Here is a 57,671-nt window from a genome sequence, read left to right on the forward strand (position 1 = left end):
CGGGCCTATCGTCAGCTCAGCCGGTTCGAATCACGAGCCAGCTTTGCCACCTGGATCCACCGAATCGCCGTGAACTGCGCGATCGACTTGTTGCGGTCGCGCGGCGGCCATCACGAGGCGGTCTACGACGATGAGCTGCCGCGCATCTGTGTGCAGCAGGAGCTCGCCGACGGCGCGCTCGTCGAGATCCCGATACCGGAGCTCGACATGCCACGGCCGACGCGGATGCTCTTCTGCGACCAACGCTACTTGTCGGATGCCGCACGAGCCTTCATCGAGATCGTCAAGCGCTTCAGTTGGAGCGTCACACCCCAGCCGCGGCGGGCGAGGGCGAAGATCGCGCTTCATCCAAGCGTCGAATCGCGAGTCTAACCACGACGCACACGGAAGCCTCCGTAGCTCGCTACTGCGCGGCTGCCGGATCCCCCGCGAACCGCCACTGCGTCTCGTAGTCGCGCGTCAGGCGCTGGCCGGTCACGCGCGCGCGAACCATCTCCACCGGCATCCGCCCTCCCTGGAGCACGGCGTCGTGCAGCTCTCGTGCTGTCATACGACCCGACTCGACCAGCTCTTCGTGCAGCGCTCTGAACTGGAGCCCGCCGATGAGATACGCGAGCTGATAAAGGGGAGCAGCGCCTGCCGAGCGGCGGACTTCCGCCTCCGCGTTGGCTCGCTCGTGGCCGACGCGTTCGACCAGGAAGTCCACGGCTTCCTGTGGCGACCACTTTCCGAGCTGGAAGTTCAGCGAGAAGATGATGCGCGCCGCCCGATGCAAGCGCCAGAAGAGCATCCCGATCTTGTCCTCCGGCCCTCTGGGAAAGCCCTCCTCATCCCACAACAAGAGCTCCCAATAAAGCGCCCAACCCTCTCCCCAGAACGGCGTTCGGCCGAGACTGCCGCGATGCGGGTTGAACCGGCCCGACATGAAGCCTTGCAGATGATGGCCCGGAATCAGCTCGTGCTGCACCGTGGGAAAGTTGAAATGAGGCGTGTTTCCTCGCATGCTCATGAGCTTGTCCTGGTGGGTCATCTCGTTGGTCGGATACGAAACGCGCGTCACCTCTCCGCCCGTGAAGAAGGGGTTCTGGAGCTGCCGCTCGGGGGTCTGCATGGCCAGCCGCCACACCTCCTTCGCGAGCGGTGCGATTGTGACGGCGTCCATCTGCTCGATGAACTCCTCCGAGTAATTGGCGATGTCGAATATCACCCAGGGTTTCTCACCAGGCGGCGGCGCAAGATTCTTGACGTGCTCGAGTGCCGCCTTCCAATCGTCACCGAATCCCATTTCCTTCGACACGATTCGGAACTGCGTCTCGGTCCATTCGAACTCGCGCTCGCCAATGGCGAGAAGCTCCTCGGCGCTGTACGGAATCATCTCGACTCCGAGGTCTGCCTGGAGGCCGTCGGTCATCACCGGGTCCCCAATGATTGGCGCGCGCTCCCCGGGACGGATGCCTACCAGGTGCCGGCGAATCGCTTCGGTGTACCCGACGAGCGCTTTGTCCAGACGCTCATAGGGCTTCCCAGCCCACCAGGTGAAGAGCGGGTCGTACCCACTATAGAAGCTGTTCCAGTCCTCCAGCACCTCGCGGAGGTGCCCGACGTAGACGGCCGCCCGGTTCGCCGACGTTGGCGTGACGGCTGGTCGTGAGACCACGCCTCGAGACTTGCTCGCCTCTTCTCCCAGCGCCTCGGTGAGGCGAGTCACCTCGGTGGCGACCTCGTCGAGCATGGTTGCCGTCGCGCGCGCATCCGCACGCTTCCGGTCGTGTCGCGCTTCCTGGAGGCCGCGCAGCCGATCCGCAAAGGGAAGGAGGCTCGCCATCTCCTTCCACTGTCTTTCCTCCAGGCCGAGCGTCTCGAGCTCGTACGTCAGTCGATCTCTGAGGAGGATGTAGTCGATCTGCCCCTCGTGGTTCAGGCCGTCGAAGTCCAGCTCCTGGAGGCGGCGCTGCCAGTCTCGATAGAAGCGACCGAACCGCTCGCGGCGAACAGGTGAGTACTGCACTTCGTACCGCCGCCCAATCGCAGCGCGATCCTCGACATACCGGTTCACCACGCCGCGCAGGTCACTCTCGTCGCGGGCAAACGCGACCAGAGACGACAGCACTGGTGGGTCCTCTTCCCAGCCGGCGCCCGCTGCCGGCCGTGCATCCTGCCCGAGCACAACAGCCGGCAGCACGAATGTCACGAGAGCAGCGGCAAGATGCGGCATCATGAGGAGCGGACGGCGGCAATGACCCACGGAAGACCTCCAGAGGAAAATCAACGGGACGAGTGACCTGCGAACGAGCCTCTCACCATACGAACGCCTGGCCTCCATCGTCAAATCGATTCCGTTAATTGGGGTATCAGGTCACACGGCGAATGAAAGGCTCTTGCCGTCCAATTTAGCCGAAGTCGACCGTCAGCGTGGCAAGATTGGTGGAAGGAGATCGCTTGCGGATCTACTGCGACAGGTGGGGATCGCGTCGGCTTCTCTTGTCGCTTTCGTCTTGGCCCCGACCCCGGATTGCTGAATCCCGAATCCTAAATCAGCTAGCATCGTCTCGGTCCCCGCGGGGGACAGCCCTTCCTTCAAAGGAGCGAGCTGTCCCCCCTTCGTCCCCCCATCCATCCATTTATCGACGAGAAGTGCGGACGCAGGGGCAGCGCGTGCCACCCACGTTGAATCTCCAAGGATGCCGATGGCTGCCGCACCGTGCCGCGTCCCACGTGAACGAGGGCGATCGCGACTTGCTCGACGGCTTCGTGCCCGTCGAGGAGCACGAGAGACCGACGCGCGTCGCGCGCGAGAGGATGGCTCGAGCGTTGAGGATGATTCAGCAGGGCCGCAGCACCCCAGCGGTTGAAGCTTGGTGCGCCACGATTTGTAAGGAAGGCTTGATTGCTGGCGAGGACCACGTCGTTGTGGCCTCGCGCGAGGAGGACGCTGCACTGCGACGCACGATACGGACCGTGCGCCGCGACAGGTGTGACCTGCGGCGCGGCAGCGGTTCGAAGAAATGCAATCGCTGTGTTACCCGTCTTCACCGAGGCTTCGACGAGTGTATTGGTGATCGCCATCGGCAGTCCCATCTGATAGCAAGGCAGTTGCCAACCGACCGCGACGGGGGGCTGGCGGCTGCTGGCCGTCACGAATCTCCCGTAATCACGGCCCTGTTCGAGCACCCGCACGTGCACAACGGCGCCTCAGAGCACGACTCGTTCAGCGCTGAAGGACTGCAGCTCTGTGGGACCAGGTGACAGGAGCGACAAATAGGTAGGAAACAGGAATGTAGCGGCAGGTCCGAGGTTCAAGGCTTCGCGGGTGGTTCGTGCCTGTCGCCTGTTGCCGCGCCCTTGCCTCGGGCCGCGAGCTCCACCCTCGAACCTTGAACCTCGAGCCCCAAACCTCGTTGTTATACTGGCCCCAATGTTCCCCTCCCGCGTGCTCCGCCTCGGCGCCGCTTGGGCGGTAAGCGCCGCGGCGGTCGTTGGGCTCATTGCAGCAGCGGAACGGACGAATGACTCGTCGGACGAGCTGCCGACGGTGCTGCTCTCGCGCCAGCTCCTCGAGTCCGAGACACTACGGGTCGGGGATGAAGTTCAGCTTTCCGCGGATCCTTCTGGAAGAGCAGCGCAGTCGTTCCGCATTGCCGGCGTCTACGAGCCGATGCCGGACCCGATGCGCCTCACGTCGCAGCGATTGGAGGCGCGATTACATCTGCCGGATCTGCTGGCGCTGACGTCGGGCCCTGACGATCCATCCGCGGCAGAGTCAGTAACCGCCATCAACGTCTCACTGAGAGATCCCTCCGACGCCGACGCGTTTGCACGTGATCTGTCGGCGAAGGTCCCAGGTCTCCTCGTGCGGCCAATCGCCGGCAGGAGTGACCGCGCGGCGCCTTTCCTGGTGCTCGAGCGCTTCCACCTGGCTATCGCCGTCGTGACGATGATCGGTAGCGCGATCTTCCTGCTCGCGCTGATGGTGATGCTCGCCGAGGAGCGTCGCGAGACGTTCGGCATCTTGCGACTCATCGGCATCTCGACGCGGCGCGTGCTGTTGCAGGTGATGGCCGAAGGGCTGCTGATTGCGGTCGTGGGCGCCATGGCCGGTCTGGCGTTCGCCTGGGCCACCGAGGGACTCTTCAATCGTTTCTTTCAGGCGTGGTACGACACCTCGCTGGTCTTCCTCCGCGTGACGCCGGCGGTGGCTGGGCGCGCCGTGCTCCTTGCGGTCCCGCTCGGCGTGCTGGCGAGCCTTGCCGCGTCCTGGACGCTGCTCCGGCGCAATCTCATCACGTTGGTTCGCCGATGAGATCGCTTGCCTTCGCCTGGCGGAGTCTCGTCCGCCAACCCGCTCGAACGGCGCTCGGCATCGTCGGCATTGCAGCCGTGGGCGCGTTGCTGTTCGACATGCTGTTGCTTTCGCGCGGCCTCGTCATCTCCTTCGGCGATCTCCTGGATCGCTCTGGCTTCGATATCCGCGTGATGGCCGCCGACACCATGCCGCTCGCTGGTCCGCGGCTCGACGGCGCCGGCGCTCTATCAGACGCCATTGGTGCGCTATCCGAGGTCGAAGTCGCCGTGCCCATTCGGGTCGGCTCTGCGGAGACGACCAGATCTGCAAGGGCGCACGAAACCTTCACATTCGTCGGAGCGGGCGTTGCTCAGCGACGTCCATGGACGATCGCGACGGGAGCGGATCTCCGCGTGACATCAGCGCAACGAGAGCCGCAGCTGTTGGTCAACCGTAATCTCGCGCGCCTCCTGCATCTTTCTCCAGGCGCTTCGTTGATCCTTCGCGGCTCGTGCGGCCAGGAGGCGTCGGCTGCTCCTCCCGTGCGGTTCCGCGTGGCTGGCATTGCCGAGTTCCCATTCGACACTGCCGAGCAAGCGACCGCGGCCACCACACTGGCTGGGTATGCGCGGGTCTGCGGGGACCAGGCGAGCGACACGGCTGATCTCCTACTCGTCGCGTCACATCGCCGGAGCGGTCCTGATGCTGCGGTGACGGCGATCCGGCATCTTCGGCCGGGCCTGCACGTCTTCACGAACGAAGAGCTCGTGGATCGCTTCGAGAGGACCGACTTCTCCTACTTCCGGCAGCTTTCGGTGGTGTTGGCGTCGGTCACGCTCTTCTTTGGCGCCCTGCTCATTGCGGTGTTGCTCACCGTATCGGTCAACCAACGCCTTGGACAGATTGCGGCGCTTCGGGCAGTCGGCTTCTCGCGGCGGCGTGTCGTGGCCGACGTGCTCTGGGAGTCGGCCCTGCTCGTCTGTGCGGGCGGCTTGCTGGCGCTGCCGCTCGGCCTCGCCCTGTCGATTTGGCTGGATGGCATCCTGCGCGCGATGCCTGGCATTCCGGCCGAGGTCAGCTTCTTCGTGTTTGAGAGACGGGCGCTCGTCCTGCACGCTGCCTTGCTCACCTTCACGGCTTTCGGTGCGGCGGCATACCCGATGTGGCTGGTGGCCCGCCTACCGATTGCCGCGACACTACGTGACGAGGTCGTCTCGTGAGTCGTTTCGTTGTCGAGGCACGAAGAGTGTCGAAGGTGTTCTCGATGTCCGCCGGTCCGGTGACAGCGCTTGCCGACGTGGCGCTCGGGATCAACGAAGGCGAGTACGTCGCCATCGTCGGGCCGTCTGGCTGTGGCAAGTCGACGCTCTTGCACCTGCTGGGCTGCGTCGATACTCCGACGAGCGGCGAGGTCCTCTTCGAGGGCCGAGAGGTCGGCGCGCTCTCGGACTTGGAGCGAAGCCGTATTCGGTTGCAGCGTCTCGGGTTCGTTTTCCAGCGGTTCTTTCTGCTGCTGATGCTGACGGCGTGGGAGAACGTCGAGCTGCCGCAAGCAGAAGCGGGTGCATCGAAGGCCGCCCGGCGTCGCCGTACCGCCGAGCTGCTCGACTACGTCGGTCTTACACACCGCGCGGGCCATCGGCCGTCTCAGCTCTCGGGTGGCGAGATGCAGCGCGTCGCGATTGCCAGAGCGCTCGCGAATCAGCCGCGTCTCCTGCTGGCCGACGAGCCCACAGGGGAGCTCGATCAGGCAACCGGCGAGCAGATTGTCGCCCTGCTCGACCGCGTCAACGCCGACGGCACCGCGGTCGTGGTCGTGACGCACGATCCCGCAGTCGCCGCGCGGGCCAGCCGAGTGCTAAGAATGCGCGACGGCCACCTGATCCCTTGATCCTGGAAAGCGCAACCAAGATGGCCTGGACCCTAGCGCTTCGCTCGCTTCTCGCACATCCGGTTCGCAGCGCCGTGCTCGCCGGTGGGTTCGGTCTCGGCGTGTCCGTGATGGCGACCTTGCTCGGCATCGGCTCTGTCATTCTCGAGCAGGCACGGGCGCCGGCGCTCGTTGGCGGCGGCGATGTCGTCATCGCCGGCTCGTCTGGTCGTGTGTCGAGCGCGAGGTTCATTCTCTCGAGCGCCCTCGAGACGCCGCCGCTCGCCGGACGGGCGGTCGTAGCGGCGCCGATGGCTCGCGAGACCCTCTACCTCGTTCGCGGCGACCGCCGCGTGGCCATTCGCGGGCGAGGCGGTGTGCCCAGCCTCGAGCGAGCACTGGACGATCCGGAGACGAGCCCTGTTCGGGCCTGGGTCGATACGCCGGAAGATGCGCGGTGGGCGCGGCCCGATCCCGACGACGTGTTGCGTGCGATGGATCGCTTTCATCCCATACCTGATGTCCCGGCACGCGCCGCGTCGTGGGCCGAGTGGCTCTATTTCAACGGTCACACCGAAGGCGCGCGCTTCTACCTCACGTTTCTCGTCGGTCCGCGAGCGGACGATGGCCGCCGGATCGCCGCCGTGCGGTTTCAGCTCCAGCAGGGCAGTCGCGTCGCAAACTACTCGGCATCGCAGGAGGTCGACGAGGCCGGGCTGCTCGCCTCGGCACCGGAGCTCGCGATTGCGGGGAACAACGTACGTCTCCAGGGCAGCCGGTACATTGTCACCATCGATCTTCCTCGCGAAGCCGCAGGTGGAGGCCCCACCTCTAGGCCGGGTGGCCGGGGAGCTACCGCCTCTCCGCGCCTAACCGGTCGCATCGTCATCAGCGCGACACCTGGTCGATCCCTGCCGCCGATCTCGGTTCGCGGCGCCGGCGGCTGGGTCTCTGGCTATACCGTGCCTGTCATGAGCGGCACTTTGGATGGTGAGCTGCAAGTTGGCGGCGACCGGATAGCGCTCTCGCGTGGACGCGGCTACCACGATCACAACTGGGGGTTCTGGGAGGGCGTCTCCTGGCGATGGGGTCAGGTGCAGAGCGGCGAGCTGTCTCTCGTCTACGGTCGGATCATCCCGCCGCCAGACGCCGCAGACGCCGATCGCGCGCCCGGCTTTCTCGCCGTCATTGGTCCGAATGGACCGATCGCGTCGACGACGCACGTCACAATCGATGAGATCAATCACCGGGCTGCAAGGGAGCCCGAACGCATCCTCGTTCGCGGCCGCGGCCCATCGCTCGACCTCACGCTCGATCTGGAGGTCGAGGAGGCGGTCATCACGCCGATGCGCGAAGGTTTCTTCGGCGCCGGCTTGGACTTCCTCCAGCTCCGCGCACAGTACCGCGTCACCGGCCGCGTCGACGACAGGACCATCTCGTTCGCTGCACCCGGTTCAGCCGAAACCTTCCGGGGCAGATAGGGTCTCGCTCCACCTACGTCTGGCGTCTCCTCAGCGCCTGCCAGGTCGCCGGTATTCTGCGTAGCAAAATAACGACATGCTGGCACCCGACTCCTCAGCATGACGGTTACTCGCGTTCGAGACACGCGCGGAGCGCGGCGGCTACGTCCGTGTAACGAAAGTCGAATCCCAGCTCGAGGGCGCGCTGCGGGACGGCACGTTGGCTCACCAGGAGCATCGCGTCAGCCATCTCTCCAAGAGCGAGCCGAAGAGCAAAGGCGGGCGCGGGGAGAACGGCAGGCCGGCCGAGCGCCCGGCCAAGCGCGTGCGCAAACGCGCGGTTCGCCACCGGCTCCGGGGCGGCGAGATTGAAGGGCCCGTCGTGGCGATTGACGAGAATCCAGACGACGAGCCGCACCCAATCGTCGAGGTGAATCCACGGGAAGTACTGAGTGCCTCGGCCCATCGGGCCGCCCACGCCAAGACGAAACGGCGTCAGCATCGCCTTCAGCGCACCGCCCCGACGGTCGAGCACAGGGGCGGTCCGGAGCAATGCCACCGCCGTCCGATCGCTGGCCATCCGCACCGCTTCGCCCTCCCACGCCTCCGCCAACCGAGCGACGAAATCATTCCCGAGTGCTGAGGCCTCGGTAAGCAGCTCGTCACCACGATCGCCGTAGTACCCCACACCGGACGCGCTCACAACGAGGGCCGGCGGCCGCGCGGCGGCGCGGACGACCGTGCCAAGCGAACGAACAGGCTGGATGCGGCTGTCCCAGAGCAGCGCCTTCCGCGCCGGTGACCATCGTCGTCCCGCCATCGATCCCCCGGTGAGGTTGACGAGCGCGTCGAGACCATCCAGACGCGCGGCCCAGTCAGCGGCCCGATCGTCTGGATTCCACTGGACGTAGCGGATCCTGCGGAGCGCTCCCGGCATGCTGCGAGCGGCCCTCTCCGGAGACCGCCTCGTCAGCAGCACCAGCTCGTGTCCGTCGGCTTCGAGCGCGCCCGCAAGCGCACTCCCCAGAAACCCTGTTCCCCCAGCAATTGCGATGTGCACGAAGGCCATTGAAACACGTTTGGAGGAGGCGAATGGTGAAAAAGGAACCGCCACGGTTGGTGAGCAGTAAGAGCGATTAGTGGCGAAGGCGCGGTCTTGACAGCAACGGCCCGCTCATATTAACTAACTAGTTGGTCAATAGATGGCTCGTCGACACAGCGATTCACGTGCTCGGATCCTGAAAGCCGCTACCGCGGAGTTCGCCGCGCTCGGCTACGACGCCACCCGCGTCGACCGCATCGCCCGCCGCGCCCGGCTCAACAAGGCCATGGTCTACTACCACTTCGGCAGCAAGCTCGGCCTGTACCGCGCGATCCTGCTCGATATGCTCGGCGCCGTCAGCGCCAGACTCGACGAGCTCGTGACCGAACCGCTCCCTCCCGTCGCCAAGATCCGTCGCGTCGTCGAGATCTACGTCGAGGCGGCGACCGAGCGACCGCACATTCCTCCCATGGTGCTCCGTGAAGCTGCCAACAGAGGGCGGCAGTTCGACCGGGAGACCGTACAGGCCATCGCACGGCTGTGGCGGGCGCTGGGCGCCCTCATCGATCAGGGCGTACGCGCTGGCGCGTTTGCGCCCATCAAGCCGCTGGTCGCGCATTTGATGATTGTCGGCCCGATGATGCTCTTCCTGGCCGTCGAGCCGGGCCGGTCGCAGCTCCTCGAGAAAGCCAAGCCGCCCATCAGCGCACCCACGCGCGACGAGCTGATCGGGCATCTGCAAAATAGCGTGCTTGCCATGCTGGAGGCTGCGCCGACCAGGAGCGCACGCAGGCGAGGGAGAGACGCAACATGAGACACAGTGGCCTTTGCCGGGGGGGCCTTTGCCGGGGGGGCTTTTGCCGGGGAGGCCTTTACTGGCCGATTGGCATGGTCGCGCTGCTCGCGCTGGCTGGTTGCGGCAACGGTGAGTCGGCGGACGCCGTGGAAGCCGCTGGGCAAGCCGAGGCGACCGAGGTGCGCGTCGCACCGGAGGTCGGCGGCCGTCTGATATCGCTGGAGGTGGATGAGGGAAGCCGCGTCGAGAAGGGCGACCTGCTCGGAACGCTGGATACACGTGACACAGAGCTGGCGCAGGCACGGGCACGCGCCGACCGTGAGGCTGCGGCTGCGGCACTGGCGCTCTTGCGAGCTGGCGCGAGACCGGAGGAGATCCGTGAGGCAGAGGCGCAGGTGGCTGCCGCCGAGGCCCAGGTTCAGGCGGCCCGCGCCGAGCTCAACTCCGCACAGCAGGACCTCGAGCGCTTCGAGCGCCTGTTGGAAGCGCGAGCCGGTTCGCGCAAACAGCGTGATGATGCGGCGACGCGCGTGGAGGTGGGGCAGGAGAACGTCAAGCATGCGGGGGAGCAGGCACGATCCGCGCGAGAGACGCTGGCGCGTATACGCTCCGGCGCCCGTCGCGAAGAGCTCGCGCAGGCGCGGGCTCGCGTAGCAGCGATGGACGCACAGATCGCGACGCTCGAGAAGCAGCTCGGCGACGCGCGGGTCGTCGCGCCGGCAGCCGGCATCGTGACCGACAAGCTGATCGAGGAGGGAGAGATGGTCGCGCCGCGCGTGCCCATCCTCGTCATCACAGATCTCGACCGCGCCTGGGCGAACCTGTACGTGCCGGAGCCGTCCGTGCCACGCTTGCGCATCGGTCAATCTGTCACCGTGCGCACCGATGCCGGTGGTCGTGGGGTCGAAGGCCGCCTCACCTACATCTCACCCAACGCGGAGTTCACGCCGCGCAACGTCCAGACGGCGGAAGAGCGCTCGAAGCAGGTCTATCGCATCAAGGTCACCGTGGACAATCGCGAGGGCGTGCTCAAGGCAGGCATGCCGGTGCAGGCCACGCTCGCGCTCGCCCCAGTGCAGTGAGAGCTACCATGAACCCGCCAAGCGAGGCCGTCATCGTCCTCGAGGGAGTAACCAAGCGCTACGGCGCCGTCACCGCGCTCGAGGACGTCACGCTGAGCGTGGCGCCTGGAGAGATGTTCGGCCTCATCGGTCCCGACGGCGCCGGCAAGACGACGACCATTCGCCTCGTCGGCGGCCTGATTCCGCCGACGGCCGGCTCCGTGCGGGTGCTCGATCACGACCCGGTCGCGGACCATCGCGCGGTCGTGACCGACATCGGGTATCTCTCTCAGCGGTTCTCGCTCTACGGCGATCTCAGCATCGACGAGAACATCGCGTTCTTCGCCGAGATCCATGGCGTCATCAACTACCGCGCGCAGCGGGACCGCTTGCTCGATCTGACGCAGCTCCGGCCGTTTCGAGACCGCCTCGCCGATCGCCTCTCTGGCGGCATGAAGCAGAAGCTGGCGCTTGCCTGCACGCTCATTCACGAGCCGCGGTTACTGCTCCTGGACGAGCCGACGACCGGCGTCGATCCGGTGTCGAGGCGGGAGTTCTGGAAGCTGCTGTCGGAGTTCCTGGCGCAGGGCATGACGATCGTCATGGCGACGCCGTATCTGGACGAGGCGGAGAGGTGTCGTCGCGTGGCCCTGCTGCACAACGGACACCTGCTCGCGGTCGACGACCCGTCACGACTGCGTGCGGCGTTCCCCGGTCGCATCCTCCAAGTGATTGCGTCGCCTCATCGTGAAGCCGCGCGGCTGCTCGCCACACTCTTCCCGCCCAACGACGTCCAGAGCTTTGGCGAGCGCAGCCACGTGCACCTGGGTGGCGAGGATGCGGAGCAGGCGCAGAAGCGTATCGAGCACGCGTTTGCTGAGGGTGGTCTGGAGCTGAGGAGCGCGCGCCTCGCAACGCCATCGCTCGAAGACGTCTTCATCGAGCGACTGATCTCATAGGACCAGCCAAGGGGCTCGGCATGTTGATATCTCTGCGACTTACGTGGATGCACGGGGGGCCGGCGCCCCTTGGCTGGTCTGACGGTGCTTGTTTTGGCGCGCTCCGCGCGCCGGACCGCTATGCGGTCGCACGACGAGAACGAAATTCATGTCACGGGCCGCATTGCGGTCCAAACGGAGGGGCGGACGTGACCGTATGCTGGCTACCGACGACACGGATCATGATCGCTGGCGCGCTGGCGGCCATCACCATGACCGGCACCCCGGGGCTTCGGGCACAGGAGGCGCCACAGCAAGGGGCCCAGCAAGGAGCCCAGACAGGAGCACTGCGGCTTACGCTCGGCGACGCCGTGCAGCGGGCGTTCGAGCACAGCCACAGGCTGCGCGAGCTCGACGCCAGGCGCGCGCAGGCGGATGCCAACATCGGTGTCGCGCGTGCGGCCGATCTGCCGCAGGTCTCCGCCCAGGCGAGCTACACGCGAACCAATCACGTCGACGAGTTCGGTCTCCAAACGCCGGACGGCCTCTTCCGCATCGTCTATCCCGATATTCCAGACAACTACACCAGCCGTCTCGACGTCCAGTGGCCGTTGTTCGATGCAGGCCGCAGCCGTGCCACGCGGGAGTCGGCGAAAGCAGAGGCGCGTGCGGCCGGGCGAGACGAGGCCGACGGCCGCGCCGCGTTGCGCCTGGAGGTCGTGAGCGCCTACTGGGCGGTCGTGACCGGACGAGAGACCGTTGGCGTCCGCGAGCAGGGGCTCGAGCGGCTTGGCGCCCAGCTTCGCGACGTACAGGCGCAGCTCGATGCCGGCTTGGTTCCGCCGAGCGATGTCCTCAACGTCGAAGCCCAAGAATCGGCGCAGCGGGCGGAGCTCATCGACGCCGAGGCGCAGCGCGATATTGCAGAGTTGATGCTTCGCGAGCTGTTGGGACTCGCGCCCGGTTTGCCGATCGAGCTCGTAGAGTCACTGCAGGTGCCACCGGCGACGGAAGAGTCGCCGGCGGACCTCGCGAAGGACGCGGCAGCACGTCGCGCGGATCGGCAGGCGCTTGCGGAACGACTCGAGTCAACGCGTCGGCGCGTACAGGCCGCCGACGCTGGTGACCGTCCGTCGATGGCGCTCGCTGCCGGCGTCGACTATGCGCGACCGAATCCCCGCATCTTTCCGCGCAATGAAGACTGGAACGACTCGTGGGATGTCTCAGCGCGCGTGACGTGGCCGCTCTTCGATGGCGGCCGGGCTGATGCGGAGACGGCGGCAGCCCGTGCGGTGGTGGCGGCGGCGGAGGCGCGCCTGGCGGAGTACGATCGCCAGCTTCGGATCGGGATAGGACGTCGTCAGCTCCAGCTGCGGGCGGCGCGTGCATCTGTCCAGGCGGCCGAGGACGGCGTCAGGAGCGCCGCCGAGGCCCGGCGCGTGTTGAACGAGCGCTTTACTGCAGGCGTGGCCACGAGCACGGACTTGCTGGACGCACAGGTGGCGTTGCTCCAGGCCGAGCTGACACGGACGAGCGCGCTTGCCCACGCGCAGCTGGCGGCTGCCGCGCTGGATCGTGCAGTGGGAAGGTAACGACGGGGTGACGGGGTGACGGGGTGACGGGGTGACAGGGTGACAGGGTGACAGGGTGACGGGGTGACAAGGTGAATCGGGGTAGTTCGGACGTACGTAGCGCGGGGCCTTCAGGCCCCGCGAGCTCTGGCGACGTCGCGATCGACGTGCAGGAGCTGACGCGCAAGTTCGGCGACTTCACAGCCGTCGACCGGGTGACGTTCGACGTGCAGCGGGGCGAGATCTTCGGCCTGCTCGGTGCCAACGGTGCTGGGAAGTCCACGACGATCCGAATGCTGTGCGGTCTGTTGAAGCCGACCTCCGGGACCGCACACGTGGACGGCATCGACGTTGGCCGCGATCCAGAGGGCGTCAAGCATCGTCTGGGTTACATGTCGCAGAAGTTCTCGCTCTACGAGCAGCTCACCGTTGATCAGAACATCCGCTTCTACGCGGGGATTTACGGGCTCGAGGGAAACCACTACCGAGCACGACGGCAGTTCGTCCTCGAGATGGCGGGGCTCGAAGGACGTGAGCAGGCGCTCACGCTGTCGCTGCCGGTCGGCTGGCGCCAGCGTCTGGCGCTCGGCTGCGCCATCATGCACGAGCCGCCGGTGGTCTTCCTCGACGAGCCGACCGGCGGCGTCGATCCGCTCTCGCGGCGGCAGTTCTGGCGACTCATCGAGCAGATGGCCGACGGGGGCACCACGATTCTGGTGACCACCCACTACCTGGACGAGGCGGAGCATTGCCATCGGCTGGCGCTGATTCACGCCGGCCGCCTCGCGGCGTTCGGCACCACGACAGACTTCAAGCGCGTCTTCGAGGGACGGCCAATCGTCGAAGTCCAGACCGCGAACCCGGTGGACGTGATGACCATCCTCGACGCGCGGGCAGAGGTCGAGGCCACGAGCTTGTTCGGCACGGCCGTGCATGCGGTGCTGACCGATCCGGCATTGGGACCAGATACGGTGCGAGGGTGGCTTACGGCAGAGGGCGTGCCGATTGGCGACGTCACGTTCGTGGCGCCCTCGCTCGAGGACGTGTTCCTCGATCTGGTAGCCGAGCGGGAGGAACCAGGGGCGAAGCGCTAGCGGCCGCCTCGGCGAGGCGGCCCTACCATCATTCGGGCCCGGGGACCAAGGACCAAGGACCAAGGACCACAGGAAACCATGACGGCGATTCGGCACGTGCTCGCGGTGGCGCGGAAAGAGATGCGACAGGTGCGGCGAGATACGCGCACGATGGCGCTCGTGCTGGTGATGCCGATGTTCTTCCTGTGGCTGTTCGGCTACGCACTGAACTTCGACATCCGCGACGTGCCGCTCGCCGTGCAGGACCGTGACGGCTCACCCGAGAGCCGCACGTTGATCGAGGCATTCCTCGAATCTGGCTACTTCCGCCTGGTGGACACCAGCCACGACGAGGAGGCGATTCGGCAGCTCATCGACCGCGGGGACGCGCGAGCCGTGCTCGTTGTCCCGACCGACTTCTCTACCGATCTGCGCAATGGCCGTCACGTAACCATACAGGCCATCGTCAACGGCGACAATGCCAACACGGCCTCTACGGTCATCGGTTATATGAACGGCGTCGTGGGCAGCGTGTCTGAGCGCCTCGTGAGCGAACGGACCGGCGTGGCACCACGGCCGCTGCCGCTCGTGCTCGAGCCGCGGGTCTGGTTCAACCCGGAGCTCAAGAGCTCTTACTTTCTCGTGCTCGGCTTGATTGCCTACATCGCGACGCTCACGGCCGTCGTCTCGACCGCGCTCTCAGTGGTCCGCGAGAAGGAGCGTGGCACATTCGAGCAAGTGCGGATGGCGCCAATCGGCACGATGTCCTACATCATCGGCAAAGTGCTGCCGTACCTGGTGCTCTCGCTCGTCTCGGTGCTGGGCATCATTCTCGCGGGCATGTGGCTGTTCGGCCTGCCAATGCGCGGTTCGTGGCTCTTACTGCTCGGCGCCACGGCGCTGTTTCTCGTAGCTGCGCTCGCCATGGGGCTGTTGGCTTCGACACTGGCCGAGACCCAGCAGGCGGCGTTTCAGCTTGCCTCGCTGATGTCGGTGCTGCCAACGATGATTCTCTCGGGCTTCATGTTTCCCATTTCGAGCATGCCGCTCGCGATTCAGGCAGCCACCTACATCGTGCCGGCGCGTTACTACGTCGCGGCGCTACGGTCGGTCGTGCTCAAGGGCGCCGGTCCGAGCGTGATCTTGCTTGACCTGGTGTGCCTCGCGGCGTTCTCCGTGGTGGTGCTCACGCTGGCTGCGATGCGCCTGCGTCGTCAGTGGCACGGCATGTAGGATTCAACGATGCGACGAGTTCGATATCTCATGTGGAAAGAGGTGATCGAGCTGATGCGCGACGAGCGTACGCGCTCGCTCGTGTTCATCGCCCCAGTGCTGCAGCTCACCTTGCTGGGCTACGCTGCCACGACCGATGTCCACAACATCCCGCTTGCCATTGTCGATCAAGACCGGACGGCTGCGAGTCGCGAGCTGGTGCAGAGGTTCGACGGGTCGTCGTATTTCACGGTGAGGTATTGGCTGACGTCCACCGACCGAATGGACCCGTTGCTCGAGCGCGGGGATGCTTGGATTGCCATCACAATCCCGGCGAACTACGGCGCCGACATCGCGCGAGGGGCGCCGGTGACGGTGCAGGCGGTGGCCGACGGCTCGGACGCGAACTCGTCGACGCTGAGTCTTGGTTATGCCAGCTCGCTCGTAGCCGAGTACGCACAAGAGCTCGTGCGAAAAGGGACGGCCGGGGGGGCCCAATCGGCGGGGATCACACCAGAAATCCGCGTCTGGTTCAACCCTGAGCTCGAGAGCCGGCTGTTCTTCGTGCCGGGTGTGCTCGCGCTCGTGTTGCTCGTCATCACGACCACATTGTCCTCGATGGCGATCGTCCGCGAGAAGGAGCAGGGAACGCTCGAGCAGCTCAACGTGACGCCGCTCGCCCGCTGGGAGCTGATCGTCGGCAAGCTGATGCCGTATGCCGTGATTGGGTTCATCGATGTCTGCTTGGTGCTGGCAATTGCCGTGCTGTGGTTCCAAGTGCCACTACGCGGGAGCGTGACGCTGCTGTTCCTGCTGACAATGCTGTACGTGGTCAACACACTCGCAATCGGCCTCCTCGTGTCGACGCTTTCGAGCACGCAACAGCAGGCCATGATGACTGCGATGTTGTTCTTCCTGATGCCAATGGTATATCTGTCGGGCTTCGTCTTTCCGATCGAGAATATGCCAGTGGCGATTCAGCAAGTCACCTATGTCATCCCACTTCGCTACTACCTCGAAATCGTGCGAGGTATCTTCCTCAAAGGTGTCGGTCTCGATGTGCTCTGGCCGCAGGCGGTTGCGCTCACCGGGACCGGTGTGGGCCTGCTGACCCTGGCTGTGCTCCGCTCCTCGAAACGCAGCGGATAACCACGCTTACCGTGCTGGTACGACCCGCAGAATCCGATCATCGTCAGTGACGGGTGAGCCACGCCCGTCGCGATTGCTCGTGGCGATGTAGAGCGCCCCGTCCGGTCCCGTGACAACGTCGCGCAGCCGACCGAAGGCGCCCTCCATGAGGCGCTCGCTCAGTAAGACGCGGCGTGGGTTGGCGGGATCGAGACGCAATCGGTGCAGGTGCTGGCCGCGAAGCGTGGCGAAGAAGAAGTCGCCGCGAAAGGAGGGGAGCAGCGACGCCGTGTAGAACGACGCGCCAGACGGCGCTATCGAGGGCGTGTAAGCCTGAATCGGCGTTTCCATATCGGGCCGTTGCTCCGAGCCTTGAATGACCGGCCAACCGTAGTTTCGCCCCGCCTCGATGACGTTGACCTCGTCATTGCCGGTTGGTCCGTGCTCGGTAGCGAGAAGCACACCCGTCGGGTGCCAGTCGAGTCCCTGCGGATTGCGATGGCCCCAGGTGAAGACGAGCGTGGAGAACGGATTGTCGCGCGGCCGCGTGCCATCGTCGTTGAGCCGGAGGATCTTGCCGTTGCGCGATGCCAGGTCCTGGGCTCTCGATGGCTGCGCTCTGTCGCCCATCGTGAGATAGAGCTTGCCGTCCGGTCCGAAGCGTAGCCTACCGCCATTGTGGATATTGGCCGCGCCGATGCTGTCGAGGAGCACGGCGGCTTCGCCGAGCCGTCCACCGGCCTCGCGATAACGGACGAGTCGGTTCACCGTGGAGCCGTCCTCGCGCCGTGCCGTGTAGAGCAGATAAACGAAATGATTGTTCGCGAAATCCGGGTGGAGCGCCAGGCCCATCACGCCTCCTTCACCAATCGCTCCCACGTCCGGGACGACGAGCGCCGGCTCGGTGTCCAGGCGCCCGTCGGCGAGGATGCGCACACGGCCGGGGCGCTCGGTGAAGAAGAGGCGGCCGTCGGGCGCAAAGGCGAGGCTCCACGGCACCTCCAGGCCGCCCATGACGACCTCCGCTGCAAAGCGCGTCCCGTCGCCGGCGGTGAACGTCTGCGCCTCGCTCGGTGGCGGGCCACTATCACCATCGCAGCCGGTCGCCCCAACCAGGAGAGCCATGGTGACCGCCGCGTGTAGCACGCCGGGAAGCGCTTTGCCTTTTCTGAGTTCCGTTGCGATAATTCGAGCCATGTCGATGCACCAGATGAACACAATGATGGCGTGCTGCCAGCGGGCGCTCGTTGCGCTGGCGGTCGTTGCACCTGCGGTCGCGGCAGTCCTTGGCTCCAACGTTAGTGCGTCACGCCAGGCGGCGGCGCCAACCGAGCAAGGACAGGCCGCAACGGGTCCTCCCTCCATCCTAAAGGAGGCACAGGAGCTCCAGCGCGCCGGCAACGTGGAGGAAGCCATCAAGCTGTATGAGCAGGCCCTGAAGCAGGATCCGACGTCGCACGAAGCGCATCTTGGCCTGGGCACCGCGCTCGACATGAAGGGCGAATACACCACTGCGCGCCAGCATCTCCAGAAAGCGCTCACACAGGCGCCGGATGCGGATGCCAAGCGCAGCGCCAATGTCACGCTCGCCAACTCGTTCGCATTCGAGCGCAACGCCGCCGAGGCGGAGCCGTTCTATCGAGCCGTCTTCGACGCTGCCGTCGCAGAGCGCAACTTCATCCGGGCGGCCGGTGACGCGAATGCGCTGGCACGGCTCTATCTCGAGTCGGGCGACAGCGAGAACGCCGAGAAGTGGTATCGAACGGGCTACGAGACATCTCAGAAGGTAGAGTCGCCCGATCCGGACCAGCCGCCGGCGGTCTGGGAGATGCGCTGGAGCCACGCGCAGTCTCGCATTGCTGCGCGCCGCGGTGACCAGGCCGTCGCCGACGAGCAGGCCGCAGCCGTCAAGGCCGCGTTCGACAAGGACCCCGAGCTCGGCAACGGTGTCGAAGAGTACTACTATTTGACCGGATACAACGCCGTGCAGCTGAAGCAGTACGACAAGGCCATCGAACCGTTGTCGCAAGCCAATCAAGAGGATGTGTTCATCATGATGCTCCTCGGGCAGGCGTGCGAAGGTAAGGGAGACCAAGCGAAGGCCCGAGAGCACTACGAGCGCGTGCTGCAGATGGCGGGCCACAACCTGTCGGGCGCCCTGGCAATCAGCGTCGCCCGAGAAGGACTGTAAGCCAGCCTTCGCTCGCCTGTGGCGTGCTACGGCTAGGCAAGCCTGTTTCCTGATTCCTGTTTCCCATTCTGCTCGTCTGACGGCCCCCCTTCGGGGCGCCGTCAGGCTCCCTCATGGCGAGCCGCAGACGAGTCGAATGCCCTGAGCGAGCGAAGCGAGTCGAAGGGTGAATCCTACCGTTCGTCAGCCTCGCGTGCGACGCGCTGGCCCTCCCCGACGTCGACACGCCGGAGCACCAGGCCGCCGGCCAGGAAGAAGAGAATGACCGACAAGATGGCGTGGCGGCTGGACCCGGTGAGTGCGACCGCGATCGCGAACAGCAGAGGGCCGAAGATGCCGGCGAACTTCTCGAACACGGCGAAGAATCCGAAGAACTCGGACGATTTGTGCCGCGGCACCATCGTTGCGAACAGCGACCGGCTGAGCGCCTGGCTCCCGCCCTGCACCGTGCCGACGATGAGCGCGAGCGCGTAGAAGTGCGCGGCGGTCTGCACGAAGTAGCCGAGGATGCTGACGCCCGTGTAGACGACAAGCGAGCCGACAACGGCGCGCTTGGCGCCAATCCGGCCGGCAAGACGGCCGAAGAAGAACGAGCATGGCACGCCGACGAACTGCGAGAGCAGGAGCGCCCCGATCAGATGCTCACGCCCGATGCCGATCTCGGTACCGAAGATCGTGGCCATCCGGATGATTGTGTTGATGCCGTCGTTGTAGAGGAGGAAAGCGAGCAGCATCAGGAACGCCTGCCGATAGCGACGCAGATCGTGCAAGGTCTCGCGGAGGCGAGTGAGGCCCACGGCGACCGGATTCTGATCCGGGCGCTCGTCGGCTTCGAGCAGCCGCCGTGGCTCTGGGACTCGTCGGAAGAGCGGCAGCGAGAAGAGGAGCCACCAGATCGCCACACTGACGAACGAGAGCCGCACGGCGACATCCGCGTCGGGAAAGCCAAAGGCGTCCGGCATCAGAATCCACGCCAGATTGATCGCGAGCAGCAGGCCGCCGCCCAGGTAGCCAAGCGCGTAGCCGCTGGTCGAGACACGATCCACCTCGTCTCTGCTTGCAATGTGAGGCAGGAGCGAGTCGTAAAAGGCGAACGTGCCGTACGCGCCGATGTTTCCCAACATGAAGAGCGTCAGCGCGAGCAGCCAGTCGCCTCGGCCGATGAACCACATCGCCGCAGTGGCGAGCACCCCGAGCGTCTGAAAGGCAACCAGGAAGCGCTTCTTGGCGGCACTGTAGTCCGCAATTGCGCCAAGCACCGGCGCCATCACCGCAACGGCGGCAAGCGCGAGGGTGGTGGCAATGCCGAATCGGAACGTCGCTGTAGTGGCCGGCAGATCAGCAGCGGCAACCGTGCTGAAATAAATAGGAAAGATCGCCGCCACCACCGTCGTCATGAAGGCGGAGTTCGCCCAGTCGTAGAGCGCCCAGGCGCGGAGCTCTGGCCGATGCAGCGCAACACGCTCGAGGAATGAGGGGTTCATCGTTCGAAGTTGTGAGTCCTAGGTAGGGCCGCCTCGCCGAGGCGGCCGTGACGGCGCGGGAGGCTGACGCGCCCTACCTCAAAACTCAAGACTACTGTGTCAGTACGTCTTCCTTGCAACCCATTCCCGGAATAGCGAGTCCATGACGAGGTAGAGCCCGTTCGCCTCACGCATCACCAGGTCGAGGCGCTGCAAGGCGAGAAGCGCTGACTGAACCGAGGAAGCCCCGCCGAGCCGGTATCGCACGCGCACGTCTCCAGAGAGCAGCTCGCGACCTTGCTCGAAGACGACGGCGCGCAGGGCGGCGCGCTGGGCGAGCGTGAGCCGCTGCCACACGCCCTCGAAGAGCGTTGCCTGCTCCTCGAGCAGGCGTCGCAGCGTCCGATGCAGCGTGTCGACGTTCACCCCGCGCCAGCCAGCAACACGGGCATCATCCCAGAGCTCGTGGGCCAGCCGCTGAACGTCGTACGGCAGATTACCCGCAAGCTCCACGAGCGCCGCGCCGAGGCCCTTCTCGACGCGGAACCCCGAGCGCCGAAAGCGCGTCTCGACGAAGCTGGTGAAGACATCGCTGGGGATGCGATCGAGGCGCATCAGCGGTCCAGCCTTGTAGAACGGGCGCCGCGGGGTGACCATGTGCTCCATCAGCGTCGGCTCGGAGCCTGCGAACACGTAGCCGACGTTTCGCTGTTGCTGCACGGCCTCGCGAAGGGCGGCTTCAACGCCGCCGCCGTCGTATGCGGTGATCACCTGGAACTCGTCGAGCGCAATGGCCAGCCGTCGGCCGGTTGCTTCGGCAATGCGCCCGGGGAGACGGAATACCTCCTCGGCGAGCCGTGCTTCGTCGCGCGCATGCTTGACCGTCGGAAAGGCGACCGAGAGCTGTTGGCCGCCGCCGGCGCGCGGCTCGACGCGAACGTCTGCGCGAAAGGCGTCCAGCAGCCCAGCGAGCCAGGGCCGCGCCCGCTCCGCTCGGCGCTCGAGCGCGAGCAGGTGCCGGGCGTAGCCCTCGAGAAAGGCGACGTACGAGCTGTAGCTCGCCACCGACACTTCGATTGTCAGCACACGCTGGCGTGCGAGCGCCACGAGCGCCTGCCGGATGAGCGACGACTTGCCGTAGCGGCGCGGGGAAATCAGGAAGACCTTTTGGCTCGCCGCCAGGTCGTTCACGAGCCGCGCCAGCTCCACCTCACGGTCGATGAACGCCGACGGCGGCACCACCTCGCCGTACACGAATGGATTGCTCGCCATGCCGGTGCGTTACAGAGCGATTACGTCGACACACGTAATCATTACGCTGATTAGCGTAGCACGAAATCAGGCACGGAGGTGTCCGGGGGCGTCCGCATGATCTCGGGAGCGGCAGAGACGAGATAGATAGAGCGTGCGGTCCAGACGAAGCGATCTTGCGGAAGCCAGCCCGGGAGGCCCTGCCAGCCGGCTCCCCCGGGAAGGCCTGACTGCACGATGACAACGGCGGCCTTCTGCAAACCATCGAGCGAGACGTTGCCGAGCCGCGCGCTGAGCACGACGCCATCCGCGGGCGGCGCGATCATGGTCGCTTGCCACCGATCGTCCCGGATGGTGCCGGCGAGATTGGACGTCACGGGTCGCACACCGCGCGGCAGGACGAAGGTCACCGTCAGGCCTCGAGCACGGGGCGTCACGGCAATCTCCAGGTCCAGGCCCGACGCGCCTGCCGCAATCCGCGCGGTGACGCCGGCGGGCGGGGCATCGAGCGCCGTGGCGGCAGTTCGGAAGACGAACGGCTGGGTGAGCGTCGGCAGCGGAACCGTGGTCGGCGGCGCCTCGGCGACGCGGCGCCATGCGACGCCCCGACGGCCGTGCAAATCGACGCCCGGCTCCTGGCCTGCCACTTCCCAGAACGCTCGACGCGCGATACCGTCCTGCACGAAACGAGCGAGACGACGGGCAGGCCGTTCCGTGGTGTACGCCGCGGACGCGTACGCGAGACCTCCGCTGACGACGAGCGCGACCAGCAGCGCCGCGCCGACCCACGTATGCGGCGTGCTCCGCCTCCGACGACCAATGACAATGGCCAGGAGTGGAGGTGTCAGCATCAGCCCGACGAGCCCGACCAGGGCCGGGTACGCCCAGAGCGGTGTGACCAACGGCAGCCGCCCGAACATCGGTGGAAGGAAGCCAGCGAGCTGTATGGCGTTGCTGCCCCAGAACAGCGCGGCCGTGCCCGCAATCAGGAGGGAGGCGACTCGCACCAAGAGCGCGCTACCGTGCGTGACCAGGAGCAGCGCGCCAGCGACGCCGACCGGTACCGACCAGAGGTGCGAGGCCGCAGGCGCCTTCCACGCGGTCACTGCCGTCAACACCACCCACGCCGGCAACGCCATGGCCCACACCCCGTCGGGCCTTCCGATCGCTCGCACCGCTGCGGGCAGTACCGCGGCGAGACGCCGCACCGCCCAACCGGCGGCGATGCCGGCGGTGACGAGAAAAAGATAGAACCAGTGTGGCGAGGCATACCAGGGGTGGAACTCGGCACGCGTCGCCCGGAGCGCCCAGGCCGCGGCCCACAGGCTTCCGCCAACCGCGGCAACGGCCAGCGCGCTCCACACGCCTGTTGAGATCAACCGGACGAGTCCGAACGCCCGATAGAGGTCAATCAGAAGCACGCCCCACGCCAGCACACCGAGCAGGAGAGCAGCGACAGCAATCCCCCTGCCGGTTGCAGGGCTGTAGACCAAGGCCCACCGCCCTGCCACGTCGAAGTAGGTTGCCGGCTCGCTGCGCCAGGCGATGCCGAGATCATCCAGACGCTCGACAATCGTCAGGGCGTTCTCCCCCATGTGCCGGATGGTCGGTCCGGAGACGCGCTCAGGCACGTCGCGAGCGGTGTGGTACGCGTAGCTGTCGCCAATGGGCGAGAAGTTGAGGCCGAACAGGGTCCCCTGCTTCAGGACCGAGAAGTCGGTGTCGTTCGGGAGATGCTTGTAGATTTCGGTGGCGTAGGAGGCGCCCGCCGGCCGCGCGGCGGCCGCCCAGGCGCTCAACGGCGTACCACTGCCCGGACCGACTTCGAACAGCAACGCCGGTCCCGATCCTCCCACGGCCTCGAAGTTCAAATAGGCGCGCGTCCGCTCGGCGAGCTCGGTATCCAACAAGGCGGCCCGTGCGCCCATCATGCCCACTTCTTCCGCATCGGTCAGGAGGATGATGAGGCTGTGTGTGAGGCGGGACCGCGCCAGTATACGCGCCGTCTCCACGCAGACCGCCGTACCGAGCGCATCGTCCATGGCGCCAGGTGCGTCGGCCACGGAGTCATAGTGTGCGACCAGCGCAATGGCCTCCCGGCGCGTACCGGTCTTCAGCGCAATGATGTTGGCAACCCGCGCCGTCGTGCCGTTCTCATGATCGACGGCGTCGGCTTCCTGCACGCGGACCGAGAAGCCGTAGAGCTGAAGCTGATCGACCAAATAGCTCCGTGCGCGGTCATTCGCGGCGGTGCCGACCGGCCGGCTGCCAATCGTGCCCGCCAGCATGCTGATGTGCGCGCGCGCGTTGGCTTCTTGAAAGCGACCGCCAGGTGCCGCACAGGCAATGCTCGCCGCTGCGATCAACGGCAGCAGCACTTGGGCGAGGCGCGGCGGTACACTCTTCATGGGTGTCTCGCTACACTGCTTTGGAGCCGGAATCTCCAAAGAGCTCGGCGTACACTGCCTCCACTCGAGTTGTTTCTTCGTTCGTCAGCGCCCGAAACTCCTGCTCACGAGCGCGCTTCGACAGACGTCCATGCCCCTGGGCGAGAAACCCACGCAGCCGCTCGACTTCTCGGTCCGGCATCTCGACCATCTCCTTTACCGCTGACGAAAATCTGTCGAACGCTTCCAAGAAGCGAACCTCTTCTGGCAGGTCGCGCTCGATGGTCTGTTCGACGCACGAATACAAGAATTCGGCGTGTGCGGTCGCATCGAAGTACCGGTAGTAGTCGGCTGTCTCGTTCAGGACCTCAACGTTGCTATCGGTCGTGGCGCGCCATTCAATGAGGGGCAATACCGCACCGGAATACGACTCCAGTACAGCACGGTATTCGTCAATCCGGCGAAGAATCGCCGCACTGATCGGAAACACGACGCCGGTTGGGTTGTAACCCGCAGCGCCGAGCACGTGGTGGATCAGCCACCGATGTAACCGGCCGTTGCCATCGACGAAGGGATGGACATAGACGAATCCAAACGCAATCGCAGCAGCAGCAGCCACAGGATCAACACCGCCTCGTACTGACCGGCCATCGTACGCAATGATGCCGTCGAGCAGGCCTTTGAGATCCTGGGGCCGTGCGCTGATGTGATCCGGCACAGGTTCCTGTGTCTCTCTGTCGTGAGTCCCCACGAATCCGCCTTCGTTGCGGAGCCCGAGCTTCACGAATCGTGCATCGCCTATCACCACGCGTTGAAGCCGTTCCAGTTCGTCAATCGTGACCGAATGCCGGCCTGCGTCACCAATCGCGCGGGCCCACCGCGCCGCTCGGGCGCTCGACGGGCGCTCACCCTCAATTGCGAACGACGATTTCGAGTCGCTGAGCAGAAGAAATGCCGCAGCCCGGGCAATGAGATCTTTTCGCGTGCGGCCGATGATCTCGCGAGCGCGAGCGTCGAACCCTTTCGCGACGGCTGCTTTGAGGTTCGGTGTCCAACGGATCATTGGACAGAAGCCGTGTACACCAGGCAGATTGTCGAGAACTTTGTGGCGAGGTGACGGTGCGCCCTTCTGGAGAGCCACCTGCTGTTCCGGATCGACTACCGGCACGGCTCGAACCTTACCGGGATCAGGCACCTCGAGCTCACGCCCAGTCAACCACTCATAGAGAAACCAAGCCCTCCGCGCGAAGGCGCCCGTTGGCGTTGCCCGCACAACCGTGGCGATCTCACGGGGCTCCACAGCCTTGAAGAGAGCGGCCAGCACGCCGAGATCGATGCCTTCCCACTTCAATGCAAAGAGGAGCTGCCCTTCGAGCGTATCGGGCGGACGATGACGAGGTGTCAACAGCAGCCAGGAACGGTTTAGTGCCGGGTGATGACGCTCGGCGATCGCGGTTAATCGTGTGGGGAGCGGAACCGCCAGATCGAAGCGTTCCGTGAGTGCAGCATAACCTGCCGGAAGCGCTGCTTCTGGCAGGGCTCGTCCGTGAAAATGATTCACTGGCTGCGAGAACCAATCACCCATGGCATATATCTAAAAAAATCTTCACCATGGCGCGCTTAATCTACATCAGGCGCGATGAATGTCGATCTAGTGCGATATATTATCACTGATAAGCTGAATCGAGAAAATCGTTCACCGGGCCACCGCTTTCCTCAGCGCAGCGGGAGCTATTCCAACGGCAGCAGACCGGTGTAAATGGCCATCCCCACAACGGCATCGACGCCCATCTGATCGAGGAGATCGATTTCGGCACGGGTCGTGATGCCGCCAGCGGCGGTCAGCGGCCGGCTCGTCGCCTCCCGCACGCGACGAATGGCTTCCATGTCAGTGCCCCGCATCAGCCCTTCAGTGTCGACGTGCGTGTAGAGGAACTCGCCGCAGTAAGGCTCGAGCGTCCGAACCGCCTCCACGGCGGTGAGGCCTGTCGACTCGCGCCAGCCGCGAACGACCACTTTGCCCTCGAAGCTATCCACGGCAGCGATGATGTGATCGGCGCCCACCGCCTCCGCGAGATGAGCGGCGAAGGCGGTGTCCACGTTGCCGTTCTTGAACAGGGAAGAGCCGACGATGACGTGGGTGGCGCCTGCGTCGAGGATCGCGCGCGCGCGATCGTGCGTCCGGATACCGCCGCCGACGCGACACCGCAGCTTCGTGCAGAGCCCTCGAACGAGCGCGTCATTGCTGCCGCTGTCGAGGGCGCCGTCGAGGTCGATCACCTGCACCTTCTCGAAGGCGGCGAACTTGTCCGCCCACGCTTGCACGTCATCGGACGCGAGTGCGAGCGTTCGTCCCTGGACGAGCTGCACCACCTGGCCACCTTTGAGATCAATCGAGGGGATCAACATATTCGGAGGTAGCGCCGCCTCTTCCCAGGTAGGGCCGCCTCGCCGAGGCGGCCGTCACCTCAGAGGCGTCCGTTTACGCCTGCGCACCAAGGACCATTCTGACGGGAATGCCCGCCAGCGCCAGATGCTGTTTGAGATCGTGGACGCCGTGCTCACGATAATGGAAGATCGAGGCGGCGAGCGCCGCGTCCGCGCGACCCGCTGTGAAGACCGCAGTGAAGTGATCGAAGCTTCCGGCGCCGCCAGAGGCGATGACCGGAATGGATACTGCCTCCGCCACGGCGGCGGTCAGCGCGCAGTCGAACCCCCGCCGTGTGCCATCGCGATCGATGGAGGTGAGCAGGATTTCCCCCGCCCCCTGTGTTGCCGCCTCACGCGCCCACTCGACCGCGTCGCGACCGGTATCAACGGTGCCGCTCTTGGCGTAAACGGCAAAGCGGTCACCCTGCCACTGCGCGTCGATCGCGACGACCACCGCTTGGCTCCCATAGCGCGCTGCGAGATCGGTGATGAGCGACGGCGTCGCGAGCGCAGCGGTATTGACGCTGACCTTGTCGGCCCCAGCCTCGATGGCCGCATCGGCATCCTCGAGTGACCGAATGCCGCCACCCACCGCGAGCGGGATGAAGAGCTCGCGCGCCACCGCACGTACCGTTGCCGCCATGGTGCGCCGCTTCTCGAGCGTGGCGGTGACGTCGAGGATGACGAGCTCGTCGATTCCCTCCTCGTTGTACCGGCGAGCGAGCGCAGCGGGGTCTCCAGCGGTCCGCAGACCTTCGAAGTTGATGCCTTTGACGACCTGACCGTCACGGACGTCGAGACAGGCGATGATGCGTTTCGAAAGCACGGCTTCAACGACCTCGCTCAGAGACACATTGCCATGAAGTTGCGCAGGATGCGGAGGCCGGCGTCGGCGGACTTCTCCGGATGGAACTGCACCCCAAATACCAGGTCGCGTTCGACAACGCTCGGGAAGGGTTCCCCGTGAGTCGTGAGTGCCACGGTGGCGGTGCTGGGTGGCGCGACGAAGGAGTGCGTGAAGTACGCCTGCGTGCCGCTCACGACACCCTCCAGCAGCCGGGAGGATCCGCGCAGGTCCAGGCTGTTCCAGCCTACGTGCGGAACCTTCAAGCGAAAAAGGGGGCTGTCCCCTTTTTCGCCGAGGCGGACGCACCGACCGGGGAGCACGCCGAGGCCCGAAAGAGTCGCCGCCTCCTCGCTTCCCTCGAACAACCATTGCAGGCCGAGGCAGATCCCGAGCAGCGGCCGGCGCTCGGCGACGGCCTGGCGGACGGCCCGGCGCCACGGCTCGTCCAAGGCGGCTGTGGCGCCGAAATTGCCGACGCCAGGCACGATGATGCCGGCCGCATCCGCCAGATCCTCCGGCGTGAGGGGTGTTCGCACCTCCGCGCCAATGAAGGCGAGCGCCTTCCGCACCGACGTCAGATTCCCGGCACGATAATCAATCAGCGCAATCATGATTCAGCAGCCCTGGCGGCCGCCTCGGCGAGGCGGCCCTACCGCCATGGTAGGGCGCGTTCGCCGAACGCGCCGTGCTCGTCAACCCCGGAGCTCGACCAAGAACCAAGAGCCAAGGACCAAGAACTTAGAGCAGCCCCTTCGTGCTCGGGAGCATACGAGCCAACTGTCGATCGCGAGCGCACGCCACCCGGAGGGCGCGCGCGAACGCCTTGAACACCGCTTCGACGCGATGGTGGCTGGAGCGGCCGTACATCACCTTGAGATGAACGTTGGCGCGGGCGCCTTGCGCGAACCCTTCGAAGAAATCGTGGATCAGCTCGGTCTGCAGATCGCCCACATACCGCGCGCGCACGTTGAGATCGACGACCACATGCGCGCGCCCGCCGAGATCAATCGCCGCCACGCCGAGCGTCTCGTCCATGGGCATCAGGAAGTAACCGGCACGGTTGATCCCGCGACGAGGCCCGAGCGCTTTGGAGAATGCGTCGCCGAGCGCGATGCCAACATCTTCCACCGTATGATGTTGGTCGACGTTGAGGTCACCTTTGGCCTCGACGGTGAGATCGAATGCGCCATGGCGCGCCGCCAGCTCCAGCATGTGATCGAGGAAGCGGATGCCGGTGCTGATCTGATAACGGCCTTTGCCTTCTATGCCGAGCGACACACGAACGTCGGTTTCGCGCGTTTGCCGATGAATGACCGCTCGCCGCATGGTGTTCCCCCTGAGTAGTGGTCAGTGGCGGTAGGGCGGCCCTTTATCCCCAGAGCTCACTTGTGTTGGCCTCGTTGGCAGACGTAGCGCAGGCCTTTAGGCCTGCCAATCGCGGCGCGAAATCTCTGCAGGCAGGCCTAAAGACCTGCGCTACGAGGACCACTCAAGTGAGCTGGTGGCTAGGGGCCGCTAGCCAGTACGTCTTCGAGCGCCCGCAGACATGCCTGAGTGTGGGCCACGACACCGGCAGTGATACGGGCACACCCGGCGCAGCCAGGCTGCGATGACCGGTCGCGCACGTAGATGCGCCGGGCGGACAGACCGGAGATCACCCGAGCAAGCGCCTCGCCAAAGTGCACCAGGACGAAGTTCGCCTCGCTTGGCCAATAGCGCAGCCCCAGTCGCCGGCACGCGTCGTAGATCAGCTCGCGCGACTCTTCGACCTGTGCGCGGTACCAGGCAACGTACTGCTGGTCGTCCAGCGCCACCGGCAGCACGGCGGCGACGACCGCGTTGAGGCTATATGGCGGCACGATACGTCGCAGGCGGCGAATGGCCTCGGCGTTGCCGATGACCGCGCCCGCCCGAAGGCCTGCGAGGCCGTACGCCTTCGCGAACGTTCGTCCCACGAGAACGTTTGGCCAGCGATCGAGCTCGCGAAGAAAGTTGTCGTCGGCGAAATCGGCGTAGGCTTCGTCCAGAAAGAGCGCGGCTGCTGGCGGCAATCCTCCTGCGATGCCGGCGATAGTGTCGCGTGGCACGAGCAGACCGCTGGGATTGGCCGGGCTCGCGAAGAACACCAGCCCTGTTTGGGGCGTCACCGCCGCACGGGTGGCCTCCAGCGGCACACCAAGCCGCTCATCGGGCGGCACCGTGACGATGCGCCCACCGGCTGCCTCGGTGGCGTCGGCGTACATGCCAAACGCCGGCTCGACGATGACGGCTTCGTTGGACGCGCCGCCCCGAAGCCAGGCCACTGCTGCGGCGAGGATGCCTTCGTCCAGGCCATTGGTCAGCAGCACGCGCGCCGGGTCCACGCCGAAGAAGCCCGCCACGGCTGCTTCTACGCAGCCATAGTCCGGGTATGTGGCCAGATCGTCGGCACCGAGGCGCGCCAGCGCCTCGAGCACCCGCGGCGAGCATCCGCCGGTGTTCTCGTTGAGGTGGAGACGCAAGCCGTCGCGCGGCACCTCGATTCGCTCGTACTCGTGCGTCATGGGCGCACCCGTTGGCGAGGCCGTGTGGCGGGATCCAGGCGAACCTTGATCGATGCGGCGTGGCCATGCAGGCCCTCCGCCTCGGCGAGCGTCGTCACCGTGGGGGCAATGGCGGCGAGCCCCTTTCGCGTGAGCCGCTGGAGGCTCGACACGCGAACGAAGTCCGACGCGCTCAACCCGCCGCGGAACCGCGCCGCCCCGTTGGTCGGAAGAACGTGATTCGACCCTGTCGCGTAATCGCCTGCGGCCTGGGCGCTCCACGGTCCGACGAACACCGTACCCGCCGTCACCTGGCGGGCGACAGCTTCGTCTTCGCAGACCAAGTGCTCTGGCGCGATGCGATTTGCAAGCGCAACGGCCTCGCGCACGCTGCGCGTCAGCACGATCCCGCCGTTCCGCTTGAGTGCCGCCGCCGCCGGTCCGTCGGCCGGCAGCCGCTCGTCCACGATGCGCGCGACCGCGCGTGCGAGCCGCCGGCTCGGTGTCAGCAGCAGCGCGCGGGCATCCACGTCGTGCTCCGCCTGCGCGAGGAGATCCGCGGCCACCCACGCGGCATCGCTGCCGCTGGCGATGACAACGATCTCGCTCGGACCCGCGTGAAAGTCGATGGCGCACTCGCGCGACACGAGCGCCTTCGCCGCGGCGACCCAGGTGCTTCCTGGACCGACGATCTTGTCAACGCGCGGGATCGTCGCGGTTCCGTACGCCAGCGCGGCCACCGCGTGCGCGCCGCCGACCCGAAAGAGGCGGTCCACGCGCGCCGCTGCCGCCGCCGCCAAGACGACTGGGTGCGGCCGCGGGCACACGGCGATCACCTCCTCGACGCCCGCCACACGCGCCGGAATGGCGGTCATCAGCAGCGACGACGGGAGGGGATAGCGGCCGCCGGGCACGTAACAGCCGACCCGTGCAAGCGGGGTCACGCGTTGCTCGACGACGATGCCAGGAGCCACGGTGAGCTTCCATCCGCGCGGCACTTGGGCCTTGGCTACCCGGCGAATGTGACGCGCTGCGGTGGCAAGCGCACGGCGCACCTGCAGCGGTGTCCGGCGTACGCCGTCCGCGATCTCGTCGCGCGTCACCTCAACCGGGCCATCGATCCGATCGTATTGCCGAGCGTACGCCACCACCGCTCGATCACCACCGCGCCGGACGTCGTCCACGATCGCACGAACCCGTCGCTCGATGCCGGAAGCCGCGAGCGGGCGGCGATCGATGAGCCGGGCCACGGCACGCGTGTCAGAAGAGACGATGATTTGCATCTCACATGACGATCTTGTTCAAGGGATACTCGACGATGCCTTCTGCTCCGGCGCCTTTGAGCTTCGGGATGAGATCTCTCACCGTCCGCTCTTCGATGATTGTGTTGAGCGCCACCCACTCCTCATCGGCGAGCGACGAGATGGTGGGACGTCGCAGCGCCGGCAACAACGCGAGCAGGTTTGCCAAGTCCGCCCGGCGGACGTTGAGCATGATGCCGACACGTCCGTGCGCAGCGATGGCAGCCTGGAGCAGCAGCGAGACATTCTCGATCTTGGTGCGCTTCCACGGGTCCGCCCACGCCTGCTCGTTGGCGACCAGCTGCGTGTTCGACTCCATCACCGTATCGATGATGCGCAGCCGGTTCGCCCGGAGCGTCGAGCCTGTCTCGGTGGCCTCGACGATGCCGTCGGCCAGGACGGGCGGCTTGACCTCGGTGGCGCCCCATGAAAACTCGACGGTGACCTTCACACCTTGCCTCCGGAAGTAGTCTTCGGTGACGCGGACAAGCTCGGTGGCAATCGTTCCACCCTCGAAGTCGCGCGCCTCCCGGAATCGCGACTCGTCGGGCGCTGCGAGCACCCAGCGCACGCGGCCGAAGCTCTGCTTGGCGTAGACGAGCTCGGCAACCCGGACCAGTTCCGGACCGCCGTTCGCAAGGCGATGCTCGGCAATCCAGTCCAGGCCGGTCAAGCCGGCGTCCAGGACGCCGTCCGCCACGTAGCGCGCCATTTCCTGCGCCCGGATCAGCAAGCACTCCAGCTCCGGATCGTCGCTGGCCGGGAAGTACGATCGTGCGCTCACGTAAAGGTTGAAGCCGGCCCGCGCGAAGAGCTGCACGGTAGCCTCCTGCAGCGAGCCCTTGGGGATGCCGAGGCGGAGTGTCATAGGTCCTTGAAAAAGCAGCTGCGCTCTCCCGTGTGGCACACGTTGCCGTCACCGAGGCGCTCGACACGAATCAGGAGCGTGTCCTCGTCGCAATCGACGAGCACGCGCTTGACGCGCAAGCGATTGCCAGACGTCTCTCCCTTCGTCCACAGCGCATGGCGCGTGCGGCTGAAGAACGTCACGTATCCGGTGGCGCGCGTGTGCTGCAGCGCCTCCTCGTTCATGAAGCCGACCATCAACACCTCGTTGCTCTCGTCATCCTGGACGACTGCGGGGATGAGGCCAGCCAGCTTGCTGAAGTCCATAAACGCAAAAAGCCTCGCCAGTGCTTGTCACCAGCGAGGCTGCGGGGTTGCGAGAATCTCGGGACTGTCGCTACCTGCGGGAAGCTCGTCTTCCACACTGGCCATCACCGGCACCACGGCTTAGGCGGTAGTGGTAGTGATGAGCGTGCAGCACAGGGCGATCGAACATCGTCGATTAGCCTAGCCGAGGCGCCCGCAGTGTGTCAAATCGGGAAAAAGATGCCTGTCATCTTTTTCACATGAATCCCCGGAAAGATGACAGGCATCTTTTTCCCGCAAGCTGATAGAATGCGCGGCGCACGCTTGGCCCCAGCTCGGCAGGAGCGCAGTATGACGTCCACACGACTGACAACGCTAGCGATCGCCGCGTCTACGATCCTGCCGGCGCCTGTCGCCGCGCAATCACAGGCGGAACGGAATCAACCGCTGGCCAGCTTTCTCAAGACGGTCGTCGCGCGTGCCGTCACGCTCAGCGACGCACCGCCGCCGCCTGATATCCCGGAGGCCATTGTTCACGAGGCGCACTTTTTGGCGGGCGCGAACCTGAGCGCGGCGCGAGGGGAGCTGAACAAAGCCATTGCCGTCCAGCTCGCCACATTCCCGCTGTCGTCCTCCTCCGGCGGCTTCAGTTACACCGTCGATCCCTCGACCGGCGCCGTCACGCCCATGAGCGCGACGTTCGGGCCGTTGTTCGCCGAGCGCGCCCTGACCATCGGCGAAGGCCAGTTCAACTTCGGGCTGACGTACCAACACGTCACTTACGACTCGTTCGAGGGCGTCGACCTCCGGTCGGGCGACATGCGGTTCTACTTGGAGCACAACAACTGCTGCGGCTCTCCGGAGGGACCAGCCGATCCCAACGGTCCGAGCGACCTCGAACCGTTCTTCGAACGGGACCTCATGGAGACCACGCTGGGAGTGCAGGTCGACACCGACAGTGTGGCGTTCTTCGGCACCTATGGCGTGACCGAGGACTTCGATGTCGGGCTGGCCATTCCGATCGTGAGCGTCAATCTCGATGTGACGGCCACCGCCGGAATCGTGCGGACCGCAACAGAGGACATTCCTCCACTTCACAGCTTCGACGGCCACGGAGGCGGAACGAACACGGTTCGAAGCAGCGCTGGCGCAACCGGTCTCGGCGACATCGTCTTGCGTGGGAAGTACGCGCTCTATCGGGATGCGATTGGCGCGGTGGCTGCCGGGCTCGACGTCAGGCTCCCCACGGGCGACCGCAACGACCTGCTCGGCACGGGAGCGACGCAGGCAAAGTTCTACCTCATTGGGTCTTCCGAGATCGGTCGTTTCAGCCCGCATGTGAACATCGGCTACACCTTCTCGTCGGGCAACGTCAGCCCCTTCGTGGACCAGGTGGTGAGCGCACCGGATGTGCCGTACGACGCCAACACCCCGGATGTCTCGGCGGTCAAGGATCTCTCCGTGCCGGACGAGATCAACTATGCCTTTGGCGTCAACGCGGCAGTGCTGCCGAGGGTGACGATGGCGTTCGATGTCGTTGGGCGAACGCTGCGCGATGTGCCGCGCTTCACGGTTGGTCGCCGGACCTTCGAGAGCCGCACCCCGGGGCCCTTGCCGTCCACTCCATTCCAGGGCGACGAGGAGCTCGTGTTCGAGACGACGACCGGTAACATGAACCTCGTGCTCGGCGCGTTCGGCTGGAAGATCAATGTGACGCGCACGCTGCTCTTGAACATGAGCTTCCTCGTTCCGATGAACGACTCGGGCCTGCAACCGGACATCACCCCGCATGTCGGATTCGATTACGTGTTCTAGCGGACCGCGGCCTCCGGCCGCGCTCCCCGACGCTCACTCGACGCCCCGAAACTTGACTCAACGAGTCAAGTTTTCGGTGCCTCAAGAGTTCTAGTCGACGATGACCCACGATTCCCCGGCCTTCTTCAAGCGCCAGGTCACGTTGAGAGAGCCCGTGGGCGGCAGGCCTCCGCGCTTCCAGACGTAGTCGTAGCGTAAGAAGCACTTGACCGTGGCGCTCTGACCGTCTGGAGCAATCTCGATGGAGGGATTGAGAATCGTGAGCGTGACCGATCGCAGCAGGGTGCCATAGGTCTGGGGAAATCCTTCGAACCCGGGCTGGAGCGCACGGATCTTGGCTTCGCTCAGGCTGCTGTAGGCCTCCTCGTACGCGTTCAGCACGCGACGAATTGCGGCGCGCTCAGTAGTCTGCATGGTGCCGGGCTTGGACGCGCGGGAAGCGCGCTCGGTACCAGCCGACGATGCGTCCCGTGAGGGGGAGGGCTTCTCCGTGCCCTTGCGTGGAGTGTCATCGGTCTTAGCGGTCGTGTCGCGTTCGCGGTCCGAGGGAGGCGAGACCGAACCGTTACCGTCTCTTTCTCTGGGTTCCCCGACCCCAGAGGCTGTTTTCGTCTGGCGGTCGCGGGCGCTCTCCGAAGCGCGCGGCCTTGGTTTACTGGCTGGCGGCTTCGTCGAGGCTTCACGCTCGTCCTCGAGCCGTGCCGCCTCGCGCTCAGTCGTGGGGCGGTCTGGCACCGGAGCGACGTCAGGCGGCACAGTCGATGACGCCGCCGGCGGTTCTACCGTGTCCGACGACGTTTCCGCGGGCGCACGGCTCGTCGTCGACCGTGCGGCTGTCGGGAGCACCGACTGGGCGGCGTGAGGCCAGCGAACCACCATGATTGCCGCCACGGCGATCAGGACCAATGCGCCGACGACTACCAAGCTCCGTCGATCTTGCAGAAGGCGGCGTGTCTGCAGCCCAGCCTGCCGCCCAGGCTGGCGCTGTGTGTTGCGCACGACTGCCGCAGCCCGACCTCTTCCGCTGCGCGTGTATGCACCGGCGACCGCCGCGGTGCGCCTCGCAGGGGCGATCATGCGCTCTCTGACGTAGTAACCGACAGCACGCCTGCTTCCGACACCGCGGCTGCGCAAGGCCTCCCATCGCTCTGTCCGCTTCTGGCGCGTCCGTGCCCGTCGAATGTCGCGGCGTGCGTGTGAGACAAGGGGATGGTCCAAGCCGTTCTCATCCAGCACGCCGAGCGCAGCAACCAACTGCCCTTGGTTGGCCAACGCACGCGCCCGTGCGACGGCGTCCCGTGCCACGCGGAGGCGCTCGGCCCCAGACGAGGCGGCGCGTCGGAGCGCCTCCACGGCCGAGGCGTGCGCCTCGTCTTCTGGCGCCTGGTCGATCAGCGCCACGGCTTCGTCGAAACGTTGACCCCGGATGGCTTCTCGTGTGGCAGCCAGCACAGCAGAGATACGCTGCTCGCGCTCTCGGTGGTCTTCCTCGCGTCGTTGCAGCGCCTGTTCCTCGTGACGCCGTTCTCGCTGCGCGACCTCCGCCCTGAGCTCTTGAAGCGCCTGCGTGACCACCACGTGTGGGGGCGCGTACGCTTCGAGGTCGCCAAGTGCTCCGGAGACGTCCCCCTTGGCAAAGCGCTCCCGCGCCTGCCTCACGGCCTCCTCGGCTGCTCGGAGCGCCTGGGCTCGTCTCCGCCCGGCAGTAATGGCTGCTTCTACGCGTGCCCGGAGCTCGAGCGCTTCGGAGCTCTGGGCGTCCAGCACGAGCGCCTCGGCGATGGCTCTCAACGCAGACTCGTGGGCACCGTCTTCCAGCTTTGCATGCGCGCGCTGCAGCGATGCCCGCACGGCACGATTCCGCTGCTCCGCGCGCTCCTGGTCGATTGCCGCGCGCTCGAGCTCGCGTCTGAGTGCCAACGCTTGCGGAAGGTTCGGGGCGCGCAACGTGGCGCGCCCAATCAAATCGGAGGCCATCGCGAGCTGGCCAGCGCTGAGGTGCTCAGCCGCTTGTTGGAGCCATGTGTCGACCTCGCGCCCGGCCTCCTCGGCGTTATCAGGCTGCGGGCCGAGCTTTCGCGGTCTGCTCGGTGTCGGCGTCGGGACGATGATGGTCGCCTCGTAGGTCGCGTCGAGCGCCGCGTCTCTCCCTTCGCCTTCGAGCCGGTGGCGCGCACGCTCGATATCGGCGCGCAACGTGAGCAGGTCCTGATACCGTGCGCCTGGCGTCTTGGCCAGACAACGCGAGACCATCGTGACGAGCTCCGCGTCCAAATCAACACAGAGCTCCGAGATCGGTACCGGCTCGGCGTGCATGATCTTGGAGATCACCTCCACGAACGTGCCGCTGAACGCCTGTCGGTAGGAGAGGATCTCGTAGAAGACCGCACCTACCGAAAAGATGTCGCTGCGATGGTCGAGGGCATCGGCGGACACCTGCTCCGGCGACATGTAATTCACCGTGCCCACGAGCGTCCCCATCTGCGTCAGACCGGGCCCCGCCATGCGAACGATGCCGAAGTCGAGCACCTTGAGCACGCTCTGGTTATCGACCATGAGGTTGGCCGGTTTCACATCGCGGTGCACGATGCCGGCACGATGGGCGCACGCAAGACCGGCGCAGAGGTCCTCGAGAAGCTTGAGGCGATAGCCGAGTGGAAGGATCGCGCGTCGGCGCGTGAGCTCGGCCAGCGATTCGCCGGCGACGTATTCCATGGCAATGAACGGCCGCCCGTCGTGGTCGCCGAGCTCGTAAATGGTGACGATATTTGGATGGGCCAAGCGCGCGATCGCGCGCGCCTCTCGCTCGAAGCGCTTCAGGAGCTCCTCGTGATCGAATTCCCGCAGCAGTTTCAGGGCGACGAGCCGGTCGAGCTTGGCGTCGTGGGCGAGGTACACCTCCGCCATCCCGCCGCGACCCAGCCGCTCGTGCACGGTATACTTGCCGATCCTGGAGGGGAGGCCGGACATGGGGTCCCCGGCGATGCTCGAACGCCGAATTTCTCGGATTCTACTTCATCGCCCCAGCCGCCCGTCTATCGCGGCGGCAGGCGGAAGCGAGCTGACGCAGGCAGCTCATCCGGGATGAATGGGCCGCTATAATGCGATTTTGGCCAAGGATGGCGCATGGAGCACGAAGACCTGGATGTGGACGTCTCGGCCCTCACGGCGCTCATCGAGCTGAGGAAGCAGGAAGAGCTCCTCGATTCATACTGCCGCCGAGCCGACGAGCTCAAGGGCCGGGTCGATGCCGCGGTGTTCGATCGCGTGACCAATGACTACAGCACCCGCCGACGCGCACTCGAGGAGCAGGCAGCTCCGCTAAAGGTGCGCGCAAGCACCGAGTATCGCAAGCTACGGCTCCTCTACGCGCGGGTGCAGCGCACACACGATGCCGCCAAGCTCGATAAGGAAGAGGTCGAGTTTCGCCATGCGATTGGCGAGATCGACGATGCCGCCCTCGCCGAGCGCGTCGGCGAACCGGACGAGATCTTGGCGAAGTGTGCGAGCGAGATGGCGGCCCTCGACGAGCAGGAAGCGCTCTTTCGTGACGCCTGTCCCGAGCTGCCGGTTGGCGAGGAGGCGATCCAGGAGCTCCCATTACCGGAGTCTGCGTCATCCTCAGACGAAGAGGGTATGGGGGGGACACCCATCGATGGAGAGCCGGCGGAGGCAGAGAGTGACCTGACGCGTGAGGTGCCGAACGCCCTCCATCTGGTGGACGGCGGTTCCGCAGTACCAGTGGACGGGACGGCTGAAACGCCGGTACCAGACACCATCGACGGCGCATCCCTGGAATCGAGCGAAGCCAACGAGCAGACCTTCATCGTTCCCAAAGCGATGCTGCTGAGCGACGAGGACGAGGGGAAGTCGATCAACTATCCGCTGGGAGCTGTGAATTACATCGGTCGGTCCCCGGACAATCAGCTCCAGCTTTCGCGTCCAGGCGTCTCCCGCCGCCATGCCGTGATCATGGCCACGGCCACGGGTGCTTATACGATACGCGACCTCAACTCTCAGAACGGCACCTACATCAACGGGGAGCGCATCAAGGAAGGGCCGCTCGAGGACGGTGATCGCATCTCGATTGGACAAGTGGATTTGGCGTTTCGAACGACTGTCGACGAGGCCCGTCCGCAGAGCTGAGCACGCGCAGCCGAATCCCCATGGAGGTCAAGGTCGATCGGCAGGACGAGTTGGTGACGGTCGCCTTGCTTGGCACCGTGGATGGTCGAGCGGCTGTCGAGCTCGAGCGGATACTGCTCGAGACTGCGCGCGATGGCGTGCGGTTCTTGGTCATCGATTTCAGTGCTGTCAGGCTGTTCGAAGGTGCCGGCATCCGTGTCCTGATCATGCTGAGGCGCAAGCTGGACGCGGCGCAAGGGATGCTCATCCTGTGCGCGCTTCCTCCTCACGTGCACGACGTGTTGGACGTGGCGGGCCTTGCGGGTCAATTCACGATTGTACCGACCGGCGCGGACGCATTGGCGTGCCTTCCGACCGCGGCGCCCGAGGATTCGGAACAAAGAGCGCTTGCCCACCGAGTGGTCCGTCTCCTCACCATTGGAGAATCACTACCCGATCCGGGGCTCACCCCGAGCGCCGATCGCCGCACGAGCTCCACCACGCTCGCCCACCACGTTGCCGATCTGCTGTCCGACGCGCTCGACCGGGAGAGCAGCCTGCCACGGCCCGATCTTTAGGTCGGGCGCGGAGAAGCCAAGCGCCGTTCCAGGCGCTCCTGTAGGTCCTCGGCCGCCAGCTCCTCGAGGCTCAAGCCAATCAGCGCATGAATCAAGCGTCCGACGCCGGCCGCATCGTCGAGATCGAGCTGTGCACGTTCAAGCGTCTCGAGCCGTTCCGTGGCACGATGCACGAGCTGCGCCACGACCGCGAAGGCGCGCGGCGACAACGGCGGCTCGCCGCAGTACTGCGCCAGGCGACCGCCGGATCGGAACGACGGATACGCCTCGAGTCCTAGGAAGCGCCGTGCCAGCTCGCCGTGGTACTTGCCGAAGGCTCGAACCAGCCCGATGAAGTCCGCCACGAGCTCGTCGGCCGCGTGGCTGCGCAGGGCGCCGAAGAGACGCCACGTGACGTAATGCGTCAGCTCGTGCTCGCGTCGAATGACCAACGACCGGGCCAGCCACTCCTGCCCTGAAATTCCGGCATCCTCGGCCGACACATCGCTGTAGGGTCCGGAGCTGAGCAGCACGAATCGGTCCTGATACAGCTCCTTGCGTTGACCGAACGCACGGAGCTCGCTCGACCATGCTTGTTCGTCGCCGGTCGTCCCTTGTCGCTGCTCCCAATGGGTCCGATACGCGGCGACCCGGTCCCAGTTCGTCAACCCCTTGACCAAGCAAGCCCCCATCGCGGCCGGCACCGAACGAGGCTCGTTGCGTTCCGTGAACGCTTGCACAAGGGCGACGAAGTCGTCGCGACATGGGGCGACGACAATAGGGATGCAGCCTCCAGCGCTCGGCGCAATCATCAGCTCGAGGTGCGCCGGCTCGCGCAGGACCAGGCCGGGCGCGAAGGCCGCTGCCGCACCAAAGTCGCCGCGTCGGGTGGCAGCGCGGTAAGCTGGATCGTGGCTCACATTCGTGCGGATCGGAAAGCGAAGCTGCGGGAACACCGCCTGGAGTGCATCGAACGCACCGACGCGTCGGGCCTCGCGCTCGTACAGCCGCCAGCGCTCGACGTGCGGCTCGTCGGCGAGCGGCCACCGCTGGGATGTGATTGGTGCGCGGTAGGGATTCTCGGTGTAGGCGAGCACCTCGCCCGCAACGTCGCGCGCCACGCCGAGGCGGTCGAGCAGTTGCGCACGTTCCTCTCTATGCCAGTTGCCGCCTTGCGAGCTCGGCGAACTTACCATCGTGCTCCATCAGCTCCCGATAGGTGCCCATCTCGACGATCTGTCCTCCTTCGAGGTAGCAGATCTTGTCGGCGTTGATCACGGTGCTCAGGCGATGCGCAATGACGATGCGGGTTGCTTCCATCTTGTCGAGGCTCTCGGTCACGATGGCCTGTGTGCGATTGTCCAGAGCGCTCGTCGCCTCGTCGAGATAGATGATCTTCGGCTTGCCGACGATCGCCCGCGCGATCATGAGGCGTTGCCGCTGGCCTCCCGACAGCGTCCCGCCGCCTTCAGATACGTAGGTATGCATACCCATCGGCATCTGGCGGATGTCCTCGGCGAGGCCGGCCTTCTCCGCCGCCTCCCACGCCTCCGCGAGGCTGCGCGACGTCACGCCGATGATGTTGCGATAGATCTCGGTCGGCATCACGCGACTCACTTGGAGCACCACGCCAATCTGCTGGCGTACCATCCGCAGGTCCAGCGACGACAGATCCTGTCCATCGTAGAAGATCGATCCGCTCGTTGGCTGCTCGAACCCCAGCATCAGCCGCATGAGCGTGGACTTGCCACAGCCCGACGGGCCAACGAAGGCGACGAGCTTACCGGGGTTGATCTTGAGCGAGAGGGTCTTGATGATCCAGGGGCCATCGCTGCTGTATCTGAAATGGACGTGCGACAGCTCGATCTCGCCCCGAAGCTTCCCCGGGAACGCCTTCGAGCGGTCGACTTCAGGGGACGTCGTCAGGATCGGCTTCAAGCGCTCGTAGAACGGGAGGATGCGGAGCAATTGGAGCGACGCATCACCCAGCGCCTGCATCGCCGCAAGAAAGAGCCCGTAGGCCGCAGTGAACGCAATGAAATCGCCGGTCGTGAGTCCCGGCTCGTTGGATGCGGCGGCCCGCTGCTGCTCGCCGATGACGACATAGAAGATGGCGATCGACGACACCACCGGGAACACAGCGCTGAAGACGGCGACGGCGCTCTGGATGGTGCCAACCGTGAAGCTCAGACGACGCTGCCGAGCAAACTGCTGCGCCCAGACGCGGAAGGCATGCGGCTCTGCCCCAGAGATACGCAGCTTCGAGACGCCGCTGATCAAGTTGAGCACGAGACCGGCGATCTGACCGATCAATTGAACTTCTCTGCGCTGGTATCGGAGCTGTGAGTAGTTGCCGACCAGGGTGACGCTCACGTAGACGATCGTCAACGCGACCGCCAACAGCGCCAGGTGCATGCTGTAGGTGAACATCTGGACGACAAAGAACACCCCGCTCAGCGAGCCCAGAATCGCCGCGACGCCGGCACCGGAGATCAGTTGCTGAATCTGATCGACACCGTTCGCGCGATCGGCGAGGTCTCCCGCAGCATACGTCCGGAAGAAATTCGCGGGCAGGTTCAACAACCGATCCCAGATCGCCGTCTGCAGCGCGTTTTCCATCCGGGCCTGTAAGCGCACGGTCGCGACGCCCTGGGTCAGCTTGAAGAGCGATCCCGCGAGCGCCGCGAGAAACAGCGCCAGGCCGAAGACCACGAGTGATGAACGGTCCGCCTGCGGGATCGCCGAGTCGAAGAGCTGACCCGTGAGGTAAGGCGTTGCCGTGCCGAAGATGCCGATCGCGATGGCGGTGACAACGAGCCACCGGACGTCGCTCTTGACGCCGCGTGCCGCGAACCGGCCAACGTCGACCACCGACAGCGGCCCGTCCGGAAACGGACGGTAGAACGTGTAGGCGAACGGGGCGAGTCGCGCCGCCACCGCTTCGGTGACCGGCGCGCGACGCCCCGATCTGGGATCGACATACACGTACTCGTTTGCGCCTCCCGGCAGCAGCGCGACCGGGAGGGCGCTTTCGCTGAGCTGCCCCAGCAGGGGGCCGTGATCGCGGCTCCACCAGTCGTCGCGAAGCGCGACGACACGTGTCCGGAATGCTGACGCCGTTGCGATCGCGGAGACCATCTCTTCGTACGTCAAGTCTTCGGCCGAGGCTGGAGGCCGTCTGACGTCCATTCCCAACGCGTGACCAACCAAGGTGCAGGCTTTGAGCACCGGTTCGGTTGCCACGGAGTCCAGGAACTCGCGGGGTGTGACCGCCTCGGCCCGGAGAACCGCTCCAATGGCGTCATACGCCGCTTCCTGCGCTTCGTCTTGGTGACGCGCCTTTCGCCGCAGCCGCACGTACTCCTCGGCTGCCGCGAGCTGCTTTGCGACGAACTGGCACTCGTAGAGAACCTGATGGAAGACATCGAGACTGTGCCAGAACGCGGTCTCTCGAATGACCTCGGCTGTCGGCCGCGGCGTCAGCGTCAGATCGCCGAGCTCGTCGCCAATCGGGCGGATCCAGGAATCCGGCGTTACCGGAAAGAGCGCTCGCTTGCGCGGGAATACGGGTGTGCTGAGGTCGTCGAACAAGATGCCGCCGCTCCAGGCATCCACCCAGAGAACGCCTTCCGCCGCCGTGGCCTTGCTCTCGCGGTCCAGCGTGCAGGTCCGCCCAGACTCCAGCACCTGTTCGCCGGCGCGCTTGACCGGGATGTCGCGCGCCAGCGCCTTCGAGAGCGTCGTAATCCAGGTGTCGACGAGGGCCGCTATCGTGTCGACCTGCTGTGGCGTCCTTGCCAGCTCGCGCAGACGCGACAGACCGATGCGGCGTAGCCACGTGCCCGGCTTCGCAACGGCGAGGAACCCTGAGTCGCATCCGGGTCGGCGCAAGTCGAAGCCAAAACAGCACTGGCCGGGCATCACGCCAAGAAAATGTGACCGCGGCCCGACCGGATGTCCCTTTTCCAGCGCCACCGTGAAGACGAGCAGGCCACCGGACACCACGTACCAGAGGCTCGTTGAATCGTCGAGGAGGAACGGATGGTGCGCAACGGCTTCGATCAGCTCGCCTTCGTCCTCGATTCGCCGTGTTCTCGCCAAGAGGCTCGCGGGCGCCGGGATGACTACGGTCTCACTGAAGTCGAGAATGTTGAGATCGACCTGTGCCGTCGGGTCGTCCTGACCGAGACACTCGAGCACAATCTGGTGGCCAATCCGTATCTGATCGCCGGGCCGTAGATCGGCGCTGGCGACTTGCCGGCTGCCCATCCACACGCCGCCTTGGCTGTCGAGGTCGACGATGCGCAGGCCGCTCGATGTGCGCTCGAGGCGGGCATGCCGTCGCGAAACGTGCTTCTCGCCAAGGACGATGTCGGAGGAGGGGGCGCGTCCGATCGTGGCGGCGTCGCCATCGAGCTGGAAGATGGTGCCTTCACGAACGTGCTCGCCACCATGGACCACCTTGAGCGCGAGCGGCGGAGCCGGTGCTCGAGGCGCTACGGGCTGAGCCTCGACGGGCGACGAGACGCCACCGGTTAGCGGGCGACATTCGAAAACGGTCGATCCAATGCGAAACTGCTGACCGGGCGCGACCACCGTCTCAGCCACGCGATCGGCCCCGACCCAGACACCGTTGCCGCTGCCGAGATCCACCACACGGATGCCCGAGGGTGTCCATTCCACACGGGCATGCCGCCGCGACACGCTCGGATCCGTGAGCACCACGCCACAGCTGCCGTCGCGGCCGATGATCACCGATGAATCGACACGAATTGCGTGGTCGGATGGTTGACCCTCGGTGGTGGCGACTACACGGAGGAGAAAGACCATCTCGGTCACGTGCGGGTCGGGTGTCGTGCTGGCCAAAATCAGGATTCAGGATTCAGGATGCGGGGCGGCTCCCTCCGACGGAGGGCATCAGTGAAGGCTGATGAGGCGTTGGTAGGGGCCATCGATCTCCTTCATCTCCTCGTGCGTTCCGCGCTGTACCACGCGACCACGCTCCAGTACGATGATCTCGTCGCAATCTCGAATCGTGCTGAGTCGATGCGCGATGATGATGCAGGTGCAGCCGCGCCGGCGCATGTTGTCGTCGATCCACATCTCGGTTGTGGGGTCGAGCGCGCTCGTTGCTTCATCGAGCACGATAATCGACGGCTCACCCACGAGTGACCGTCCGATCTCGAGCCGCTGGCACTGACCGCCGCTGAAGTTACCACCGCCTTCCTCGACACGGGAGGCATACCCGCCTTCGCGTGCGCCGATCACATCATCGATGGCCGCATCCCGGCACGCTTGCGCCAAGCGGACGGGAGGGATGGTCGGATCCCACATCGTGACGTTGTCGGTGACGGTTCCGCCGAAGAGAAATAGCTCCTGGTCCACGACGGCGAGCGAGTTGACGACGAGGTCACGCGGCAGGGTCTCGCGTGCCACCCCGTCGAACAACACCTCCCCGCTCCAGGGCTTGTACAACCCAGACACCAGCTTGGCAATTGTTGATTTGCCGCTGCCGCTCCCGCCCACGAGTGCGACGCGGCGTCCAGGCTCGACGCTGAGATTGAAGTTGTCAATGAGCGGCTTGTCCAACGGACTGTAGCCGAACGTGACATCCTTGAGCTGGACCTGGCCAGACAGCTTGACGACCTTCCGCTGCGGCTCTTCCTCCTTTTCGACCTGTTCTTGCGCGTACTGCTCATCCTCGGGATATCGCAGGACGTCATCGAGCCGATTCATGTCCGCCTGCAGCTCCAGCAACATTGTGCCGAACTGTACGAAGTTACCGAGTGGGCGCGTGAAGCTGATGAGGAGCGTTTGATAGGCGACGAGCATGCCGACCGTGAACTCGCCGCCCATCACTTTGAGGCCGCCGAGCACCAAGACCGCCGCTGTGGAGGCGGTTTGGACAAAGGGGGGGACGGCGCTCGCGAGCTGCGAGAGGACGCCGAGCTCCTGCTCCGTGTTGATGCTCTTGGCGTAGTACCCAGCCCAGCGTCCGAAGAACTCGCCCTCCGATCCGGTCGCCTTGAGGGTCTCGATCATGCGCAGACCGTTCATGGCGGTGCCCATGAGCTTGCCTTTGTCCTGCCTGAGGCGGCGGCTGGCGTCGACACGGGCTCGCGCCGCGAGCTTGATCGCGGCGACATTGCACATCGCGATCAGGATCACGGCGCAGGTGAGGGCAACGTCGTACCAGAACATGAGCAGCGTGTAGAAGATCGTCATCACGCCGTCGATGACCGTCGTCGCGAGCCTTCCAGAGATGACCCGCGCGACCTTGTCGTTGATCTGGACACGCGACCCGATCTCGCCCGCGAACCGTTGGCCGAAGTAGGCGGCAGGCAGCCGGAGGATGTGGTTGAAGAATCGGCTCGACGTGGAAAGCGCGAGCTTCGTTTCGAGACGAAGGAGGTAGTAGCGCTGCAGCCACGTCAGCAGCCCCTGCACGATGATCGTGGCGACCATGAAGACGAGCAGCGGCCGAATGAGCCACGCCTGATTGCCAATGAGGTAGTCGTCGATGAAGATCCGAGTAAAGGTCGGAATGACCAGCCCGGGAACGACCAGGAACAGACCGCACAGCATCACGAACATCAGCGCCTGCTCCGACCCCACGAGCCGCCGCCGCAGGGCGGGCACCATGTTCGGCGGATCGCCGCCCGGCTCGAACGCCGGCCCCGGCTTGAACGTCAGGACGACGCCGGAATAGGAGCCATCGAGCTCTTGGAGCGAGATCGCGCGCGGCCCTTGCGCTGGGTCGTTGAGATAGGCTGCCTTCTCGTCGAAGCCATCGAGGACAACGAAGTGATTGAAGTTCCAGAAGAGAATGACCGGTAGCTCGAGCGCATAGAGCTTTGAGAGCTCCTCGTACTTGTAGCCCTTGGCGTCGAGACCGTACTTTCGTGCGGCCCGCAGCACGTTGCTGGCCTTGCTGCCGTCGCGCGACACGCCGCACTCGTGCCGCAGCTCCTCGAGCGGGACCCAGCGACCGTAGTGGGCCAGGATGCTCGCGAGCGCGGCCGCACCACATTCCACCGCCTCCATCTGGAGGACGGTGGGCGTCTGCACGCGGCGCGCAGGCGGCGTCGGAACCGCGGGCATCGACGCCTCGGCAAGCTGAGCGTCCGCGCCGCCCCCTGGGAGGGCGTCCAGCCGACGCCTCAGTCTCGCGGGTCGGAGGCGACGAAGGAGAGGAAGGGCGGATCCACGAAACGCACGGAGGGCACCACGGAAGGAGCCATGAAGGACACGAAGAGCGCGAAGAAGTGGGTCAACCAACCGACGTTGTCGAGAATCGCGTGGACCGAATGGCGTCGCCATTGGCGTTCTCTACTCTCGTCTCCAGTAGCCTTGCGCTCACACCTAGCCCTCGCCCCCGCCCGGCCTTGCCTCTGACCGCTGACGCCTGATCTCTACGAAGCACCGAGCGTGCTGCGAATCAACGGTAACACGTAGGTGATCGGCGCGCGCCGGTCGACAATCACCGAGACGGTCACCGGCGTGCCGCCAACGATCCGAAACGGCGGGCCTTCCGACGAGGACCACGTGAAGCCGCTCGGTGTCTTGCGGTTCTCGACGAGATCGGCCCTTACCTCGAATGTTGCGCCCTCCGCGCTCAGCTGCTGGGCGAGGGTCTGGTTGGCTGTTGTCGCCAAGATCATCTCGGGAGACACGGGGTATGCGCCGACGTGACTCACCGACGCCCTCAAGAAGCCGTACTCCTCGCGCTTGACGTTTGTCGGCGAGACCTCTGCCTCCATCCCTAGGTTGATCCGCTTGCCGGAGTTCGCGCTGACGTAGACGATCGGCTCGAAGCTCGACGAGGAAGGCTCGATGATGGCGACAACCTCACCGTTGCGGACGCGATCCCCAACGCGCTTGTTGACTTCGATGACGCGACCGGCCACACGGCTGATGAGGCGCGTGCGGGATGCCGCTGTCGAGAGCGTCTGTTCCAGGCCCTCCTCGGCGAGCACGACGCTGGTGTCCCTGGAGCGTCGTCGCTGCTCGATGCTGACGAGGACGGACCGTTGGCCATTGATCTGTGTCCGCAGCGCGGTGAGACTGCCATTGAGGCTCAGCGCTTGCTGCTCGAGCTGCTGGACGCGTGATTTGGTGACGAGCCCCTTGGTCAGCAGGGCGCGCTTCGACTTGAGGTCCTCTTCGAGAGCGGCGAGCTGCCCACGGACACGCTTGATGTCCGCCTCGTAGTTGGCGATGTTGGCACGCGCCTGTGAGATCTGCTGTGTGTCGTCGACGAGGGCCGCATCGCGTTCGGCGACTGCCTCGTCGTGTCGAACCTGCGCCTCACTGATCAATTCATCGGTGCCTTGCCCCGCGACCTCGCCGACCACTTGACCCGGCTCGACGGTCTCGCCGACACGCGTCTCCAGCTGCACGAGGCTCCCGTCACCCGGCGCGCGGATCTCCCTGAGGCTGCCGCCGCCAATCAGCATGCCGTAGCCGTCGACGCGTTCCGGAATGGTCGCGAAGATACTCCAGATCAAGACGGCGATCAGCACACCGCCGATGGTCCAGAGCGCCACCCACCCCAACGGCGAGGTGACCTGCATGAGCGTATCGAGCCGCTCCGGTGACGCAAGCTTGTCGAGCGCTGCTTTTCGGAAGAGCCGATGCTGTTCCATCGCCTCCCTCCACCATTCGACTCGCCTGACAGGCCGCCCCTGGGCGGCCTGTCAGGCTCGCTCATGGCAAGCTGACGAAATCTGTCGCCGAGAACTGTACAGCTTCGGCGTCCGTTCCCTCATTGGCGAACGAGACTATTTCACCCGCTTCGTATTTCAGACGTGCGAGCGTGCTGAAATACAGCTGTAACTGACGCACGAGCGTCAACTGGTCAGTGGTGGCCTCGTCTTCGGTCACGAGCGCGTCGATGAGCGTGATCTCGCCCGCTTCGAAGAGCTGACGGCTCCCGTCACGGGTCTCGAGGACGTTCTCGACGACCTCGCGATAGTGTTCCACTGCCTCCCTCGTCGTCTGCATGGTATTGCGGACCTCGACAACGTTTTGCCGAATCACGCGCTCAGTGTCGGCGAGCTCAATCTCGGCCGACCGCAATGTCGCCTCGGCTTGCGCCAGCCGGCCCTTGGCGCGATTGTTCCCGAACGGAAAGCTCACCGTGAGCTGCGCGACCACGAACGGTTCCCATCGTCCCAGCATCGATCGGTACACGCCGCGCGGCGAGTAGTATCGCGCGGGGGAGTCCCGCTCCGGTAGCGGCTCGAAGTCACTGTAGATCGGATCTTCCTCATCGGGAAGGAACCGTGGAAACGGGCTCTCGTAGAGGTTGCTGAAGCCGCCGCTGAGATTGAAGGTGAACGTGCGCCGGAGGTTGGCCCGCGCGGCCCGCGCCAGCGCGTCCGAGGCTTCGCGCACCCGCTCGAGGGCACGCGTGTCGCGGCGCCGAGACGAGGCGAGCCTGAGCAGATCGTCGAGCACCGGCGCGCCACTGGGCGGCTCGGCAAATGCCTCGCTCGCGAGAGGCGTGTCGTCGAGCGTGTCGACGTCGAGCCCGGCCGCTTCCACCAAGCTGATCCGGGCCTCCGCGAGCGCTGTCCGTGCCTCTCTGAGCGAGCTGGAGAGACTCGCGGCGCGTGCCTGCGCCCGTGCGAGGTCGATCTTTGGCAGCTCCTCCGCGGTGACGAGCTGCGCGGTGAGCTTGACGTAATCCGCGTGGCGCGCGGCCGATTCCTCGAGCAAACGGACGCTCTCATGCGCTGCGACGAGGTTCAGGTAGGCCAAGACCGTGCGATACACCTCCTCGGCGACCGTGTGGCGCATCTGTTCGGTGCGCGCAACGGAGGTGGACGCTGCAGAGCGCTCGGGACCCGCCACCGCCGTGCTGCCAAAACCATTGCCGAGGGGAATGTCGAGCGCCAACGAGGCGTGCGAGGGAAAGCGCGGCGGGAGGCCCATTCCGCCGTGGGTGGGGTCCATGATCTTGTCGCGGTAGTTCTCCTCTTCGCTCTGCACCAGGAGGCTGCCGCTCACGGTGAGCCCGCTGCGGAACGGCTTCGTGAACCCAGCACTGAGTGAAAAGCTGCGGCGAAACTGATCTTCTGGTAGCGGGCCGAGCCGCTCCAGGCCGAGCCGCGCACGAGTGGCCACTGCCTCGGAGATTTCCTCGAGCAGCGGAAATGTCTCGTTGAGGGCTTGCGAGCCGCTGATGAGCGCGCCTTCGAGGCCCAGATCTCCGGCAAGGTTGATCCGCCTGAACAACCTGTCCAGCAGGCGTTGCTCGAGGCTGCCATTGAGCTGTTGCGAGCAGAGATCGCGAAACCCAGACAGCATGTCTTCCAGGTCGCCCGTGGGGGAAAGCGGCAGCTCGCGACCACCCTGAAGCGCCTGCTCTACCTGCTCAACGAGGTCGAAGGTCAGAAGCCCCGGCTGGCGGTTGACGCCTGGAGGCAGCGCAAACAGAATCGCGCCGGTGTCGAGATCGATGTCGAACGGACAGGGTGGTGGGTCCGGGTGGAGACCCGCGATGGCGTCCCGCATGGCAACGTTGAGATCGGTGAAGCTGTCGGCGATCACGTCCAGAACGCGACGCTTTTGTTCTTCCGCGTCCAACAAGAACGGGAGCACCGGCTGCTGCGTGTATTCGAAACCGACTCCTGTGCGGACGGCCAGGTCGAACACGCCACGCTCCGCTCGATGAAGGCCAGCCGCGATGCGTGCGGCCTGCGCCGCTTGCACGATGCGCGGTTGGTGGCGAATTGTGAGCTGCACGGCCTCCGCGAGCGTGATTCGAGGTCCCGAGGGCGCCGGAGCCTTGGCGTCGGGCACGAAGAGATCCGCCGCCAGGACGCTCACCTCCTGGGCCGCACCTTGGTCTGGGAGCATGACTGTGAGCGCACACGCCACGACGAGCGTGATTGCCGAACGAGAGCTCACGGCTGACTCCCGTCGCCTCTGGTCGGCACAGTGACCAGCGCGTCGAGAGCAGGGGCGGTGTCGGCGGTCACCAACGTTGCGGTCTCGAATCGGAGCTGGGCGATGAGCTGTGCCGCTGCCTGGCGCGCGGCCACATGGGCAAGGTCGGCGTCGGTTCGTTGCTGCTCGGTCAAGAGCGTGTCGATGAGCGTCGCCTCACCCGCTCGGAACCGTTCGACCTCGCCTTCGAGCGTGGTCGCGTAGGCCTCGACGGCGGCTCCGGCTTCCTGGACGCGTGCGAGCGTTTCTGCCAGCGATTGCGCCGTGCGGACCACGCCGAGCTTGATCAGTCGTCGCGTGTCGCGGGCCACGATTTCGAGCTCCCGGCGCTCCGCTTCCCGGACCAAGAGCTGTCCCTTGGCCAGGTTGTTGCCGAGGGGCTTCTCGAAGTCCAGCTGGAAGCTGGCGCTCGGCCCAACCCAGCGGTCGACGGCATCCGAGACGCTGCGCTCGGCAAGCGCCGTGTACCAACTGCTGGCCGTCAGATCGATCTGCGGGCGGAGGTTCGTCGCCGCGCCGCGCTCGAGAATGGCGCCCGCTTGCTCGCGCCGGCTCGCGGCGGCCAAATCCCGCCGCTCTTCCACGGTCTCTGTCGGAATCTGCTGCAACCATGCCTGAAGCGCGGCGCGATCTGGAGCGCTCGGGAATGTATCCCGGGCTCGCGGCAGCGTCGCATCATCGCCGGTGGTGCTGACGCCCAAGACGCGTGCGAGCTCGGCCCTCGCCTCGTGAAGCGTTCGCCGCGATTGGTTCAACCGCGCGTTCGCACGAGCAGCGCTGGCGCGCACCCGCGCCGCTTCAATCTCCGGAAGCTCGCCCCCAGTGACCAGCGCTTGGGTCGCCTTCAGGATTTCCTCGTGCAAATCGACCGAGCGAGTCGCAATGTCCACCGAGTCCTGCGCGGCGCGGAGGTTCCAATACGCTTGAATGGCGGTGAGCACGGTGACGGCACGCTCGTGCGCGAACGCGAGCCGACTCGCATCGAGGTCGACATGCGCCGCACGTTCAGCGGCGCCCGTCGCGTCGGCACCACGCCGGCGTCCGAGCGGTACGAGCAGGTTTGCACCTGCCCGGAACGTGAAGAGATCCTCCAATCCCTTGCCGCCGAGCTCGGCCGAGCGCGGCTTGCCCTTGAAGTTCGTGCCTTCGATTGTGCCGTCGAGAAACGGCCCGACAGTGATACCCGAGCGGAACAGCCGGGAGAGCTCGACGTGGGCGAGTCCGTCGTAGAAGACTTCGTCGTTGGGCACGTCGCTAAGATTGCGCAGCGTCTGCTCGGTGCGGTTGACGTCGTCCACCACGCCTTGAAGTCCGTCCCGTGCGCCCCTGATGGAGTCGTTGAGGAAGTCGTTGCGAATGCGGAGCAGCTCGGCCCGCTCCGCCGGGCCGGCCGACGTGATGAGCTCGTCGAGGATCTCCAGTTGCGTGCCCAAGAACTGGTCGATCTCGCTGATTCGCCGCGCCTGCTCGTCCCCGGGAGGGGCGCGCCTCACAGCCTCGAGCCTCCGCAACAACACCTGCGCCTCTTGCCGCGCCTGCGTATCCTCATCGAGATTCTCTTGGAGCGTCCGTCGTTGTGTGCGCTGTGATTCCTTCCGCGTTTCGGTGAGCTCCTGCAGGCGATACTCATACGAAGCGAGCGCGTTCAACGTCAGATCGAACGGGCCACGTTGCTCCTGCGCTTGGCCCTCGCGCTGGCGCACGTCCTCGCGGGCGAGCTGGAGATTGGGGTCATGCTCGAGCGCCAGCCGTACCGCGTCGACGACGCCGATGCCTGTCGCATCGAATGTCACGATCGGTGGCTGTTCCGAGGTGCCATCGGCCGTGGTAGGAGGGGTGCGTGCCGGTGACCGCTCCTGGGGAGCTGCGGCCGCGGGCGCCGCGCCGTCGGACGAAACGGCGAGCATCACCGTCAGCACGAGAGTCAACTGTAGACAGAGGGCGGGGCGACGAGTCATGAATCCTCCTCGAGCGCGGGCTGTGGGTCCAATACTCTTCTGCTCGTAAGCAGTCCGTCGCGCCCGGCATGAACGGTTGGCGATTCTACCAAAGAAACTGCGAGCATCCGGCAGCCGGACATGGGTGCCGCTCAGGTGCCTCTTATCGATGAGGTGTCGCGCGAGATCAGGGAAGCGCCTGCCTGGTGGGAAATTGCCGGTGTTACTCCGGTGTGCTAGGCTGGGCGTTCGGGCCGCTGGCAGCCGTGAGAGGTGTCAGGAGGTGGACGGGATCGCGCGGTGTCGTGGCGGGACCGAGAGGGAGTAATGGGGAGTACGGCTCGTCGCGTGTCTCGCGTCTCACATCGACGGATCTGGCTCGGCCTGATTTTGATGGGCTGTGCCGGTTGTGCCGATTCGCCCGTCGGTCCGTCCCTGAGCGCCGTCACGGTGAGTGACGTGCGCTTGCGGCCGACGACCGAGAATGCCACGCTGTGCTGCTGCCGCGTCCTTGCCACCAGCGCGAACCGCAACAGCGTGCCTGTTCATGTGACGGTCAAGTTTGCGGCCCATGACGACCAGCGTGAGCAGCCGCTGTCACGGATCCTCTATTTCATCAAGGATTTTCAGCCGGACACGGAGCGGGCAATCGAGGCGTCCGGATTCTTCCTGCCGTGCGCAGCCATCCGCGATGTGCGAATGGAGATCGATGTAACGGGAATAGCGGATCCGCCCTTCTAGAAACAGAGATCGGGAATCAGGAATCGGGAATCCGGGGGAGGCCGGGATCAGGGAGCTGTAAGCGAGAACAGGATGCGGTCATCGTGACGTCCTACGCGCCTATTCTTCGGGGGTCGACCATGCCGGACAGGCGCGGCATGAGTGAGACCGCTGTGCGTCTGCGCGCGCTGTCGGCTGAACAGTGGGGTGAGCAGCGCGCGCTCGATATGATTGGGTTGTCGCCTGCCCTGAGCGAAGCGCAAGCCAAGGTCGAGAAGATCGCGCGCTATCGAGAGCCCGTCCTGATCACCGGAGAGAGCGGCTCTGGCAAGGAGCTGTTCGCGCAGGCCATCTACCTGCTCGGCCCGAGCAGAGGGCAGCCCTTCGTTGCCGCCAACTGTCCACAGTACCAAGAAGGCGATCTCACCGTCAGTGAGCTCTTCGGCCATACGAAAGGGAGCTTCACGGGTGCGGTCGCCGATCGAAAAGGTGCGTTCGAGGAAGCCGACGGCGGCGTCATCTTCCTGGACGAGATTGCCGATCTCCGCCCCAGTGCACAGATGATGCTGCTGCGTGCGCTCTCGACCGGCGAGATTCGCCCACTGGGTGCCACGCGATCGCGGAGTGTCGATGTGCGCGTCGTGTCAGCAACCAACGGTCATCTGAACCATCTGGTCGCGACCAAGCAGTTCAGATTCGATCTCTTGTTTCGCCTTCGACAGTTTCACATTGCCATCCCCCCGCTCCGCGAGCGCGGCGATGACTGGCGGCTGCTGACCGACTTCTGGCTCGACAGGCTGGCGGCCAAGTACGGCGTCGCCAAGCGCTTCTCCGCAGCCTCGCTCAAGCTGCTCGGGACGTACGATTGGCCCGGCAACGTGCGCCAGCTCATTGGCGTCGTCAAGACCGGTTATGCGATGGCGGATGACGATGTGATTGAACCGGCGGAGTTTGTCTCGTATCTCGAAGAATCTGAGGGCATGCGCTCGGCTGAACAGCCGAGCCTCTACGAGCGGATCGTCAAGCAGGAGGAGCCGTTCTGGACCGTCGTTTACGAGGCTTTCATCCGGCGCGACCTGAACCGTTCCCAAGTTCGCGGACTTATCAAGGCCGGCCTCAACGCCTCCGGCGGGAACTACAGACGGTTGCTGGAGCTCCTCCGCCTGCCGGCGTCCGACTACCAACGGTTCATGGACTTTCTTCGCCATCACGATCTCAAGCCGTGAGCATCCATGGTCGAGCTCCATCAGTTGGAGGCCTCACGCCAACACACGAGAGCATGCGGTCCTGTGCTCATCGACCAAAACCCTTGAGTGACAGAGAGTTGACTCCAGGAGTGCCATCTGGCACGCGGGTTGCTCAAGAAGGTGGCGTGTGCGCGGACGGGCCGCGCGCCAGCACAAAATTGGAAACAGACTCAATCAGGAGGACCGAAATGGCACAGAAGATGACTCGCGGCGAGGTTCAGGATCTGCTCGGCAAGTTCGCTACCGAGGATGCGAAGTATCGCGAGGCTCTGCTGGCTGACCCGAAGGGCATCATGGAGCGTCAGCTCAACACGTCGCTGGGCAACTTCAACGTGAAGGCTGTCCAGGACACGGCTGACACGATTCACATCGTCGTGCCGCACGTCGCTGCTGAGGGTGAGCTGAGCGACGCGGATCTCGAGAAGGTCGCAGGCGGCTTCTTCGACGGCGGCGACGTCAACGTCGACTGCGAGGCGCGGCAGGGCGGCGCCAGCGTCATCCAACTCAGCCTGTAGTCAGTGCTCGTCTTTCGGCGGTGGGGGTGCGACGCTTGCATGTCGCACCCCGCCGTCTCTCTTTAGGTAGGGCCGCCTCGCCGAGGCGGCCGTCATCTGTCCCCAAAGTACCTCGCGCGTGACCATCGATGAACGGCAGCAGCTCACGCTTGGCGCCTGCACGGTCTTCGAGCGCGCCGCGCTCGCTAGAGCACAGACCCCACCTCGAGAGACATTCATCGTCAGCGAGCAAGCCGCCCTCTGCCTCCGCGCGTGGCTCCAGACAGTCTCGCCAGGCGACCCCGCAGCGTTCGAGCGCCGGCTCGGTTGGGACGGTCTGGATCTCTCGACGGTAACGGCGGGGCTCTCCATGTCCGCCGGTGGGCTGCCAGAGCCTGACTGGCTGCGCTACGTCGAGGAGGTCATCCTGCTCGCGCCGAGCGTGGCCGATGAGTTGCGCCACCGCCAGCTACCAGAGAGTGAGTTGTTCGACGCGGAGGAAGGGCCACCGTTCGTGGACCTCCTGGTGCCCGCTCTGCGCGTGAGCAGACGCGCCCGCCGGGCCGCTGTCCCGGCAGGCACGATCGACGCAGTGCTGTCACCCGTGGCGATCGAGGAGCTCGAGAGGCAGCTGTTACGCGATCTCTCCGGTCTCGCGGCGCTCGCGATGCTCGAGGATTTCAAGCAGGAACGCACAGCGCATTCCGAGAGCTATGCCGCCTTCACAGACCGGATGCTCAGCGGTAGCCTCACGGCATTCTTTCTGCGCTATCCGGTCCTTGCGAAGCAGTTGGCGTGGAGTATCGGTCGGTGGGTGCGGACGACGACCGAGCTCGTGCACCGTCTTGAGGAGGACCGCGATGCGATCACTCGTGAATTCGGCGGCGGAGGGCCGCTCGGGCGCGTTCAGTCGCTCGAGCCGGCGCTGTCGGATCCGCACGACGGTGGCTCCCGGGTCATCGCGCTCCAGTTCGAGTCGGGCCAGCGACTCATCTACAAGCCAAGACATGTCGACCTCGAGCGCGTCTTCGGCGAGCTCGTCGAGTGGCTAGCCTCTCGCGGTCTGGAGCCACGCCAGCGGAGCGCGCGCCTGCTCGACCGTCAGGGGTACGGGTGGATGGAGGTCGTCGATGAGGAGCCGTTCTCCAACGTGGACGAGGTCAGGCGCTACTACCGACAGAGCGGCGGGCTGCTCTGTCTCGCGCATGTGCTACGTGCCGAAGACCTTCACATGGAGAACGTCGTCGCGACGCGTGACGGTCCCGTGCTGATCGATCTGGAGCTGACGTTGCAACCCCTGGCTCCTGCTGTGGCCCCGAACAGACCGGCAGGCAGCGCGGCTCTCGAGCACGAACCGCCTGCCGGCGACAATTGCCTGACGAGTGGCCTTCTGACGTTCATCGATGGATCGGAACGGGTCTTCGACATGGGAGGGCTGCGCGGCACGGGAAGAGGGGCGACAGCAATTGCGCGTCGAGCATGGCGCGCACTCGGAACCGATGCCATCGGCTACGTCGACGAGTGGACCTTCGAGACCCGCGTCAGAAATCAAGTGGTGCTCGACGGGGTACGGCAGCGCCCAGACGACTACGCAGACGAGGTCTGCCGCGGGTTCGAGGACGCGTATCGCTTTCTCATGACCCATCGCGACGAGCTCGGGGCGCCGGACGGCCCGCTGTCTCGCTTTTCTGGCTGCGTCAGCCGCGTGCTCCCGCGATCCAGCAGTCAGTACGGATTGTTGAGGTACGTGCTGGTGCGGCCGCAGTACCTGAAGGATGGCTGCCGCTGGAGCGCCGCGCTCGATGCGCTCAATCGAACGCTCAGCCAGGCACGGGAACGACCCGCGTTCTGGCCTCTCGTGGTCGCCGAACGAGGGGCGCTCGAAGCGCTCGACATTCCACGTTTCACCGTCGTGACCAACGAGACGGCGATCCGCGCCGGCGGGAAGCCGGTCATGAGCGGCTATTTCCGACAGTCCGGTCTGTCAGCGGTACACGATCGGCTCAATCGCCTATCGGCAGACGATCTACGCGTTCAGCTCGATTACTTGGACCGAGCCCTGCACGAAGCAGTTCACACCCGGTTCGAGACCGAACCCCCTGCCGCGCAACGTGACACCGAGGAAGGGGGATCGCCCGCCGTTCTGGTGGCTCACGCAGCATGGATCGGAGCGGAGCTGCTCCGGCACAGCGGGCGGCGACGACCGGCTCACGGCGAGCCCTCGAAACGCCTGGCTCTGGAGCCGGCTCCTCACCACCACCTGTACGATGGGAGTGTTGGGCTGCCGATCTTCCTCGCCGCGCTCTCGGTGACCACTGGTGATGAGCGGTGGCGTACGGCCGCGCGCGATGCCGTTCGACCGCTCAGGGCAGCGGTCGATGGCAACGACAGCAAGTGGGCAGAGGATGCCATCGGCGGCACCTCCGGCCTCGGCTCCATCGTCTATGGCCTGACGACGGTCGGGAGCTTGCTGGGAGATACGGCTTGTCTCGAGCTGGCACTCCGAGTTGCGGCCCGGCTGACCCTCGCACGCGTTGATTCGGATGCGGCGCTCGACGTGACGAGTGGCGCCGCCGGCGCCATACTCGGCCTGCTCGCGTTGCATCGCGAAACCGGCGAAGCGTCGTTGCTCGCACAGGCAGTGCACTGCGGCGAGCATCTCTGCGCCTGCAAGCTTTCGTGCAAAGAGGGCGCCGCGTGGCGGACTGCGGACGGCCGCGTGTTCACTGGCTTTGCGCATGGCGTCGCGGGCATCGCGTACGCGCTTGGCCGGTTGTTCGAGGTGAGCGGGGACGAGCGCTTCCGTCTCGCCGCCGCGGAAGGATACCGCTACGTCGCCTCACGCTTCCTGCCTGGACAGGCGAAGTGGCCCATCATCGACGCCTCGAACGAGCGCCGCCCCGCGAGCGCGCCTGACACTGGTGCGGCGACAATGACGGCCTGGTGCCACGGGGCGCCGGGCATCGGCCTTGCAATCGGGCTGGCGAGTGTCGACGTTGTCGACGCGGCACTGCGCGATCAGCTCGATCGAGTGATTGCGAGGGGCGGTGCGGGCTCCTCGTTGCATCGAAGCGATCACCTCTGCTGCGGCAACTTGGGCAGAGCCGAGGCACTGCTCACCGTGGGCCGACGCCTCGTGCGACCCGACGTCGTGCAGGCAGCCGCGCACCTGGCGCGGCGCGTCACTGAGCGGGCGCGCGCGAACGGCCACTTCTGCCTCACCTCCGACCGGTTCACGTACCGCATCTGGGATCCGGGCTTTTTTCGCGGACTGTCAGGCATTGGATACGCGTTACTGCGTTTCGCCATGCCTTGGCGCTTGCCCTCCGTCGTGGCGTTCGAGGTACCACCGAACACGTTTCCCGCAACAGCTCCCCGCCCAACCGCTGAGACGCGTCGGCTGGGCTGACCGTGCGCGGGCTGTGTGCTATAAGATGCGCGGACCGGTCGGTGCGGCGTGGTGCCGCGCGAGGTTTCAGCGTAGGCGTCTCTTCGAGGAGCCCTTGGTGCGTCGAACGACAGAGCGTCTCGTCGATAGCCTGATTCTCGCGGCCGCGAGCCTTGTCGCCACCCTTGGCGTCGCTGCCCCGGCACACGGACAAGCGCCACCGCTCGCGCGGCTGATTCCGACAGCCTTGGCCGATGCTGCGCGGGCCGACAACTTCCGAACCCCAGACGACCATACCCGACACTTCGTGACCGGGACGGATCTCACACCGGTGCCGGCGGAGTTGAACGCAGCTCTGGCACTCCAGGTGACGACGTTTCCAGTCAATCTCGCCTGGCAGGGCCGCCCGAGCACCGCTCTCGACGGTGACGCTGAGGACCCAGCGCGCCTGCCGGTGC

At 65.5% G+C, this 57,671-nt stretch carries 43 protein-coding genes and 2 pseudogenes (1 of these 45 running past the window's edge); 22 read left to right on the forward strand and 23 right to left on the reverse strand.

The window, feature by feature from the left end; genetic code table 11:
- Positions 1-102: pseudogene (locus GEV06_13940) on the forward strand (RNA polymerase sigma factor).
- Between the two features lie 301 nt (positions 103-403).
- On the opposite strand, the gene GEV06_13945 reads toward GEV06_13940, so the two are convergent.
- Positions 404-2,323 carry a DUF885 family protein gene (locus tag GEV06_13945; GenBank protein MPZ18997.1) on the reverse strand — a complete coding sequence of 640 codons (1,920 nt, stop codon included), beginning with the start codon at positions 2,321-2,323 and terminating at the stop codon, positions 404-406.
- A 254-nt stretch (positions 2,324-2,577) separates the two neighbouring features.
- The gene (locus tag GEV06_13950) at positions 2,578-3,138 is read right to left on the reverse strand and encodes a hypothetical protein (protein ID MPZ18998.1); all 561 of its coding nucleotides are present in this window, start codon (positions 3,136-3,138) and stop codon (positions 2,578-2,580) included.
- Positions 3,139-3,415: 277 nt separating this feature from the next.
- Between GEV06_13950 and GEV06_13955 the strand changes: the two genes are divergently transcribed.
- Genes GEV06_13955 through GEV06_13970 form a run of 4 tightly spaced genes read left to right on the forward strand, consistent with a single transcriptional unit; the run spans position 3,416 to position 7,633 of the window.
- Entirely contained in the window at positions 3,416-4,300 is an 885-nt protein-coding gene (locus GEV06_13955) for an FtsX-like permease family protein (GenBank protein ID MPZ18999.1), read from the forward strand.
- The gene (locus GEV06_13960; protein MPZ19000.1) at positions 4,297-5,502 is read left to right on the forward strand and encodes an FtsX-like permease family protein; all 1,206 of its coding nucleotides are present in this window, start codon (positions 4,297-4,299) and stop codon (positions 5,500-5,502) included. The genes GEV06_13955 and GEV06_13960 overlap by 4 nt, the downstream gene beginning before the upstream one ends.
- Positions 5,503-5,546: 44 nt before the next feature.
- Positions 5,547-6,173, forward strand: a complete 627-nt coding sequence (locus GEV06_13965; GenBank protein MPZ19001.1) for an ATP-binding cassette domain-containing protein — start codon at positions 5,547-5,549, stop codon at positions 6,171-6,173.
- A gap of 20 nt (positions 6,174-6,193) precedes the next feature.
- Positions 6,194-7,633 carry a hypothetical protein gene (locus tag GEV06_13970; protein MPZ19002.1) on the forward strand — a complete coding sequence of 480 codons (1,440 nt, stop codon included), beginning with the start codon at positions 6,194-6,196 and terminating at the stop codon, positions 7,631-7,633.
- Between the two features lie 106 nt (positions 7,634-7,739).
- On the opposite strand, the gene GEV06_13975 is transcribed toward GEV06_13970, so the two are convergent.
- Entirely contained in the window at positions 7,740-8,672 is a 933-nt protein-coding gene (locus GEV06_13975) for a TIGR01777 family protein (GenBank protein MPZ19003.1), read from the reverse strand.
- Positions 8,673-8,814: 142 nt separating this feature from the next.
- On the opposite strand from GEV06_13975, the gene GEV06_13980 reads away from it, so the two are divergent.
- The 7 genes from GEV06_13980 (at position 8,815) to GEV06_14010 (ending at position 16,454) form a co-directional block, all read left to right on the forward strand.
- Positions 8,815-9,468 (forward strand): TetR family transcriptional regulator, encoded by a 654-nt coding sequence (locus GEV06_13980; protein MPZ19004.1) that lies wholly within the window; start codon positions 8,815-8,817, stop codon positions 9,466-9,468.
- A complete protein-coding gene (locus tag GEV06_13985; GenBank protein ID MPZ19005.1) occupies positions 9,465-10,532 on the forward strand; it encodes an HlyD family efflux transporter periplasmic adaptor subunit in 1,068 nt (355 codons plus the stop codon). The genes GEV06_13980 and GEV06_13985 overlap by 4 nt, the downstream gene beginning before the upstream one ends.
- 8 nt (positions 10,533-10,540) lie before the next feature.
- Positions 10,541-11,470, forward strand: a complete 930-nt coding sequence (locus GEV06_13990) for an ATP-binding cassette domain-containing protein (GenBank protein ID MPZ19006.1) — start codon at positions 10,541-10,543, stop codon at positions 11,468-11,470.
- Positions 11,471-11,490: 20 nt separating this feature from the next.
- Positions 11,491-13,041: a hypothetical protein gene (locus GEV06_13995; GenBank protein ID MPZ19007.1), complete on the forward strand. Its 1,551-nt coding sequence runs from the start codon at positions 11,491-11,493 to the stop codon at positions 13,039-13,041.
- A 71-nt stretch (positions 13,042-13,112) separates the two neighbouring features.
- Positions 13,113-14,114, forward strand: a complete 1,002-nt coding sequence (locus tag GEV06_14000) for an ATP-binding cassette domain-containing protein (GenBank protein MPZ19008.1) — start codon at positions 13,113-13,115, stop codon at positions 14,112-14,114.
- A 78-nt stretch (positions 14,115-14,192) separates the two neighbouring features.
- Positions 14,193-15,326, forward strand: coding sequence for an ABC transporter permease subunit (locus GEV06_14005; GenBank protein ID MPZ19009.1), 1,134 nt, complete (start codon positions 14,193-14,195; stop codon positions 15,324-15,326).
- A 9-nt stretch (positions 15,327-15,335) separates the two neighbouring features.
- A complete protein-coding gene (locus GEV06_14010) occupies positions 15,336-16,454 on the forward strand; it encodes an ABC transporter permease subunit (GenBank protein MPZ19010.1) in 1,119 nt (372 codons plus the stop codon).
- A 6-nt stretch (positions 16,455-16,460) separates the two neighbouring features.
- Here GEV06_14010 and GEV06_14015 read toward each other — a convergent pair whose 3' ends face one another.
- Entirely contained in the window at positions 16,461-17,849 is a 1,389-nt protein-coding gene (locus tag GEV06_14015) for a PQQ-dependent sugar dehydrogenase (protein ID MPZ19011.1), read from the reverse strand.
- A 76-nt stretch (positions 17,850-17,925) separates the two neighbouring features.
- On the opposite strand from GEV06_14015, the pseudogene GEV06_14020 reads away from it, so the two are divergent.
- Positions 17,926-18,237: pseudogene (locus GEV06_14020) on the forward strand (hypothetical protein).
- A 24-nt stretch (positions 18,238-18,261) separates the two neighbouring features.
- On the forward strand, positions 18,262-18,624 hold the full coding sequence (locus tag GEV06_14025) for a hypothetical protein (protein ID MPZ19012.1): 363 nt from the start codon (positions 18,262-18,264) through the stop codon (positions 18,622-18,624).
- A 173-nt stretch (positions 18,625-18,797) separates the two neighbouring features.
- Here the strand turns inward: GEV06_14025 and GEV06_14030 are convergent, their stop codons facing one another.
- The 12 genes from GEV06_14030 to hisI form a co-directional block, all read right to left on the reverse strand.
- Positions 18,798-20,108, reverse strand: coding sequence for an MFS transporter (locus GEV06_14030; GenBank protein MPZ19013.1), 1,311 nt, complete (start codon positions 20,106-20,108; stop codon positions 18,798-18,800).
- A gap of 99 nt (positions 20,109-20,207) precedes the next feature.
- The gene (locus GEV06_14035) at positions 20,208-21,359 is read right to left on the reverse strand and encodes an AAA family ATPase (protein MPZ19014.1); all 1,152 of its coding nucleotides are present in this window, start codon (positions 21,357-21,359) and stop codon (positions 20,208-20,210) included.
- A gap of 50 nt (positions 21,360-21,409) precedes the next feature.
- Complete coding sequence (locus tag GEV06_14040) at positions 21,410-23,746, reverse strand: M28 family peptidase (protein ID MPZ19015.1); 2,337 nt, start codon at positions 23,744-23,746, stop codon at positions 21,410-21,412.
- Positions 23,747-23,756: 10 nt separating this feature from the next.
- Positions 23,757-25,310 carry a cell filamentation protein Fic gene (locus tag GEV06_14045; GenBank protein ID MPZ19016.1) on the reverse strand — a complete coding sequence of 518 codons (1,554 nt, stop codon included), beginning with the start codon at positions 25,308-25,310 and terminating at the stop codon, positions 23,757-23,759.
- A 146-nt stretch (positions 25,311-25,456) separates the two neighbouring features.
- Entirely contained in the window at positions 25,457-26,134 is a 678-nt protein-coding gene (locus GEV06_14050) for a 1-(5-phosphoribosyl)-5-[(5-phosphoribosylamino)methylideneamino] imidazole-4-carboxamide isomerase (protein MPZ19017.1), read from the reverse strand.
- Positions 26,135-26,207: 73 nt separating this feature from the next.
- Positions 26,208-26,981: an imidazole glycerol phosphate synthase subunit HisF gene (gene hisF, locus GEV06_14055; protein ID MPZ19018.1), complete on the reverse strand. Its 774-nt coding sequence runs from the start codon at positions 26,979-26,981 to the stop codon at positions 26,208-26,210.
- Between the two features lie 17 nt (positions 26,982-26,998).
- A complete protein-coding gene (gene hisH, locus GEV06_14060; GenBank protein ID MPZ19019.1) occupies positions 26,999-27,613 on the reverse strand; it encodes an imidazole glycerol phosphate synthase subunit HisH in 615 nt (204 codons plus the stop codon).
- Positions 27,614-27,740: 127 nt separating this feature from the next.
- Entirely contained in the window at positions 27,741-28,328 is a 588-nt protein-coding gene (gene hisB, locus GEV06_14065; GenBank protein ID MPZ19020.1) for an imidazoleglycerol-phosphate dehydratase HisB, read from the reverse strand.
- 179 nt (positions 28,329-28,507) lie between these two features.
- Complete coding sequence (locus tag GEV06_14070) at positions 28,508-29,545, reverse strand: aminotransferase class I/II-fold pyridoxal phosphate-dependent enzyme (GenBank protein MPZ19021.1); 1,038 nt, start codon at positions 29,543-29,545, stop codon at positions 28,508-28,510.
- Positions 29,542-30,807 (reverse strand): histidinol dehydrogenase, encoded by a 1,266-nt coding sequence (gene hisD, locus GEV06_14075; GenBank protein ID MPZ19022.1) that lies wholly within the window; start codon positions 30,805-30,807, stop codon positions 29,542-29,544. The genes GEV06_14070 and hisD overlap by 4 nt, the downstream gene beginning before the upstream one ends.
- 1 nt (position 30,808) lies before the next feature.
- A complete protein-coding gene (locus tag GEV06_14080) occupies positions 30,809-31,693 on the reverse strand; it encodes an ATP phosphoribosyltransferase (protein MPZ19023.1) in 885 nt (294 codons plus the stop codon).
- Positions 31,690-31,998 (reverse strand): phosphoribosyl-AMP cyclohydrolase, encoded by a 309-nt coding sequence (gene hisI, locus GEV06_14085; protein ID MPZ19024.1) that lies wholly within the window; start codon positions 31,996-31,998, stop codon positions 31,690-31,692. Before hisI ends, GEV06_14080 begins: the two co-directional genes overlap by 4 nt.
- A 255-nt stretch (positions 31,999-32,253) precedes the next feature.
- Here hisI and GEV06_14090 point away from each other — a divergent pair, with 255 nt between their 5' ends.
- Positions 32,254-33,792 carry a hypothetical protein gene (locus GEV06_14090; protein MPZ19025.1) on the forward strand — a complete coding sequence of 513 codons (1,539 nt, stop codon included), beginning with the start codon at positions 32,254-32,256 and terminating at the stop codon, positions 33,790-33,792.
- Positions 33,793-33,882: 90 nt separating this feature from the next.
- Here the strand turns inward: GEV06_14090 and GEV06_14095 are convergent, their stop codons facing one another.
- A complete protein-coding gene (locus GEV06_14095) occupies positions 33,883-36,762 on the reverse strand; it encodes a protein kinase (protein ID MPZ19026.1) in 2,880 nt (959 codons plus the stop codon).
- Between the two features lie 156 nt (positions 36,763-36,918).
- Here GEV06_14095 and GEV06_14100 point away from each other — a divergent pair, with 156 nt between their 5' ends.
- Both GEV06_14100 and GEV06_14105 read left to right on the forward strand, forming a co-directional pair.
- Entirely contained in the window at positions 36,919-37,938 is a 1,020-nt protein-coding gene (locus tag GEV06_14100; protein MPZ19027.1) for an FHA domain-containing protein, read from the forward strand.
- A 20-nt stretch (positions 37,939-37,958) separates the two neighbouring features.
- Positions 37,959-38,495, forward strand: coding sequence for an STAS domain-containing protein (locus tag GEV06_14105; protein MPZ19028.1), 537 nt, complete (start codon positions 37,959-37,961; stop codon positions 38,493-38,495).
- Here GEV06_14105 and GEV06_14110 read toward each other — a convergent pair.
- The 6 genes from GEV06_14110 to GEV06_14135 form a co-directional block, all read right to left on the reverse strand.
- Positions 38,492-39,670, reverse strand: coding sequence for a hypothetical protein (locus GEV06_14110; protein ID MPZ19029.1), 1,179 nt, complete (start codon positions 39,668-39,670; stop codon positions 38,492-38,494). The two genes, GEV06_14105 and GEV06_14110, sit on opposite strands and share 4 nt — an antisense overlap.
- Positions 39,630-43,340 carry an NHLP bacteriocin export ABC transporter permease/ATPase subunit gene (locus GEV06_14115; GenBank protein MPZ19030.1) on the reverse strand — a complete coding sequence of 1,237 codons (3,711 nt, stop codon included), beginning with the start codon at positions 43,338-43,340 and terminating at the stop codon, positions 39,630-39,632. The genes GEV06_14110 and GEV06_14115 overlap by 41 nt, the downstream gene beginning before the upstream one ends.
- 51 nt (positions 43,341-43,391) lie before the next feature.
- Positions 43,392-45,575, reverse strand: a complete 2,184-nt coding sequence (locus GEV06_14120; protein MPZ19031.1) for an NHLP family bacteriocin export ABC transporter peptidase/permease/ATPase subunit — start codon at positions 45,573-45,575, stop codon at positions 43,392-43,394.
- A 311-nt stretch (positions 45,576-45,886) separates the two neighbouring features.
- A complete protein-coding gene (locus GEV06_14125) occupies positions 45,887-47,119 on the reverse strand; it encodes an NHLP bacteriocin system secretion protein (protein MPZ19032.1) in 1,233 nt (410 codons plus the stop codon).
- Between the two features lie 61 nt (positions 47,120-47,180).
- A complete protein-coding gene (locus tag GEV06_14130) occupies positions 47,181-49,388 on the reverse strand; it encodes a hypothetical protein (GenBank protein MPZ19033.1) in 2,208 nt (735 codons plus the stop codon).
- Complete coding sequence (locus tag GEV06_14135; protein MPZ19034.1) at positions 49,385-51,385, reverse strand: hypothetical protein; 2,001 nt, start codon at positions 51,383-51,385, stop codon at positions 49,385-49,387. The genes GEV06_14130 and GEV06_14135 overlap by 4 nt, the downstream gene beginning before the upstream one ends.
- Positions 51,386-51,691: 306 nt before the next feature.
- On the opposite strand from GEV06_14135, the gene GEV06_14140 reads away from it, so the two are divergent.
- The 5 genes from GEV06_14140 to GEV06_14160 all read left to right on the forward strand — a co-directional run.
- Positions 51,692-52,105 (forward strand): hypothetical protein, encoded by a 414-nt coding sequence (locus GEV06_14140; protein ID MPZ19035.1) that lies wholly within the window; start codon positions 51,692-51,694, stop codon positions 52,103-52,105.
- Between the two features lie 119 nt (positions 52,106-52,224).
- Positions 52,225-53,310, forward strand: a complete 1,086-nt coding sequence (locus tag GEV06_14145) for an AAA domain-containing protein (protein MPZ19036.1) — start codon at positions 52,225-52,227, stop codon at positions 53,308-53,310.
- A 209-nt stretch (positions 53,311-53,519) separates the two neighbouring features.
- Positions 53,520-53,846 (forward strand): hypothetical protein, encoded by a 327-nt coding sequence (locus tag GEV06_14150; protein ID MPZ19037.1) that lies wholly within the window; start codon positions 53,520-53,522, stop codon positions 53,844-53,846.
- A gap of 118 nt (positions 53,847-53,964) precedes the next feature.
- On the forward strand, positions 53,965-57,234 hold the full coding sequence (gene lanM / locus GEV06_14155) for a type 2 lantipeptide synthetase LanM (protein MPZ19038.1): 3,270 nt from the start codon (positions 53,965-53,967) through the stop codon (positions 57,232-57,234).
- A gap of 97 nt (positions 57,235-57,331) precedes the next feature.
- Positions 57,332-57,671 carry the 5' portion of a hypothetical protein gene (locus tag GEV06_14160; protein MPZ19039.1) on the forward strand. The gene runs 1,085 nt beyond the window's last position, so the window shows 340 of its 1,425 coding nt (coding positions 1-340); its start codon is at positions 57,332-57,334; its stop codon lies beyond the right edge, outside the window.

This window comes from Luteitalea sp. (assembly GCA_009377605.1).
In the GTDB taxonomy this organism is placed as follows: domain Bacteria; phylum Acidobacteriota; class Vicinamibacteria; order Vicinamibacterales; family Vicinamibacteraceae; genus WHTT01.

Bases quoted from the DNA above. Each gene is read 5' to 3' on its own strand.
- GEV06_14050 (MPZ19017.1), bottom strand. From the start codon at position 26,134: ATGTTGATCCCCTCGATTGATCTCAAAGGTGGCCAGGTGGTGCAGCTC.
- GEV06_14045 (MPZ19016.1), bottom strand. From the start codon at position 25,310: ATGGGTGATTGGTTCTCGCAGCCAGTGAATCATTTTCACGGACGAGCC.
- GEV06_13980 (MPZ19004.1), top strand. From the start codon at position 8,815: ATGGCTCGTCGACACAGCGATTCACGTGCTCGGATCCTGAAAGCCGCT.
- GEV06_14030 (MPZ19013.1), bottom strand. From the start codon at position 20,108: ATGAACCCCTCATTCCTCGAGCGTGTTGCGCTGCATCGGCCAGAGCTC.
- GEV06_14005 (MPZ19009.1), top strand. From the start codon at position 14,193: ATGACGGCGATTCGGCACGTGCTCGCGGTGGCGCGGAAAGAGATGCGA.
- GEV06_13965 (MPZ19001.1), top strand. From the start codon at position 5,547: ATGTCCGCCGGTCCGGTGACAGCGCTTGCCGACGTGGCGCTCGGGATC.
- GEV06_14035 (MPZ19014.1), bottom strand. From the start codon at position 21,359: ATGGCGAGCAATCCATTCGTGTACGGCGAGGTGGTGCCGCCGTCGGCG.
- GEV06_14100 (MPZ19027.1), top strand. From the start codon at position 36,919: ATGGAGCACGAAGACCTGGATGTGGACGTCTCGGCCCTCACGGCGCTC.
- GEV06_14040 (MPZ19015.1), bottom strand. From the start codon at position 23,746: ATGAAGAGTGTACCGCCGCGCCTCGCCCAAGTGCTGCTGCCGTTGATC.
- GEV06_14140 (MPZ19035.1), top strand. From the start codon at position 51,692: ATGGGGAGTACGGCTCGTCGCGTGTCTCGCGTCTCACATCGACGGATC.
- GEV06_14135 (MPZ19034.1), bottom strand. From the start codon at position 51,385: ATGACTCGTCGCCCCGCCCTCTGTCTACAGTTGACTCTCGTGCTGACG.
- GEV06_14125 (MPZ19032.1), bottom strand. From the start codon at position 47,119: ATGGAACAGCATCGGCTCTTCCGAAAAGCAGCGCTCGACAAGCTTGCG.
- GEV06_13990 (MPZ19006.1), top strand. From the start codon at position 10,541: ATGAACCCGCCAAGCGAGGCCGTCATCGTCCTCGAGGGAGTAACCAAG.
- GEV06_14145 (MPZ19036.1), top strand. From the start codon at position 52,225: ATGCCGGACAGGCGCGGCATGAGTGAGACCGCTGTGCGTCTGCGCGCG.
- GEV06_14120 (MPZ19031.1), bottom strand. From the start codon at position 45,575: ATGCCCGCGGTTCCGACGCCGCCTGCGCGCCGCGTGCAGACGCCCACC.
- GEV06_14095 (MPZ19026.1), bottom strand. From the start codon at position 36,762: ATGTCCGGCCTCCCCTCCAGGATCGGCAAGTATACCGTGCACGAGCGG.
- GEV06_14010 (MPZ19010.1), top strand. From the start codon at position 15,336: ATGCGACGAGTTCGATATCTCATGTGGAAAGAGGTGATCGAGCTGATG.
- hisD (MPZ19022.1), bottom strand. From the start codon at position 30,807: ATGCAAATCATCGTCTCTTCTGACACGCGTGCCGTGGCCCGGCTCATC.
- GEV06_13945 (MPZ18997.1), bottom strand. From the start codon at position 2,323: ATGGAGGCCAGGCGTTCGTATGGTGAGAGGCTCGTTCGCAGGTCACTC.
- GEV06_14080 (MPZ19023.1), bottom strand. From the start codon at position 31,693: ATGACACTCCGCCTCGGCATCCCCAAGGGCTCGCTGCAGGAGGCTACC.
- GEV06_13995 (MPZ19007.1), top strand. From the start codon at position 11,491: ATGTTGATATCTCTGCGACTTACGTGGATGCACGGGGGGCCGGCGCCC.
- GEV06_14015 (MPZ19011.1), bottom strand. From the start codon at position 17,849: ATGGCTTCCTCCACGTTGCCGGCGCGCTGGAGCTCCTGTGCCTCCTTT.
- GEV06_14070 (MPZ19021.1), bottom strand. From the start codon at position 29,545: ATGACGCACGAGTACGAGCGAATCGAGGTGCCGCGCGACGGCTTGCGT.
- GEV06_13970 (MPZ19002.1), top strand. From the start codon at position 6,194: ATGGCCTGGACCCTAGCGCTTCGCTCGCTTCTCGCACATCCGGTTCGC.
- hisB (MPZ19020.1), bottom strand. From the start codon at position 28,328: ATGCGGCGAGCGGTCATTCATCGGCAAACGCGCGAAACCGACGTTCGT.
- hisI (MPZ19024.1), bottom strand. From the start codon at position 31,998: ATGGACTTCAGCAAGCTGGCTGGCCTCATCCCCGCAGTCGTCCAGGAT.
- GEV06_14150 (MPZ19037.1), top strand. From the start codon at position 53,520: ATGGCACAGAAGATGACTCGCGGCGAGGTTCAGGATCTGCTCGGCAAG.
- GEV06_14090 (MPZ19025.1), top strand. From the start codon at position 32,254: ATGACAGGCATCTTTTTCCCGCAAGCTGATAGAATGCGCGGCGCACGC.
- GEV06_14025 (MPZ19012.1), top strand. From the start codon at position 18,262: ATGCGCTGGAGCCACGCGCAGTCTCGCATTGCTGCGCGCCGCGGTGAC.
- GEV06_14110 (MPZ19029.1), bottom strand. From the start codon at position 39,670: ATGGTAAGTTCGCCGAGCTCGCAAGGCGGCAACTGGCATAGAGAGGAA.
- GEV06_13960 (MPZ19000.1), top strand. From the start codon at position 4,297: ATGAGATCGCTTGCCTTCGCCTGGCGGAGTCTCGTCCGCCAACCCGCT.
- GEV06_13955 (MPZ18999.1), top strand. From the start codon at position 3,416: ATGTTCCCCTCCCGCGTGCTCCGCCTCGGCGCCGCTTGGGCGGTAAGC.
- hisH (MPZ19019.1), bottom strand. From the start codon at position 27,613: ATGATTGCGCTGATTGATTATCGTGCCGGGAATCTGACGTCGGTGCGG.
- GEV06_14105 (MPZ19028.1), top strand. From the start codon at position 37,959: ATGGAGGTCAAGGTCGATCGGCAGGACGAGTTGGTGACGGTCGCCTTG.
- GEV06_13985 (MPZ19005.1), top strand. From the start codon at position 9,465: ATGAGACACAGTGGCCTTTGCCGGGGGGGCCTTTGCCGGGGGGGCTTT.